38 protein-coding genes are annotated in these 41,393 nt (G+C 38.1%); 22 read left to right on the forward strand and 16 right to left on the reverse strand.

Going from position 1 to position 41,393, the window contains the following annotated elements; all coding sequences use genetic code 11:
- Both ACQR30_RS06660 and ACQR30_RS06665 read left to right on the forward strand, forming a co-directional pair.
- The coding region (locus ACQR30_RS06660; RefSeq protein ID WP_429733050.1) for an SIMPL domain-containing protein at positions 1–632 on the forward strand (632 nt) is incomplete at its 5' end.
- A gap of 3 nt (positions 633–635) precedes the next feature.
- Complete coding sequence (locus ACQR30_RS06665) at positions 636–3,086, forward strand: bifunctional UDP-N-acetylmuramoyl-tripeptide:D-alanyl-D-alanine ligase/alanine racemase (RefSeq protein WP_429733053.1); 2,451 nt, start codon at positions 636–638, stop codon at positions 3,084–3,086.
- A gap of 168 nt (positions 3,087–3,254) precedes the next feature.
- Here ACQR30_RS06665 and ACQR30_RS06670 read toward each other — a convergent pair whose 3' ends face one another.
- Together ACQR30_RS06670 and ACQR30_RS06675 are read right to left on the reverse strand one after the other, a co-directional pair.
- Positions 3,255–3,713: a hypothetical protein gene (locus ACQR30_RS06670; protein ID WP_429733056.1), complete on the reverse strand. Its 459-nt coding sequence runs from the start codon at positions 3,711–3,713 to the stop codon at positions 3,255–3,257.
- Positions 3,714–3,761: 48 nt separating this feature from the next.
- On the reverse strand, positions 3,762–5,528 hold the full coding sequence (locus tag ACQR30_RS06675) for an aromatic amino acid hydroxylase (protein ID WP_429733058.1): 1,767 nt from the start codon (positions 5,526–5,528) through the stop codon (positions 3,762–3,764).
- Positions 5,529–5,722: 194 nt separating this feature from the next.
- Here ACQR30_RS06675 and ACQR30_RS06680 point away from each other — a divergent pair, with 194 nt between their 5' ends.
- The gene (locus tag ACQR30_RS06680) at positions 5,723–7,168 is read left to right on the forward strand and encodes a hypothetical protein (protein ID WP_429733061.1); all 1,446 of its coding nucleotides are present in this window, start codon (positions 5,723–5,725) and stop codon (positions 7,166–7,168) included.
- Positions 7,169–7,377: 209 nt separating this feature from the next.
- Here the strand turns inward: ACQR30_RS06680 and ACQR30_RS06685 are convergent, their stop codons facing one another.
- Together ACQR30_RS06685 and ACQR30_RS06690 are read right to left on the reverse strand one after the other, a co-directional pair.
- Positions 7,378–9,294 carry an alpha-L-fucosidase gene (locus ACQR30_RS06685; protein WP_429733064.1) on the reverse strand — a complete coding sequence of 639 codons (1,917 nt, stop codon included), beginning with the start codon at positions 9,292–9,294 and terminating at the stop codon, positions 7,378–7,380.
- A gap of 170 nt (positions 9,295–9,464) precedes the next feature.
- Positions 9,465–10,055 carry a TetR/AcrR family transcriptional regulator gene (locus tag ACQR30_RS06690; RefSeq protein WP_429733067.1) on the reverse strand — a complete coding sequence of 197 codons (591 nt, stop codon included), beginning with the start codon at positions 10,053–10,055 and terminating at the stop codon, positions 9,465–9,467.
- Positions 10,056–10,149: 94 nt separating this feature from the next.
- On the opposite strand from ACQR30_RS06690, the gene ACQR30_RS06695 reads away from it, so the two are divergent.
- Both ACQR30_RS06695 and ACQR30_RS06700 read left to right on the forward strand, forming a co-directional pair.
- Positions 10,150–10,470 carry a hypothetical protein gene (locus ACQR30_RS06695; protein ID WP_429733070.1) on the forward strand — a complete coding sequence of 107 codons (321 nt, stop codon included), beginning with the start codon at positions 10,150–10,152 and terminating at the stop codon, positions 10,468–10,470.
- 36 nt (positions 10,471–10,506) lie between these two features.
- The gene (locus tag ACQR30_RS06700; protein WP_429733073.1) at positions 10,507–10,914 is read left to right on the forward strand and encodes an acyl-CoA thioesterase; all 408 of its coding nucleotides are present in this window, start codon (positions 10,507–10,509) and stop codon (positions 10,912–10,914) included.
- 17 nt (positions 10,915–10,931) lie between these two features.
- Here the strand turns inward: ACQR30_RS06700 and ACQR30_RS06705 are convergent, their stop codons facing one another.
- Positions 10,932–11,894 carry a polyprenyl synthetase family protein gene (locus ACQR30_RS06705; RefSeq protein ID WP_429733075.1) on the reverse strand — a complete coding sequence of 321 codons (963 nt, stop codon included), beginning with the start codon at positions 11,892–11,894 and terminating at the stop codon, positions 10,932–10,934.
- A 358-nt stretch (positions 11,895–12,252) separates the two neighbouring features.
- On the opposite strand from ACQR30_RS06705, the gene ACQR30_RS06710 reads away from it, so the two are divergent.
- The 6 genes from ACQR30_RS06710 to ACQR30_RS06735 all read left to right on the forward strand — a co-directional run bounded on the left by ACQR30_RS06710 (position 12,253) and on the right by ACQR30_RS06735 (position 20,774).
- Positions 12,253–13,974, forward strand: coding sequence for an OmpA family protein (locus tag ACQR30_RS06710; RefSeq protein ID WP_429733078.1), 1,722 nt, complete (start codon positions 12,253–12,255; stop codon positions 13,972–13,974).
- Positions 13,975–14,106: 132 nt separating this feature from the next.
- Complete coding sequence (locus ACQR30_RS06715; protein WP_429733081.1) at positions 14,107–14,823, forward strand: hypothetical protein; 717 nt, start codon at positions 14,107–14,109, stop codon at positions 14,821–14,823.
- 188 nt (positions 14,824–15,011) lie between these two features.
- The gene (locus ACQR30_RS06720; protein WP_429733084.1) at positions 15,012–17,264 is read left to right on the forward strand and encodes an efflux RND transporter permease subunit; all 2,253 of its coding nucleotides are present in this window, start codon (positions 15,012–15,014) and stop codon (positions 17,262–17,264) included.
- 42 nt (positions 17,265–17,306) lie between these two features.
- Positions 17,307–18,131, forward strand: coding sequence for a glutamate racemase (gene murI / locus ACQR30_RS06725; RefSeq protein ID WP_429733086.1), 825 nt, complete (start codon positions 17,307–17,309; stop codon positions 18,129–18,131).
- Positions 18,132–18,212: 81 nt separating this feature from the next.
- Complete coding sequence (locus ACQR30_RS06730; RefSeq protein ID WP_429733088.1) at positions 18,213–19,736, forward strand: helicase HerA-like domain-containing protein; 1,524 nt, start codon at positions 18,213–18,215, stop codon at positions 19,734–19,736.
- A gap of 60 nt (positions 19,737–19,796) precedes the next feature.
- On the forward strand, positions 19,797–20,774 hold the full coding sequence (locus tag ACQR30_RS06735; RefSeq protein ID WP_429733091.1) for a Gfo/Idh/MocA family protein: 978 nt from the start codon (positions 19,797–19,799) through the stop codon (positions 20,772–20,774).
- 234 nt (positions 20,775–21,008) lie between these two features.
- Here the strand turns inward: ACQR30_RS06735 and ACQR30_RS06740 are convergent, their stop codons facing one another.
- Positions 21,009–21,680 (reverse strand): 2-C-methyl-D-erythritol 4-phosphate cytidylyltransferase, encoded by a 672-nt coding sequence (locus tag ACQR30_RS06740; RefSeq protein WP_429733094.1) that lies wholly within the window; start codon positions 21,678–21,680, stop codon positions 21,009–21,011.
- A gap of 101 nt (positions 21,681–21,781) precedes the next feature.
- Between ACQR30_RS06740 and ACQR30_RS06745 the strand changes: the two genes are divergently transcribed.
- Together ACQR30_RS06745 and ACQR30_RS06750 are read left to right on the forward strand one after the other, a co-directional pair.
- On the forward strand, positions 21,782–22,702 hold the full coding sequence (locus ACQR30_RS06745) for an SPFH domain-containing protein (RefSeq protein WP_429733096.1): 921 nt from the start codon (positions 21,782–21,784) through the stop codon (positions 22,700–22,702).
- Between the two features lie 6 nt (positions 22,703–22,708).
- Entirely contained in the window at positions 22,709–23,551 is an 843-nt protein-coding gene (locus ACQR30_RS06750; RefSeq protein WP_429733099.1) for an NUDIX domain-containing protein, read from the forward strand.
- Positions 23,552–23,601: 50 nt separating this feature from the next.
- Here the strand turns inward: ACQR30_RS06750 and ACQR30_RS06755 are convergent, their stop codons facing one another.
- Positions 23,602–23,856, reverse strand: a complete 255-nt coding sequence (locus ACQR30_RS06755) for a hypothetical protein (RefSeq protein WP_429733101.1) — start codon at positions 23,854–23,856, stop codon at positions 23,602–23,604.
- 560 nt (positions 23,857–24,416) lie between these two features.
- Between ACQR30_RS06755 and lipB the strand changes: the two genes are divergently transcribed.
- Both lipB and ACQR30_RS06765 read left to right on the forward strand, forming a co-directional pair.
- Positions 24,417–25,106 (forward strand): lipoyl(octanoyl) transferase LipB, encoded by a 690-nt coding sequence (gene lipB, locus ACQR30_RS06760; protein WP_429733104.1) that lies wholly within the window; start codon positions 24,417–24,419, stop codon positions 25,104–25,106.
- 95 nt (positions 25,107–25,201) lie between these two features.
- Positions 25,202–27,730 (forward strand): TonB-dependent receptor, encoded by a 2,529-nt coding sequence (locus ACQR30_RS06765; RefSeq protein ID WP_429733107.1) that lies wholly within the window; start codon positions 25,202–25,204, stop codon positions 27,728–27,730.
- Positions 27,731–27,845: 115 nt separating this feature from the next.
- On the opposite strand, the gene ACQR30_RS06770 is transcribed toward ACQR30_RS06765, so the two are convergent.
- From ACQR30_RS06770 to gltX, 3 genes are read right to left on the reverse strand one after another with little or no spacing between them, the layout of a single operon-like run.
- Positions 27,846–28,649, reverse strand: coding sequence for a 5'-nucleotidase, lipoprotein e(P4) family (locus ACQR30_RS06770; protein ID WP_429733110.1), 804 nt, complete (start codon positions 28,647–28,649; stop codon positions 27,846–27,848).
- Positions 28,650–28,670: 21 nt separating this feature from the next.
- Positions 28,671–29,471, reverse strand: a complete 801-nt coding sequence (gene proC, locus ACQR30_RS06775; protein WP_429733113.1) for a pyrroline-5-carboxylate reductase — start codon at positions 29,469–29,471, stop codon at positions 28,671–28,673.
- A 13-nt stretch (positions 29,472–29,484) separates the two neighbouring features.
- Entirely contained in the window at positions 29,485–31,023 is a 1,539-nt protein-coding gene (gene gltX, locus ACQR30_RS06780) for a glutamate--tRNA ligase (RefSeq protein WP_429733116.1), read from the reverse strand.
- Positions 31,024–31,370: 347 nt separating this feature from the next.
- On the opposite strand from gltX, the gene ACQR30_RS06785 reads away from it, so the two are divergent.
- The 5 genes from ACQR30_RS06785 (at position 31,371) to ACQR30_RS06805 (ending at position 35,203) form a co-directional block, all read left to right on the forward strand.
- Entirely contained in the window at positions 31,371–32,663 is a 1,293-nt protein-coding gene (locus ACQR30_RS06785) for an aminopeptidase P family protein (protein WP_429733119.1), read from the forward strand.
- 223 nt (positions 32,664–32,886) lie between these two features.
- A complete protein-coding gene (locus tag ACQR30_RS06790; RefSeq protein ID WP_429733121.1) occupies positions 32,887–33,621 on the forward strand; it encodes a CDP-alcohol phosphatidyltransferase family protein in 735 nt (244 codons plus the stop codon).
- 71 nt (positions 33,622–33,692) lie between these two features.
- Positions 33,693–33,938, forward strand: coding sequence for a phosphoribosylformylglycinamidine synthase subunit PurS (gene purS / locus ACQR30_RS06795; protein WP_429733123.1), 246 nt, complete (start codon positions 33,693–33,695; stop codon positions 33,936–33,938).
- Between the two features lie 110 nt (positions 33,939–34,048).
- A complete protein-coding gene (gene rsmI / locus ACQR30_RS06800; RefSeq protein ID WP_429733125.1) occupies positions 34,049–34,714 on the forward strand; it encodes a 16S rRNA (cytidine(1402)-2'-O)-methyltransferase in 666 nt (221 codons plus the stop codon).
- Positions 34,715–34,756: 42 nt separating this feature from the next.
- Positions 34,757–35,203, forward strand: coding sequence for a PepSY-like domain-containing protein (locus ACQR30_RS06805; protein ID WP_429733128.1), 447 nt, complete (start codon positions 34,757–34,759; stop codon positions 35,201–35,203).
- Here ACQR30_RS06805 and rnhA read toward each other — a convergent pair.
- Positions 35,198–35,662, reverse strand: coding sequence for a ribonuclease HI (gene rnhA / locus ACQR30_RS06810; RefSeq protein WP_429733131.1), 465 nt, complete (start codon positions 35,660–35,662; stop codon positions 35,198–35,200). The genes ACQR30_RS06805 and rnhA overlap by 6 nt on opposite strands.
- Positions 35,663–35,907: 245 nt before the next feature.
- On the opposite strand from rnhA, the gene ACQR30_RS06815 reads away from it, so the two are divergent.
- Together ACQR30_RS06815 and ACQR30_RS06820 are read left to right on the forward strand one after the other, a co-directional pair.
- Complete coding sequence (locus tag ACQR30_RS06815) at positions 35,908–36,942, forward strand: aspartate aminotransferase family protein (RefSeq protein WP_429733134.1); 1,035 nt, start codon at positions 35,908–35,910, stop codon at positions 36,940–36,942.
- A gap of 696 nt (positions 36,943–37,638) precedes the next feature.
- Positions 37,639–38,205 carry a hypothetical protein gene (locus tag ACQR30_RS06820; RefSeq protein WP_429733137.1) on the forward strand — a complete coding sequence of 189 codons (567 nt, stop codon included), beginning with the start codon at positions 37,639–37,641 and terminating at the stop codon, positions 38,203–38,205.
- Here ACQR30_RS06820 and ACQR30_RS06825 read toward each other — a convergent pair.
- From ACQR30_RS06825 to ACQR30_RS06845, 5 genes are all read right to left on the reverse strand, one after another.
- Positions 38,202–38,837, reverse strand: coding sequence for a carbonic anhydrase (locus ACQR30_RS06825; RefSeq protein WP_429733140.1), 636 nt, complete (start codon positions 38,835–38,837; stop codon positions 38,202–38,204). The genes ACQR30_RS06820 and ACQR30_RS06825 overlap by 4 nt on opposite strands.
- A 31-nt stretch (positions 38,838–38,868) precedes the next feature.
- A complete protein-coding gene (gene fabG, locus ACQR30_RS06830; protein WP_429733143.1) occupies positions 38,869–39,624 on the reverse strand; it encodes a 3-oxoacyl-[acyl-carrier-protein] reductase in 756 nt (251 codons plus the stop codon).
- A gap of 50 nt (positions 39,625–39,674) precedes the next feature.
- Entirely contained in the window at positions 39,675–40,148 is a 474-nt protein-coding gene (locus tag ACQR30_RS06835; protein ID WP_429733146.1) for a DUF5362 family protein, read from the reverse strand.
- A 29-nt stretch (positions 40,149–40,177) separates the two neighbouring features.
- A complete protein-coding gene (locus tag ACQR30_RS06840) occupies positions 40,178–40,393 on the reverse strand; it encodes a hypothetical protein (protein ID WP_429733149.1) in 216 nt (71 codons plus the stop codon).
- Positions 40,394–40,426: 33 nt separating this feature from the next.
- The coding region (locus tag ACQR30_RS06845; protein WP_429733152.1) for a GH3 family domain-containing protein at positions 40,427–41,393 on the reverse strand (967 nt) is incomplete at its 5' end.

Here is a 41,393-nt window from a genome sequence, read left to right on the forward strand (position 1 = left end):
CTATGGCACAAACAAATATAAACACGGAACCGTTTATAGAGGTGAATGCATCTGCTGACACAATGGTCGTTCCTGATGAAATCTACATAAGCATTACTGTTTCAGAGAATGATAATAAAAAATTATCTGTTGAAGATCAGGAAAAAAGAATGATTAATGCATTCCAGGCATTAAATATCAATGTTGAAAAAGATTTGAGCACAAGTGATATGATTAGTGACTTTAAGAATCGTTTTTTGCGCACGAAAGACGTCATTAAGACTAAAGAATATCAACTTAAGGTTGGTGATGCAATGACTGCAGGAAAAGTCTTTGCTGCCTTAGAAGATATTGGCATTGCCAATTCCTCTATTTCAAAAGTAGATTATTCGGATATGGAATCATTGAAAAATCTGTGCAGAACAAAAGCGATACAAAATGCTAAAGTAACTGCTGAAACGCTTGTTAAACCGTTAGGCCAAAAAGTGGGGAAAGCGATACAGATTATAGATGCCAACAATACTCCGATCTATAATCCACAAGTAAGAATGTACAGTATGGCTAAGGTTGCAGGTGCAGACGAGACGCCCAAAATTGATTTTGAAAAAATAAAGGTTCAGGGGAACGAAAATGTAAAATTTATTTTAGAGTAAGCAATGTACACCATCCATAAAATTGCTTCGATTGTAGATGCTGTAAGTATTCTGGTAAATGAAGATGCTACAATTGAACATTTAATTACAGACAGCCGTAAAGTAACCTTTGCGGCTTCATCTTTGTTTTTTGCCTTAAAAACGGAGCATAGAAACGCTCTAATTTTTTTGGATGATTTGTACCATCAGGGTATTCGAAATTTTGTGGTGCAAGAGCGTCTCGACTTCTCAGAATATAAAAATGCGAACTTTTTAATTGTAAAAGATGTGCTTTCTGCTTTACAAAGAGTAGCGCAGTTTCATCGCTTACAATTTCATTATCCCGTAATTGGGATTACCGGAAGCAACGGTAAAACCATCGTAAAAGAATGGTTGAACTTTTTATTGAGTGATGCCTATAAAATTGTGCGTAGTCCGCGCAGTTATAATTCGCAAATAGGTGTTCCGCTTAGCGTATGGGAGATGAGTGAAGAATATAATTTAGGCATTTTTGAAGCTGGTGTTTCGGAAATGAATGAGATGGACAACCTGCGAAAAATCATTCAACCTGAAATTGGAATTATTACCAACATCGGCGATGCGCACGAAAAAGGTTTTGCCAACAAGCAACGAAAATTAGAGGAAAAGATAAAGCTCTTTCAACATTCAAAGGTTATTTTTGCGGGTGGGGACGACGAGCAAATTATTTCAACCTTAAAGGAAAAGACTACTGCGAAAATTTTCTCATACGGGAAAAATGAAAGTGCCACTTTAAGAATTATTGAGATAAAAAAAGAGCAAAGGCAAACAAGGATTGTTGCCAATTATCAAGGTAGAGAAACTTCGATTGTTATCCCTTTTGTTGATGACGCTTCTGTTCAAAATGCTTGTATTTGCTGGATTGTGGTGATTTATCTTGAATTGGATGAGCGTATTATTGCCACAAAAATAATGCAATTGCCTGCAATTGATATGCGGCTGCAGGTGCTGCCTGCCATTAACAGGTGTACGATTATCAATGACAGTTATAGCTTAGATATTGATTCGTTGAGCATTGGGTTGGATTTACTCAACCAGCAATTATTGCCCAAAACGGTTATTCTGTCGGACTTTCACAATGACGAGAAAAAGACTTATCAATCTGCGATAGAAATCTTAGGCAATAAGAAAATCAGCCGTTTAATTGTCATCGGGAAAAATTGGCAACAATATCTAAGCGAATTAAAAAATAAACTTGCTGTTGTTGAGCATTATTTATCTACGGAAAATTTTGAAGAAAAGTTTCAGTCCAATCAATTCAGAGATGAGGCTATCCTTTTGAAAGGAGCTCGTAGCTTTCATTTTGAAGATCTGTTGAATTTGTTGATTGAGAAGGTTCATCAGACTAGACTGGAAATAAATTTATCTAACATCGTCCATAATCTAAAAGAATATCGCAAGCATTTAGAACCGACAACAAAAGTAATGGCGATGGTAAAGGCCTTTGCCTACGGTAGTGGGAGTGTGGAGATCGCTAGTATTTTGCAATATCACAAAATTGATTATCTCGCGGTAGCCTATGCTGATGAAGGTGTGGAATTGCGCAACGCCGGAATCAAGGTTCCGATAATGGTAATGAATGCAGATGAGTACGGATTTGAGACGATGGTGCAGCACAATTTGGAACCCGAGATTTATTCTTTTAAAATATTGAATGAATTCGCTTCATTTCTCCAAAAGCAAGGAGTGGCACAGTTTCCGGTGCATATCAAACTCGATACGGGAATGCACCGCTTGGGCTTCGAAGAAAGAGAGATTAATCAATTAATTTCTTCGTTGAAGGAAAATAAATTGCTTGTGATAAAATCTGTTTTTAGCCATCTCGTTGGAAGCGAAGATGCCGCAGAAGATGATTTTACAAAGCGACAAGCGGAAATTTTTAGACGTTGCTGTGATAAAATTCAATATGCTATTCAATATAATTTTATAAAACATATTGCCAATTCTGCTGCGGCGGCTCGTCATATTGATTTACAATTTGATATGGTACGATTGGGCGTCGGCTTGTATGGCGTGAATACAACGAATGAAAAATTAGATTTAAAAGTGGTTGCATCTTTAAAAACGACGATTGCCCAAATAAGACATTTGCGAGCCGGAGAGACTGTTGGTTATAACCGAAAAGGAAGAATTGAAAAGCCAACAATAATTGCCACTATTCGCATTGGATATGCGGACGGTTACAACCGAAGGTTCAGCAACGGAGCGGGTTTTGTGCTGATAAATAATCAGCCTGCCAAAGTAGTTGGCGTGGTAGCAATGGATATGACCATGGTGGAAATCACGGATATTCCGAATGTAAAAGAAGGTGATGATGTGGAGGTTTTTGGTGAGCATTTAGCTGTTCAACAGCTTGCAGATTGGAGTGGCACGATTGCCTATGAAATATTTACTTCGGTGGGACAAAGGGTAAAGAGGGTCTATGTGGAAGAGTAGAAAACAGCTAATTTGGTGAGTGAAAATTTAAAAAATTGAACTTTTTGTGCTTGTAATTAAGTTGTTCGCCGACCCGCAATTGCGGACCTGTGCCATTCGAGAACTACGAACCTTTAATTGTGCATTGCAGATTTTGAAGTTCAAGATCTAGGTTGGAGCAATTTATTTTTATTCGGTGGTCATTGTATCTATCTTTTGTTGAAGACTTGTTATCTTATCTTTTGTCTTTGAAATATTTCGTTGGGTTTTTTCTATTCTGGAAGTAAGGTTAGCTGCTCTTTTGCTGGCTTTAGAGGCACGTTTTGCTATCTTGCTGGCAGATTTGGCTTTGCGTGTATCTCCGGCATTGGCGGCCATTTCCGCAGAATACTCTTTACTCTTTGCTGCCGACTTTTTTGCTTTTTCGTTGGCATCTTTTAAATCTTTTTGGGAGTCTATTAGATCGTTTTGATAATCTGCCAATTTCAACTTTTGTTTATTTAATTCTGTTTTTTGTTTTAAGAGTTCTTTGTGTTCTTTCAGTGTTTTGATAGAATCGGGTGAAACACCATTTTGTGCTTTTATCGCAGTAACTGTTATTAATAATAATGCAAGGGTTAAGAATTTAGTAAGGAAGTTTTTCATCATGTGGTTTTGTTTTGGCAAAGATAATAGTTTGTATTGTTCTTATTCTTCTCAGTGTACCACTAATTTTATTTCCGGTGCGTCAATCAAGGTAAGCCCGTCAGTAATTAATTTGGAGAAGGAGTTTTCATTCTCTGCGCGATGAGTTAAATGGGTTCTTATTTCTTGGGCTAATGTGATTTGTATTTTTTCATGCAATAATATTTCTAGTATTTCCAAGGGTGCCAACCAATCATCGGAATGCTTTTGCTGCAGCTCTCTCCAGATGTGAGCTAAATTTTCGTAATTGTTTTTTTGTATGCGGATATCTCTTATTTGCTGATATATTTTTTGGAGATCAATTGTTTTTTTGTCATACACAATTTTTGGTGTGTCATTATTGGAGGCTACGATTATTTCATAATTGTCTTTATCTGCGTGACCATTAAAAACTGAAATTATTTTATCGCCTACTGCCATATCGTAAACGCCCCATTCAGGTTTAAAAAGGAGTTCATTGTTTTGCGTGACGCGGCAATTTTCAAAGCTGATAAGTAGCGTTTTGTTATTTTTTCTTACAAGGTTAATTACTGTTCCCGAAATTTCTACGCCGCTCTCAAATTCGAGCTGTACTTCATTTTTGACAAATACGCCTATCTTTCTCCATGCCATTTCATCAAAATCTTCCAAGGACTTTTCATTGTTTTTTAATTTTCCTACAGGAGAGGAGAACCCATCTTTATGATAATCCTTTCCATGGCCCGGTAATTGTTTATTCTCAAAACTCAATGCCGATGGACCAATAGTTTTAATAAAACCTACTTCATCATTTCCCGTTTCTACGACATCTGTAAAAACACCGCTAAGCTGTAATCCGGAACTATATACAGCAGTAGCTACGTTACGGCTGTCGATCGCTTTACGTATCCCTTCGATACCTCCACGACGAAATGCCATTGTATCGGCGAATTCTTCCAGTACTTTAATTAAGTTTTGAAAATTGGGTGTAACGAAAAGTTGGGGCTGTGCTTTTGTAATATCGTAGGCCTGATTTGCAGTGTCAATATTATACCAGAGCTTTTTTACCTCCGGTTGCATACAGCTCACGCTTTCACCGATCGAAGATAATAATCCAGCACCGTATATTTTTGGCTGTTCCAAAGTCCCAATCAATCCATATTCAACCGACCACCAATGTAAGCGGCTCAGCAAAGCCATCTCAGACGGTTCGCCCAAGTTCTTGAAACAATAATCAAGTTGTACTTCGGCTTTTTTTATGGCCTCTTCGCTGGAGTTGGGCAATTCTTTTAGAACAGATAAATCTCGTATTGCTTCGTACAAATCGTAATCTTTTGAAGAGAACATGGCCTTTGCTCCGATGGATCCAAAATAACTGAGATAGTTATTATAATCCGGGTCAGCGATGATGGGTGCGTGTCCTGCTGACTCGTGAATAATATCTGGTGTCGGTGTATATTCTATATGATTGAGTTGCCGTATATCAGCGGCAATCACTAGCACTTTATATTCCTGAAATTCCATGAAAATAGCAGGTGGAATAAAGCCGTCCACTGCAACCGCACCCCAACCAATTTCTGATAAATTATCGTTCATGGTTTGGAGGTCCGGAATGTGTTCAATACTTAAGCCGGCGCGCTCCAGGCCTTTGATATAAGGATAATAGGCTACTTCTTTTAGGTAGCTATAGTTTTGTCGCATCACATAGCGCCATACTGCATGATCAATAGCTGTGTATCGCTCATAGTGTTGTGGTACTATGTATTGCTTCAAATGTCTTGGTAGCGCTGCTACGTGTATATTATTAAAATCGTTGTACATAATAAGACTTTGTAAATCTGGGGCAAATTAAAGATTATTTTTTTAAAAAACTAACGATTGTGAGTTAAAATTATTGCTATTTGATTCAAATGCAAAATCTATCCAAATTTCTCAACAGAAGGCATTTGCGAAATTATTTTTGCACTATAAGTGTTAACTTTGCGCCTCATTCCACACCTTAAATCCCGCAACTTATGACTGTAGTGCACGATAAATCTTTAGCCACAAAACAAAAAGCCCTTACTATTAATTTAGACAAGAAAATTTATGGCACTTTTGCGGAAATAGGTGCAGGGCAGGATGTGGCCAGTAACTTTTTTAAAGCAGGAGCAGCATCAGGTACAGTTGCTAAGACAATGTCTGCATATGATAAAGAATTTTCTGATGAAATCTATGGTTCTCAACCCGACAAAAGATATGTAACCGAAGCAAGGCTTTTGTCTATGCTTTATCACGAATATGATTTGTTGATTGAACGTCTAGGTGCAACGAAAGGTGGTGACACAACTTTCTTTTCGTTTGCAGATACTATTTCTGCTCTTAATTATAAGAAGTCCAATGACGGCCATGGGTGGATGGGCATCCGGTTTCAGTTGAAGCCCAATGGGCAATACAATGAAGTAGTGATACATGTAAAGCTGCTGGATAATCAAAATTATTTGCAACAACAAGCGGTCGGGGTTTTAGGAGTCAATTTGTTGTATGCCTGTTATTTTTATTATGCTGATACAACTGTTTTTATGCAATCACTGATGGATGACCTTTCCAGAGATCGCATACAAATAGATATGATTCGTTTTGAAGGTCCTGATTTTATAGGTGTAGATAATCGTTTGATGAGTCTCCACTTAGTAAAATATGGCTTCTCTGATGTTGCCGTATTTGGTCCCAATGCGAAAAATTTACCACCTTCTGATGTATTGTATAAAAAACATGTGGTCGTTTTGCGCGGACGCTTTCGTCCGATTATCAATGTGCATATAGATATGTTGGATAGCGGGGTGAAACAATTTTTGCAGGAACCAGATGTGGATGCCGCGAATGTGTTGGTAATTACCGAATTGACTTTACAAGGGTTGAAAGAGCGTGATGCTAAAGAAAACGCAGATATAGACGAGAAGGATTTTTTGGATCGGGTTGATATTCTTTGCTCTCTTGGCCAGACGGTGATGATTTCTAACTTCTATGAATATTATAAACTCGCCGCTTATTTGTCTAAATATACAAGATTGAAAATGGGAATGATATTGGGCTATCCCAATCTCGAATATATTTTCTCTGAAGTACATTATCAAGATCTACCCGGTGGAATCCTAGAGTCTTTCGCTACGCTTTTCAGCCGGAATGTGAAACTATTTATTTATCCGACACAGAAAGAGGGTGTCATTCAAAATTGTCTCCAATTTCGACCGCCCGCTCATTTAATCGATTTGTATCGATACCTGGTAGCCAATAATAGGATTGAAGACATTACGCATTACAAGGAAGGCAATCTACAGATTCACACAGATAATGTATTGGCCATGATAAAACATGGAGAAGAGGGTTGGGAAGAATTTGTTCCTGTTGAAGTAGCACAAATGATAAAAGAGCGTTGCTTATTTGGTTATCCCCGTAAAGTAGTGCCGGCAAATAGTTAACCGGCACATAAGAGTAAATTTATAAAAAGGAGCGCACAACCCATCCATCGTTTTGGTGTGGATGGGTTGTACGCGACAAACAAGGTTTAAAAATTGTTTGGTTTAGGAACTTAACCAGAACACTAAACAGAAACGGAGTAACGTTACCATTAGGTAAGTCTATGACCTCCGAAGCCCAGGGCGCATCGACCCTACCGTGAGTGGGTAATTCACCGAGCCGACAATTCAGCGATGTTTGGCTTATTGCCGTCTATAGTATGTAGTATTTTTAAGCTGAAATATCTTGCTTTGACAGGGTTATCGAGGGGTATATTTTGTAATATTGGATTTGACTGAATATTGCCAAATTCGCCTCCGGCGACCTTTTGCCAATGCTGTTTATCCCGGCTAACATACAACTCATATTGATCGATATTACCAGCACTGCTACCATCTTGTCTTGGTAAATAAGTGAAGGCATTAATTGTTTTATCTTTCCCCATATCTACTATTATTTCTTGAGGAAACTTTGTAGAATTGCTTTGCCAAAAAGTTTTTGTATTATTATCTATCAATGCACCGGCGTTGTTTATATGCAGTACTTGCCAATTTGATTTATCGATGCTTTTTGTGCTATTTGTTCTTGTTTCCTCATTCAGTGCGGGCTGTGCGAATAGTGCAAAGTCGCTAAGTGCAATGTTTACTGGTGACTTTACAATGCGAAGGCGCAATTTTTTTGCGGTGATTTTTTTGTCCAATCTTATCAAACGGTTGCTACCTATACTGCTGGCCCCCGCCAGATACTGCCATTGATTATTTCCCCAAATATCGATAGCTAAACTGTCTATGCGCTGACCGAGTTTGGTGTTTTCTTTTAAGCGAATAATGTCGAAAGTTCTTGCTTCCGGTAGGGTAATGATGAGTTGTGGTGTGTGTATATCATCATCTGTTGCCCAATAAGAGAATTGATTATCGTCTAATAGAAATTTTGTACCGTAATGTTTTTGGTCATTGCCACGAACGTTTGAAGCCATTATTTTGGCACCTTTAGCAAGGTTATGACTAAAAGTTTGACGTAAAATATCCCCAAACTCTTTTAAATTAATAGAATCTGTGCTAAATATTTTGCCATCTGTGTCGGGTGGGATATTTAGCAACATGGAGGCACCACGACCTACTGAAAGAAAATAATGATTCCATAAATCTGTTGCGCTGCGTACATTGTCATTTTGATCCTTGTGCCAAAACCAGCCCGGGCGAATTGAGAAATCTACTTCGGCTGGCATCCAATATTTGCCATCACGTGTACCATTGATGGAAAATTTACTATTAATAGTTCCATTAGAAGGTTGCTTGCCTGGGATTCTAGAAACGGGAGTGAATGTTTGCCAGCAAGGGTCTCCGGCATATCCCTGTTCATCGCCCACCCAACGTAGATCTGCACCAATGTCGCCGAAAATCAAAGCATGTGGCTGGATCTTTTTTTCCAAAGCCCAAATACTCGGCCAGTTGTAATAGGTTGTCCTATCTATATTTCTCGTTTCACGTGCGCCGCCGTAGTAGCCGTCACCCCCATTGGCACCGTCGTGCCAGACTTCAAATACAGGACCATAATTGGTAAGTAGTTCTGCAATTTGCGCGCGATACATTTTTACATAAGCTTGCGTACCATATTTCGCCGAATTTCTATCCCAGGGTGATACGTATACGCCAAACTTCATCCCATATTTCCGGCATGCTTGTTCAACTTCTTTTACCAGGTCACCCTTGCCATTTCTGAATGGACTTTTAGTAATATTATGTTCCGTAGTTTTTGTTGGCCACAAACAAAAGCCATCGTGGTGTTTGCAGGTGAGGATAATGCCTTTGAACCCGCCTTGTTTTATCGAGCGAACAATTTGATCAGCATCAAAATCTTTTGGGTCGAATAACGAAGGGTCTTCATCTCCATATCCCCATTCTTTGTTGGTAAAAGTGTTGAGTCCAAAATGCACAAATGCATAAATATTATTCTCTTGCCAGTTCAGCTGATCTTGGTTGGGCAACGCGCCATATGGTTTTGGCGGCGGAATTTTCTGCGCCGTTAATCCTGTACTAAATAATAAGAAAAGAAAACTGGCAGTGATGAAAAATATACGCTTATTCATTTTTGATTCAATTTGGTGAGAAAAACGAAGAAGTGAAATTAGCTCAAATACTTTGTTTGCTATGATAATAGATTGACGAGAAGTTGCGCTATCTTAACTTGTTTTGCTGACAAAAAAACCGACTAAGGTCTATTAGTCGGTATATAATGATATAATTGGAGAACCTCTAATTACTTTTTGAGTCCGCCTATCAAAATGGAAATCATATTCTCTTCGAGCTCGTCGGGTGGAATTTGTGTTTTGGATCGATGCCAGGATTCTATACCATTGACTGCGTGCAACAACAACCAAATCGTTGAAGGAACGTTTATTTTTTTTATTTCGCCAGTTTCCACCCCCCTTGTTATAATTTGATTGAATCGCTTACGGTAATTGTGTTTCATCGTTTGGTAGTTGGATAGATAAGCATCGTCCAAGTGCACCCATTCACGATCGGCGACAATTACGTTATCAGAATTTTCGATCATTTGTCTGATTTGAAAACGTAAAATTGTTTCTACTTTTTTCAGATAACTGTCTTTTGAAGCCTCTACCGATTCCAAATGTTCATTGTATGTAGCAGCTGTATTAAAACAGATATCATACAATAACTCAGATTTGGAACGGATGTGGTTGTAAAGACTCGCAGCCTCGATACCTATTTTTTCAGCTAGGTCGCGCATACTTGCGGCTTTGTAACCGCGTTGCCGAAAGAGTTCAGAAGCTGCATGCAAAATTACTTCTCTTTTTGTGATGTCTTTGTCTGTTTTGATTCTTGCCATAAATACAAAATTAAAATAGGTTTATCAAATATACGAATTTAGGCTTACACAAATTTAATTTGTAGTTTTATTGTAAAAATAACTTTTGTTGAAAATGGATAAACTTTCAGATGAACTGTCTATTTTATTAAATGTTCCTTTGCTAAAAGAATCGATTTCAGAGGAGGATTTGGTGGCGAAATTGTCTGCGATTGTAGAAAATTGGATAGAAAGGGACTTTAATCATCTAGTAGAAGTATTGTATCGTGTGGATATTGATGAAAGAGTATTAAAAGAAAAGTTGAATAGTGGGCCGCTTGAAAATACGGCGGAAATTATTGCGAGACTGCTTTTGGAAAGACAGAAACAAAAATTAGCTTTGCGCAATCAGTTTCATTTCTCAAAGGGGAATATTGAGGAAGATGAACGTTGGTAATTTTTTGTCATTAAACTTTCAACTGTATTTTAAATAATGTATCAATCCACTACACAGATTAGAGTTCGGTATGCAGAGACAGATCAGATGAGTGTTGTGTATTATGGCAATTATGCACAATATTTTGAAGTAGGTCGCGTAGAGGCGATAAGACAATTAGGCTATAGCTACAAGGCAATGGAGGAAGAAGGGATTATTTTACCCGTGGTGGAGATGCATGCTAAATATCTACGTTCTGCTTCTTATGATGAATTGCTTACCATAATTACTACCATTAAAGAAATGCCGACAAAGCATGAAATAGTTTTTGATAGCGAAATTTATAACGATCGTAAAAAGCTACTAACGAAAGCTACAGTACATCTTTATTTTGTAGATAAAAACAATTGGAAAAAGACCCATATGCCTAAAAAATTGGAAGAGCAATTAAAAAAGTTCTTCTAAATACTGTTGGGGAAGCTTTAATACTTCCTGTCAGTGGTATATCTAACTAGCTCTTCCAATGCATCTCTTACTTCTGAAACGGGATAGAGCAATAGTAAGGCAAGGGCTTCATCCCTAAAAGTATTCATTTTCTGTTCGGCGTATTCAATACCTCCGACGCTGTCAACGGCATCGAGTACAAACTTAATCTTATCTTTTTGTCTGTTTTGGTTTTTGATAATGTAGATAATTTTCTTACGTAAAGAAGCGTCACAATTGTTGAGTGTATATATAAGAGGTAATGTCAATTTTTTCTCTTTAATATCGTTTCCCGTGGGTTTCCCTATTTTGGCAGAACCGTAATCAAACAAATCATCTTTTATCTGAAAAGCCATGCCCACCTTTTCGCCAAAGAGTTCTAAACGTTTGATATCCTCTTCATCGTTGAAAGTGGAACTTGCGCCAGCGGCACAGGCTGAGGAAAGTAGCGAGGCTGTTTTACCTTTAATTATGTCATAATATATCTCTTCGTTTAAATTGAGATTGCGCGATTTTTCAATCTGTAGCAGTTCGCCTTCACTCATTTGTTTTACCGCGGTAGATAATATTTGCAATACACGAAAGTCCCCGTTGTCGATAGAAAGCAGTAATCCTTTTGATAACAGATAGTCTCCCACCAAAACGGCAATCTTATTTTTCCAAACCGCATTTACAGAAAAAAAGCCCCGCCGCTCGAAAGATTCGTCCACAACATCATCGTGTACAAGCGTTGCCGTATGTAATAATTCTACTAAAGATGCAGCGCGATAAGTTTTGTCATTTATGTCACCGCCCAATTTTGCACATAGTAACACGAACATTGGTCGCAATTGCTTACCCTTTCGCTTTACGATGTATTGCATAATGCGGTCCAGCAGGGGAACCTTACTTTTTACGGCTTGCTTAAAGTGTTCTTCAAACTGAGACAGTTCTAACGATATGAGGGTGTTGGCTTTTTTCACTAAAAGGACTAACTATATTTAGGCTCGCTAAGATAGTATATATAAAATTGAAAATGTTGTTTTGACAGAGCAGAAAAATTAATCCGCATTTATATTTGGCATGTAGCAAAAGGGAATACGAAAAGTATTTGTTTAATGACTGCCAAAGAAATGTTTATTTGGCACGGTATATGTTAAAACTAATTCGGCAATAAGATTGGTGAAATCAAGTAGCTGATCAGGTGGGTGTTTTTGTTATATTTGATGTATAGTTAAACAATTAGATGTAATAAAAATTTGCAATTTTAAAAACAATGACTATTTTTGCCCACGAATATTCATTGGAAGCATTAAATTAAAAAAAATTAAATCTCTACTTATGGCAAGCAAAAAGTACACGATGATGTTAGGTCTATTGGGCCTAATCTCGACAGCAGCTTTTGCTCAGGACACTACATCGACTAAAGCGATGGACAATTCAATGAGCAAAACCGGTACCAGCATTTCTGCAGGCACCAACGCTGACGACTCCTGGATTTATGATGGTACGAACCGCGTTCGTGCATCTCAAGACGCTCAGCAAACAGGTTTCTTAAATCACACTAACGCTTATCCTGCGAAACCAAAAAGTATGTGGGAATTGGGTATTGGTGTAGGTCCTTCTTTCTTACTTGGACCAATTGATCCAAGATTTGGATATGGTGCCAGTATTTCATTGAGAAAATCTTTAAGTCATATTTTCTCTATCAGAGCACAATACGGTGCTTCTATGAACTATGGTCAAGATTTTCAGACAAGATCAATTGGCGAAGCAGCATTAGGAAATGATCCCAACGGTGTTGCGGCTAAAGTTAATGCTAAAGGTGGAAAATATTTAGCGAATTATAAAACTTTCTTGCAAACAGGATCTGCTGATTTGATCGCTGATTTAAATGCAATTAGTAACTACCGTGGAAATGAAAAAACTTCTTGGTATGTTTTAGCTGGATATACTTTTGGATGGGCAGATGTTGCTGAAAACCTATTAGATAATGGCGGAGCTGCTTATGATTGGAGCGGTTTACCAACAGGTTCAAGAAAAGACATCAGAAATTATGCAGATAATATGTTCCATGCCGGGCAGTCTAATAAAATTTTAGATACAAAAGGTAATAATGATTTTGGAAGACAATATGAAACTGCAGTAGACGGTAATAGCCGTTCCAATGCGGTTGGTGGCGTTCCTCCAGTAACCCGTCACGGATTAGACGTTGGTATGGGTGTGGCTTTCAAAGTTTCCCCAAGATTTAATATTGGTCTTGAACAGAAATTTACTTTCTTCTTCGGAAATTCTGATATGCTTGTTGGTTTAAATAACAGAGTTAACAAACAAACTACATTGAGCTCTACTCAAGTTCGTTTCAACTTTAACTTAGGTAATAGTTCTAAACGCGTTGAGCCACTAAACTGGGTTAATCCTAACAACTATATTTACAACAAATTGGCTACTCGTGACGTATTGCCAGATGCTGATGGTGATGGTGTAACTGATCAATTTGATTTGGAACCAAATACTCCAGCAGGTTGCGCAGTTGATACACACGGTCGTTCTTTAGATACTGATGGTGACGGTGTTCCTGATTGTCGTGATAAACAAGTGTTAACTCCACAATCTTGGTTCCCAGTTGATGCTGATGGTGTTGGTACAGAACCAGAACCAGCTTGTTGCGCAGCGCTTCGCGATAGCTTAGCAAATATGCACGTAGCTCCTACATGTTCTATTGCAAACTTACCAAGTGTAAGATTCAACAAATCAAGTGTTAAATTGGACGATGCTGCTCAAGCTGCTTTAGTTTCTGCTGCTGCACAATTAAATGCTAATCCTACTTGTAAAGTGAAAATTGTTGGTTATGGCGCTTCAAACAAACGTGCTCAACAATTAAGCTGGGATAGAGTAAATGCAGTTAAAAACTTCTTGATTGAAAAACAAGGTATTTCTGAAGGTCGTATCATATTCACTTATGGTTACGATGGTGATGCAAATACTGTAGATCTTCAATCTACAACAGAAGAAGGTCCTAGCACCGTTCCTGCTCCACATCCAAATTTGCAAAGATCTTAATTTAAAGACCTATAGCATTTTAAATATTGAAGCCGTCCAATTTTTTGGACGGCTTTTTTTAATTAAAATTATCAGTCATTATCTTTAAGTGTATGTATCTTTAATTACCTTACCCTAATAAAATTATGGAAAATGCGTAAAGTATTTATTTCTGCTTTTTTTTTAATGATGTGCATAAGTGCATTTGCCCAGACTAAAATCTTTTATGGGAAACTTTTGGATAGCATTACTTATTTGCCGATTCAGGATATGCAAGTAGAGAACTTAAATACACATGCAACCGATATTACGAATATACAGGGGCTTTTTGTAATAAAAGCTAGCCTTAACGATGTCTTGTCTTTTTTGCGCGTCGGATATCATGACAGTAAATATACTATCAATAAGAATTCAGCTATGCAGGATACATTATTGATAATGGTAAGACCTAAGATAAACGAACTTCAAAGTGTCACCGTATCGAGTTATTCCTATGCCGATTATAAAGCGGATAGTATAGAACGTCGTAGAGATTTTGAAAAATTCATTGGCTACCCGCATCGAATGCTTAGCCAGGCGAATACAGGTGCCGGAATTGGTTTGAGTTTAGATAGACTCTTTGGAAGAAAGGATAGAAATAAAAAACGGGCATATAAGCTTCTTTTAGAGAATGAAGAGAGCGAATATGTTGACTTTCGTTTCAACCCGATATTGGTACATAGTTATACAGGCCTAAGGGGAGATCAGTTAAGTTCTTTTATTCGTCGATATGAGCCCTCCTATGAATGGTTGCGGGGGCATACAGATAATGAGAGTATCATGTATTATCTGAATGAAAAACTTAAAGAATATAATAAAAGCAATAAATAATTGTGAGCCTTAAATGGTGTTTCTCTTAATTTCTTACCGACCTTTGCACTTTATGCAGAAATGGCTACTGTTCTTTAGGGTACTATTTTTTTCAAATAACTTGATTTCATATGTGGTATAGGCTCGGAAAATTTATTCTCAAAAACCGATTAGTTCTATTAATAATACTCGTTCTTTTAACAGCATGTATGGCATATAAGGCCATCGATATAAAGATGAGTTATGATTTTTCTAAGGCTGTCCCTGCATCCAATCAAAAGTATAAAGATTATCAAGCTTTTTTAAAGAAGTTTGGACAGGATGGAAATACTGTTGTCATAGGTTTTTCTACTAAACAACTTTTTAATAAAGATGTGTTCAATAAGGTGGCCACATTAGAAAAATCTGTTAGAAATGCGAGGGGTGTTACCAGTGTATTAAGTGTTCCAACTGCCATCAACTTAAGGAAAGAGGATAGCCTGCAAAAATTTAATGCGGTAAATGTCTTTCATCCACCTTACCAACAACAAAGCGCTTTAGACAGCGATGTAACCGTTTTTAATACCCTGCTTTTTTACAAAAATCTTCTATACAATCCACAGACAGATGCCTACGTAATGGCCGTTCAATTGGATACAAAACTAATAAATAGTAAAGCGCGTACCGACATTATTAACGGTATTCTTAAACCTATTTCCCAATTTGAGCAAAATACACATATCCAGACACACATAAGTGGTTTACCTTTTATCAGAACGAGCGTGAGTGACAAGATTGCACACGAACTAAATTGGTTCTTAGCGGGCTCTTTTTTACTTTCGGCAATAACGCTCTTATTATTCTTCCGTTCTTTTTCTGCAATGCTTACAAGCTTGGCTGTAGTGGCAATGGGTGTTATTTGGAGTATGGGTACAATGGTTTTGTTAGGTTATAAGATTACCTTACTTACGGCCCTTATACCGCCTTTGATTGTCGTGATAGGAATTCCCAATTGTATTTACTTTTTAAATAAATATCATTCTGTTTATAAAGAGGGAGAGAATAAAAATCAGGCCATCGTTGATATGATTGGCAGGATGGGCATCGTCACATTGTTTTGCAATATTGCGGCGGCTATAGGTTTTGCTGTATTTGCTTTTACCAGTAGTGATTTATTGAAAGAATTTGGTGTAGTGTCAGGTATTAATATAATGTTGCTTTTTTTTATCTCCTTAATTTTTATACCGGCTGTACTGAGTTATTTGGCTCCGCCAAAGCCAAAACATGTCCGCTATCTGGATAGTCGATATTTAACCAATGTTTTGGTCCGAATCGAACGATGGACTTTTTTGCACACCAAATATGTATACGGTGTAACAGTAGTGTTAGTGGTCTTTTCTGTTCTGGGTATATTGCGTATGCATAGCGATGCGCATGTTGTGGATGATTTACCTCAATCAGATAAAATCTACACGGACTTAAAATGGTTTGAAAGTAATTTTAACGGCGTAATGCCTTTAGAAGTTATTATTGATACAAAAAAGAAGGACGGACTTTTTAGAAATCTGCGCACGATTGAAAAAATGGATCGTTTTTCTAATTATCTTGATTCTCAACCTGCAATGGCAAAACCATTGTCCTTTGTAGAGGCATTAAAGTTTGCAAGGCAAGCCTTCTACAACGGAGACAGTAGTTACTATGGTGTGCTTACACAGTTTGATTTGCCATTTATGGCGAACTATATCAAATCTGCCAATAATCAATCTCAAGATAGCGCTGCTGCAAAAAGTTCATTGAGTAACATGTTGCATGGTTTTATAGATTCTTCCAAGCAGGTTGCCCGCATCAGTGTAAATATGAAGGATGTGGGAAGCGCAAAATTGCCTGCATTATTAAATAAGTATCAAAAGCGGGCAGATCAAATATTTGATACAACACATTACAAAGTTACCTTTACAGGATCTACCGTTACGTTTTTAGAGGGTTCTACTTATATTATTCATGGTCTTCAAGAGAGTATATTCTGGGCATTTATTTTAATTGCTTTGGCAATGCTCTATTTATTTCGATCCTTTAGAATATTATTTTGTTCGCTTATACCCAATATCATTCCCCTGTTGGTTACCGCCGGCGTGATGGGATGGGTTGGGATAACTATAAAGCCGTCAACTGTGCTCGTTTTTAGTGTCGCATTGGGTATAGCGATAGATATTACTATTCGATTCTTGATCAATTTCAAACAAGAATTGCCGAATGGAAATAATGATGTAGATAGTACGCTTAAACAAACTATTAATACAACCGGAATAAGCATTATTTACACTTCGCTAGTCCTTGTAGCAGGCTTTGTAATTTTTTGTTTTAGTGAATTTGCAGGAACGCGCAGCCTTGGCTGGTTAACCTCATTAACTTTGGCGGTGGCTACTTTTACCAATTTGGTTTTACTTCCTGTGCTTCTTAAAACTTTCTCTCGAAAAAAATAAAAATACTTGCTTAATATGCTTCCATGTGCTTAAATTTGAGTTATGCTTACAACGCGACCTATTGGTGTATTTGATTCAGGTTTTGGCGGTCTTACTATTTTAAAAGAAATTCAAGCCAAACTACCTCAATATGATTATATATACTTGGGGGATAATGCCAGGGCGCCTTACGGTACACGTAGTTTTGAAACGGTTTATCAATATACATTACAGTGCGTAAGGTGGTTTTTTGATCAAGGCTGCCCTTTGGTGATTTTGGCCTGCAATACTGCTTCGGCTAAGGCTTTGCGCACAATACAGCAAAACGATCTGCCTACAATGGGAGCCGAGAAAAGAGTGTTAGGTATCGTTCGTCCCACGAGTGAAGTGGTGGGTAATTATTCCGCCAATAAAAAGATAGGTATATTAGCTACAACAGGTACCGTGCTATCCAATTCTTATGTGATAGAGATTCATAAATTTTTCCCTGAGGTGCAGGTCGTACAAGAGGCCTGTCCCATCTGGGTGCCGTTGGTGGAATACGGGGAATATAAAACTGCGGGGGCTGATTTTTTTATTAAAAAACATATCGACGAACTGCTGAAAAAGCAGCCTCGTATTGATACGGTTCTATTGGCATGCACGCACTATCCATTATTGGAAAAGAAGATTAGAAATTTTATGCCTGTGGACGTAACTATTTTGTCGCAGGGAGAAATTGTAGCCAATAGTTTGAGCGATTATTTGCAACGTCACACGAAAATGGAACAAAGTATTTCTACAAATAAAATGACAACGTTTTATACAACCGATGATAAAGATAATTTTAATAAACAAGCGGAAATATTTTACGGACAACATATAGATGCGCAACAGATACATCTGTAATATGCTCCCTGGCATCTAAATAGGTGACAAATTTTATAAAGGATTTTCGTAAATTCCTTTTAATACCCTTAAAAAGACGTAATGGCTTCATCTGACCAATTTCTCCAAGTAATAAATGCAGGTTATAAATTTAGCACAGAAAGTGTAAAAATAGGTGTAGGTATGCTCAACGGAAGGGCGGTTGAGGGCGCAGATGTGTATTTGCCTATAAAAATGATGAACCGGCATGGGCTAATTGCAGGTGCTACTGGCACAGGTAAAACAAAAACCTTGCAGGTAATTAGTGAAATTTTGAGTGACGAAAGTGTACCAGTTTTAATGTTGGATATAAAGGGGGATTTGAGTGGGATAGCGGCGGCCGGAACATTGAATGACAAAATAAGACAACGCTATCAAATCCTACATCTCGATTATAAACCGGCTGCTTTCCCGGTAGAGTTTTTGACCTTGAGTGGTGAAAAAGGGGTGCGCCTGCGTGCTACAGTGAGTGAATTTGGTCCAATATTGTTAAGTAAAATATTAGAGCTAAATGATACCCAGGGGGGACTTGTGGCTATAATATTTAAATATTGTGATGACCAAAAAATGCCCCTACTTAATCTTCAGGATTTTATTAAAGTGCTTCAATATATCGGAGATGAGGGAAAGGATGAAATAGAAAAATCTTATGGCAAAATATCCACCTCCTCTACGGGGACCATTTTGCGAAAAGTGGTGGAATTAGAGCAACAGGGTGCGGGCACTTTTTTTGGAGAGCCCAGTTTTGAAGTAGCTGATTTGGTGCGTATCGACGATGAAGGTCGCGGGATGATAAATATTTTGCGTGTTACAGACTTGCAAAGTAAACCTAAACTATTTTCTACATTCATGTTGCAAATGTTAGATGAGTTATATGCCAGCTCTCCAGAGGTAGGTGATCAGGATAAGCCTAAACTTCTCATGTTTATTGATGAGGCACATCTTTTGTTTCAAGAAGCATCGGAATCATTATTGCGGCAAATAGAAACTATTATAAAGTTGATTCGGTCAAAAGGTATTGGTATATATTTTTGTACGCAAAATCCGCAAGATATACCGGCCGGTATATTGAGTCAATTAGGTCTAAAGATACAGCATGCTTTAAGAGCATTTACTGCAGCCGACCGTAAGTCAATAAAGCTAGCAGCAGAAAATTTTCCGGAGACTACCTATTATAAAACGGACCAGTTGCTTACCGAATTGGGAATTGGAGAAGCATTGGTAACTTTGCTCAATGATAAAGGAATTCCTACTCCGTTAGTACATACGTTGCTTTGTTCTCCAAGAAGCAGGATGGACGTTCTTTCGGAAGTAGAAATTGATGCGGTAGTAGCAAAAAGCAAATTGGTAAAAAAATATAGTCAGGAGCTGGATGAACAAAGTGCTTATGAAATATTAACTGCCAAGTTGCAACAGGCAGCGCAGCAGACAGCTGCAGATGTTGCAGCAGCTCCACAGAAAAAAGAGGGCGGTATTTTGAATAACCCTATTTTGAAATCTGTCGTGCGTACCGCAGCTGTTACCTTTACAGGATATATTGCGCGTAGTTTGTTAGGTGCATTGGGTTTAGGCGGAAGAAAAAGATAAGGGTTTAATTTATTTAATCAATAGCGAATGAAATAATCATTCGCTCAACATATAAAAACTATGCTAAAAGTAGGTGTTTTGGGTGCAGGGCATTTGGGTAAATTTCACATCAATAATTGGAAGGAAATTTCAGATGTAGAATTGGTAGGTTTTTACGATCCGAATGATGAGAACTCTAAAGAGGTAGAAAAGAAATATGCATTAAAAAGGTTTGCGACACCCGAAGCTTTGATTGAAGAAATCGATATTGCTGATATTGTGGCGCCCACCAATTACCACTTCGGGTTATGTGAAATGGCCATTAAAAGGGGAAAACACGTATTTGTCGAAAAACCCTTTGCTCATACCTTAGAAGAGGGGCGCAAGTTGATATCGATGATAAAAGAGGCCAACGTAAAAGTACAAGTAGGACATGTGGAGAGATTTAATCCGGCATTTGTAGCGGCCAAAAAATTTAACCTTCATCCAATGTTCATAGAAGTGCATAGGTTGGCGCAGTTTAATCCGCGAGGGACAGAAGTAAGTGTCATATTGGATTTGATGATTCATGATTTGGATATTATTTTGAGTCTCGTAAAAAGTGATGTAAAAAATATTTCGGCAAGTGGTGTTTGTGTTTTGACAGACACGCCCGATATTGCCAATGTGCGTATAGAGTTTAATAATGGATGTGTGGCCAATCTTACCGCAAGTCGTATCAGTATGAAAAAGATGCGGAAAATGCGTCTTTTTCAAAAAGAGGCCTATGTGGGAATCGATTTTCTGGAAAAGAAAACTGAGATTATTAAGATGAAACAAGATCAAGATAAAGACACTTTTAATTTTGATATAGATACGCCAAACGGAGGCAAAAAAACAATAGCTATTGCTAATCCGAAAGTTCAGGATTCTAATGCGATAAAAGAGGAGTTACAATCGTTTACTAATTCCATTATGAACCGGAAGCCCGTTGTCGTCAGCGAAATAGATGGATATCTTGCAATGGAAGTAGCACACCGGATTATCGAAAAGATTAATAATGGCGGTGTCGTGGCTTGATATAACTTATAATTTTAAAGGGATACGCGAAAAATAACTACTAAATCACGAGTGATGCTGATATGCTAAAATTGACTGCATAAAGGTGCTATGTCGTTATTTGATTTTGGCGAATGTTCATTGTCAGCTGTGAAATTTCTTGGAAAATTTTTCACTACTAAATCGAGGCAATTTTCGTTATTGTTTCGATAAATCAGTTTTGCCTTTGATGTTTGATTTTTTAAAATAGAAGTTTTATTTTCTCTCTGCTAAGATGTTTTCGGCAAGTATTAGATCTATGGGTTTAGTGATTTTGATATTCCCTTCTTCACCCTGTATTAAAAATACCTCCTTACCATAGGTCTCAACTACGCTTGCTTCATCAGTGAAACTATCTCGATAATTCTGGTCAAATGCTGGCAATAATAGACTTGAGATAAATGTTTGTGGTGTCTGTATGATGCGAATATTTTCTCTGTTGATCGACTTATTCTTTTGACCTTCAATTATTCTTACACTGTCCGTAGCAGCAATGGCAGGAATGGCACTTCCTTTTTCAGATGCCTGTTGATAACAACTTCTAATTAGACTTTCACTTACTAAGCAACGCACGCCATCGTGAACGAAGACAATCGCTTCTTCCTTTATTAAATGAAGGCCATTTTTAACAGAATGGAATCTTGTTTCGCCGCCTTGTACAATATTTATTTTGTGTGTATCGGTGAAAGAGGCTGCTATATTTCTTCCTTCCTCAAAACAAGACGCCGGTAATACCATAATTATTTCCATGTCACTAAAGGCTCTTGTAAATGCAGCAATTGTGTGCCAGAGTATGGGTTTGTTTTTTAATAATAAAAATTGTTTTGGAATAGCAGATTTCATTCTGGTACCCGATCCGCCCGCAACAATTACTGCGATTTTTTTCATCAGAAAACTTTAATACAGAAGAAATTCGAAAATTTATTTGTTCAAAAGTAACTAATCATATATTTCATCCAATAAATATATTTATCTTTCAAAAAAAAATTATGATAGCAGGATATATAATTTTGGCTGTAGTGCTGATTATTATTTTCAGCGGCCTGGTAAGTGTTAACCAGGGTACCATCGCTGTAGTTACTATGTTTGGTAAATATCGCCGCATTTTAATGCCCGGTTTGAATTTTAAGATACCGCTACTTGAATCGATCTACAAACGTATCAGCATTCAAAATCGTTCGATAGAAATGGAATTTCAGGCGGTAACTTACGATCAGGCAAATGTATATTTTAAAACGATGTTGTTGTATGCCGTAATGGCTTCGGATGCGAGTACAATTCAAAAAGTTGCTTTTAAATTTATTAATGATAGGGAGCTTATGCAGGCCCTAGTGCGTACTATCGAGGGCAATGTGCGTTCTTATGTCGCCTCTAAAAGGCAAGCGGAAATATTGACCCTACGAAAGGACATTGTCAATTCTGTTAAGGAAGAAGTTGATCACGTGCTAGAAGATTGGGGTTATCATTTGTTGGACTTGCAAATTAATGATATCACTTTCGACCAGGTGATTATGGAAAGTATGAGCAGGGTTGTTGCCAGCAACAACTTAAAAGCGGCTGCAGAAAATGAAGGACAAGCTTTGCTCATTACAAAAACAAAAGCTGCGGAAGCAGAAGGAAATGCTATTAAGATTTCTGCAGAAGCAGAGAGAGATGCCGCACAATTGCGTGGACAAGGTATTGCTTTGTTTCGCGAAGAAGTAGCGCGCGGTATGAGTGATGCTGCATTGCAAATGAAAAAGGCCGATATGGATACAAATGTAATCTTATTTAGTATGTGGACAGAAGCTATTCAGGAGTTTGCGGAGAAAGGGAATGGGAATGTGATTTTTCTTGATGGTAGCAGTGAAGGCATGCAAAAAACGATGAAACAAATTATGTCTATGGTGCAGATGAAATTATCAGAATAAATTTTTATGAATAGCTTTAATGTACGTGTTTACGGACTTTTGATTGATGAATTAAATAATCGCATTTTGGTGAGTGACGAATTTATTCGCGGGGATTATATTACCAAATTTCCGGGTGGTGGTTTGGAATTGGGCGAAGGGACACGCAATTGTTTAGTTAGAGAGTTTAAAGAAGAGACTGATTTAGATGTTACAATCGGCGAGCATTTTTATACCACTGATTTCTTTCAACAATCTGCTTTCAACAAAGCGCATCAAATCATCTCCATATACTATCTAGTGAAGTGTAAAGAGTTGGATAAGTTGATTACACATCAAGAATCTTTTGAGTTTGCACCAGCACAAATAGCAGATATAAATGGTTCGAGTGAAGTTTTTCGCTGGGTGGAATTCAGCGATTTATCTGAAGAATCGGTAACCCTTCCTATTGATAAGGTGGTGGTTAAAAATTTATTGTCTTCTAATCTATTTAGTAAGCCCTCCACTAAGAAATATTTTATTCAAAACCATCCATTTGTAGTGCCTACGACTGATGGTAAGTTAATTGAAGAGCATTTTGGATTGGCTTCTACGGGTGAAACCCGAATAAGTGTTGCACACATGATTGCGCCGCCTAATTGGACGGAGCCACATCAAGTGCCAGGGTTTGATGAATGGACATTAATTGTTTCCGGTAAAAAATCTATTGAGATTGATGACGAAACGGTAACCTTGCAAGTTGGTCAAAGTATTCTAATCGAGAAAGGTGCACGTATTAAATATAGTAATCCATTTGCAGAATCTTGCGAATATTGGAGCGTTTGCCTGCCTGCCTTTTCGGTAGATAAAGTGAATAGAGAAGAAGGCTAGTGCCATAAAAAGAACTCTTTTTTGCATGATTGTTCTCACGAAAGAACCCTTCAAAACCTATAATATATTCTAAAGCCTGCCGTTAAGTTAAAGCCTGAACCCATTCCCGCATTGGCTTCATTGTGCAATATCATGTCTGAGATATTAATATCTATGGCGTGGTTATAAAAATCTACATTTTTATTGTATGACTCTTTAACTGTATGAATATTTCTGACCCTAAAACCAATACCTCTATAAACGCCGAAGCCAAAATGGTTACTGTAATTGAGTTGCCGACCGCAAAGAATATTTCCTCCAATCACGTTTTTGTTTACGCCAAAATCATCGACTTTATTGTGTGCTGAATCGTCGGCAGACCGATAACTAATCTCCCTATTATGCGTATCATGGTTGAAAGACCCATTTATGGCAAAGTATGTCCCGTTTAGTCGTGGTTATTAACTTGTCGGTAGTTTGATAACCTCCTTTTGCGATTTTAATTCCGAACTCTTTATACCAAGATGCATGTTAATGAAGGGTCTTGTTGCTTTTATCCTTTTCATTTTTGTGGAGCAGCTTTTGCAAAATTATTTAATTGAGCCGGGATTACTAATGATTTACATTCAACCGGTCGTATTATCAACAACATGGGGATTATGCTTTTTGCGCCAGAGGTACAGAATAAGAGTCTTGTGCTTGGTTGGAAAAGGGGTTATTATCACAATGATCGTATTATTCGTGTTTTGAGAAACGGACATTAGCAAAGAGAACCAAAATCTTGTTAATACTTAATGTTGTTATTTGATTTATGGTAGAGTTGAATTTTTAGACCTGTCTTCATAAGACATTCTTTCCTTAAAAGAATATCCATTAATTTTGCACAATGGCTAAAGTACAATTTACCGATTTAGGTCGAGTTTCTTATAAAGAAACCTGGGATCTTCAAGAAGAAAGATTACAAGAAAAGACAGCTTTAAAGCGTGAGGGGAAATCTGAGCAAATTACGAGTGAGTTGTTTTTTGTAGAGCACAACCCGGTCTTCACTTTAGGGAAAAGTGGTCACGAAGAGAATGTCTTATTATCCGAGGAACAATTGGCAAAAAAAGGAATTGAATATTTTCACATCAATCGGGGTGGAGACATTACCTATCACGGACCAGGGCAAATTGTGGGCTACCCTATCTTTGATTTGGAACAATTTAAGCCCGATTTAGGCTGGTATTTACGGAGTTTAGAAGAAGTCATTATTCTTACACTTGCCGATTATGGCATCGTGGGCGATCGTAGCAAAGGTGAAACCGGTGTATGGATCGAACCACATCGCAAAGGTTATGAAAGGAAAATTTGTGCAATGGGTATTCGCTGTAGCCGTTGGGTTACGATGCATGGTTTTGCTTTAAATGTGAATACCGATTTAGATTATTTCAATTATATTATTCCTTGTGGCATTCAAGGAAAGCAAGTTACTTCTATCAAAAAGGAACTCGGTCGGGAAGTTTCTATGCAAGAAGTCAAACTGAAAATCAAACACAATTTCTGCAAGGTGTTTGCAATAGAATTATCAGAACTTTAAGATGGAAGATTGTTTAGGTATTATAAATTGTTTCAATTTTGCGAATTGCAATATTGTTGCATTTATATGGTTCTTAAATTAGCTTAAATCATTTTATGAAACTAAGACTGTTCACACTTGCCTTGTTTTTGTTTACTTGTATGACTGTATTTTCTGCTCCGACAAAGGATAAAGGGAAAGACGACGGAACAATTGTGGTCGCTTTGAGTGGCACTATTACCGATAAGGCTGGTGGACAGGCACTTGGTGGGGCTTCTATTTCTATTCCTGACCTTAAAAAAGGAGCGATTGCTGATGATAAAGGGAAATATATTATCAAAGGCATTCCTAAAGGAATTTATTTAGTTGAGATCAGCTACATTGGCTATGCGACGTTTACCCAGCGAGTAAGTTTTTCCAAATCGATCACGCTTGATGCTCAATTAAAATCATCATCGATGGAAGAAGATGCGGTAATCGTAACAGGCGTTAGCAGGGCGACCAACATAAAACTCGCGCCTGTTCCTATGGTCGCAGTGAGTAAGGCGGAAATAAATATGAATGCAGCTGCCGGCAATGTTATTGCCGAAATCGCCAATGTACCGGGGGTAAGTGCTGTAACCACAGGGCCTAATATTTCTAAACCTTTTATTCGGGGCTTAGGCTACAATAGGGTTGTAACCGCCGAAGATGGCATTCGTCAAGAAGGGCAGCAATGGGGAGATGAGCATGGAATCGAAGTAGATCAAAACGCTATTGACCGAGTAGAAGTGATCAAGGGGCCGGCCAGCTTGACTTTTGGCCCCGATGCTATTGGTGGAGTTGTTAATTTGATTACGGCTTCTCCTGTACCTGAAGGGAAGATTTTGGGTTCTTTAAGTGGCGTGTATGGTACTAACAATGGTTTGGTGAATAGTTCTTTTAAGCTGCAAGGCAATAACAAGGGCTTTGTTTGGGGAACAGTTCTTTCCGATAAAGAGGCTAAAAATTATCAGAATCAAAAAGATGGAAGAGTATATGCTACCAATTATAAAGAGCGTGATGCAAGAGTAATGGTGGGTTTAAATAAGTCCTGGGGATATTCTTATCTGAATGCTTCTTTGTTTGACGATCAACAAGCCATTCCGGATGGTAGCCGCGATTCAATTACCAGAAAATTTACCAAACAAATTACGGACGAAGATGAGACGCGTCCAATCGTTTCTGAATCAGAATTAAATTCTTATAAAATTCCGGCGTTGCACCAGCATGTGCAGTTGTACACTATTTACGATAAAAGTAGTATTCATTTAGGCAGTGGGAATCTTTTAATAAATCTCAGCTATCAATATAGCCATAGACGCGAGTTTACGCATCCGACAAAGACCAGTATTCCCGGTTTAAATTTGCAATTGAGTACTTACACTTATGATGTAAAATATAATTTTGATTTAGGAAAGGGGTATGAACCTTCTGTCGGTATCAACGGAATGTATCAAAACAATGTACTGGGCTATGGGACGGATTTCCCTATACCTGCTTATCATCAGTTTGATTTTGGCCCCTTCTTGGTTATTAAAAAACAGTTTGGAAAATTAGATCTTTCGGGTGGTGTGCGTTTGGATACGCGCTCTTTTACCGGAGATGCAGCCTATGTTGATGACTCAACAGAATTTTATCCAAAACTTTATACGGGGCCGAATCCAACGACGACACCCAATGTCACACGGCAATTTGCAGCTTTGAAGAAGAGCTTTTCTGGTCCTTCTGGAAGTTTGGGCGGCTCTTATAAATTTTCCGATGCAGTCATATTAAAAGCAAATGTCGCTACCGGTTTCAGATCACCTAGCATCGCAGAATTGTCCGCTAACGGAGCTGATCCGGGTTCGCAGATTTATCATGTTGGCAATAGTGATTTTAAACCGGAATACAGTGTGCAGGGTGATTTGGGTGCATTCCTTACTTTACCGAACTTATCTGCAAGTGTAGAGCTATTTGACAATAATATTGAGCATTATATCTTTCAGCAGCAAATGTTGGATGCCAACGGCAACCCCGAAAGAGTGAATGCGGATGGGACGTCCAACCCTAATGGCAATTATAGTAAATTTACTTATGTGCAAAGGAGGGCGCGCATTGATGGTGGCGAATTTAATATAGATATTCATCCTTTTCACTGGTTGCACTTTGAAAACTCTTTGACTTTGACTTATGGAACGAATCTTGGAAATGGCGGAGCTGTTGCTGATAGTTTGAAATACTTGCCTTTTATTCCGCCGGTACATACGCATTCAGAATTGCGTGTCAGTTTTGCAAAAGGAATTGATAAATTGAGAAACGTCTATGCTTTCGTGGGCTTCGATCATTTCAATGCACAAGATCGCTTTTTTAGTGCTTACGGAACAGAAACCTATACCGCCGGTTACAATTTATTGAGTGCGGGTTTGGGTGCTAACTTGATCAATGCAAAAGGAAAGGATATTATAGAATTGTATATTGAGGGAACCAATTTGGCGAATGCAAATTATCAGTCAAATATGAGTCGCTTAAAATATTTCGATAATCCAACTGTGCCAACTGGTGTGCAACCGGGCATTTTTAATATGGGAAGAAATATTAGCTTTAAAGTGGTAGTGCCTTTTGACTTTTCGTCACATAAGGGGTAGTAAAATTTCAATCACTACTTAATGGAAATCTGCTTGGCATTACCATTTGTGCAGCGATAATCGAGAATGCTAAGATTTCTGCTACCTGGTAATATGTTTTTAATAGAAATTCAAATTAATAGGTTTTTGCGTCTGCTTTGACGATGGAATCTTTTTGGGCTGGCGAAAGCTTGTGATCGTAATGATATATGGCGCCTTCCCAATCGCCATAATTTGGATTGGGCAAAATAATGAATCGCTGTCCAAATAATTTTTCATTATTTAATACATTGGTTGTTCTTTCCGCTTCTGTTTTTTTGTCAAATAAAGAGGAAAAGTCGCCAAGGTTGTCACCTAGAAGCAAAACCACGTCATAGTCTTTCTCAATTTGTAAACGTCTTGCTTCTTTGCTTGAACCATCTGTCAGTACTAATAAATGCGCTTTATCTGCATCAGGAAAATTAAATTTCTGCAAATTTTGTAATGTGGCCGCCGCATTTTTTTCATTTCTATTGGTCACATAAAAAATAGTGACATCTTTGGCTGCCGCAAATTTGAAAAAGTTAAATGCACCGACTACGGTATCAGCAGCGGCTTTATTTACCCAATCGTCCCACGAGTTTTGTTCAAAATCTTTTCCCTGTAAGGCTTGGTGTATGGAGTTAGGACTATTGTCCAAAAATGTTTCGTCGATATCAGTAATGACCGCCAGAGGTTTATTTGATTTCTCTTTTTGAATGTAGCTCTCTAAACGAAATCTTGCGATGTTGTAAGCTTGCGCACACAAGGCTTTGTATTCGGCTGCACGCTGCATCCAAACGGAAGTATATAACTTCCCATCGACAACAATGTTGCTTTTGGGTGAAGCTACAATTTGATTGTTCTTTGGGGTGACACAACCGGCAAAAAATAGAAGTCCAAGAAATAAATAACGTTTCATCTTTTAAATTTTCAATGAGACTTACATGTCGTGTACGATTTTTTTGTAGCTCGTAGTAATGCCGCGAATAATAGAAGAACTCAGACCTTGATGCTCCATTTCATTCAAGCCTGCAATGGTGCATCCTTTTGGGGTGGTTACTTTGTCTATTTCTTCCTCAGGGTGTGTGTGTTTCGTTAATAAAAGTTCTGCTGCGCCTTTTACAGTTTGTGCAGCAATTAAAGCTGCAACTTTAGCATTGAAGCCAATTTCCACACCTCCTTGAATATTGGCGCGGATATAGCGCATGGCAAAAGCTGTACCGCAGGCTCCGAGTACCGTGGCAGCGTCCATGAGTTTTTCTTCAATGATAACTGACTTGCCTAATTGATTAAACAAACCACTTACGAAATCTGATTGGTCTTTAGAAGTGTTGTGACCGCAAATACAAGTCATGCTTTCTTGAATCGCAATGGCTGTATTTGGCATGGCGCGAACAATAGCGAAATCTTTACCGATCATTTCAATTAAATCTTTTATCCAAATACCAGTGACTACACTGATTATAACTTGCTTATTGGCTTTAAGAGTAGGTTTTATCTCTGTGAGAATATCTTTTATTTGAAAGGGCTTGATAGCAAGAATTATATAATCGGCATTTGCCGCTGCCTCTTTATTGTCGCTTAAAATATTCGCACCTTTCTCTTTTAAATGTGCTAATGTTTCAATATTCCTTTTAGTAATAGAAATATTTTCAGCTTTTGAAAAGCCACTGTTGATAAGTCCTTCAGCAATTGCCGAACCAAGATTACCTCCGCCGATGATGGCTATATTTTTGCTCATGATTTTAAAAATTTCATTTTTCTTTACTTAACAATCCCAATGCGTTTTTTATTCTTTTTATTGTCTCTTCTTTGCCAATATTAGCGGCAATATCAAATACATGTGGGCCAAACTTCCCACCTACCAGCATTATCCGGAAAGGTAACATTACCACACCCGGTTTTAATTGTGAGGCTGCTGCCATTTCTTTAAAGGAATGTTCTAATGTTTCTGCATCAAAGGAGGTTGCCAACTCATAAGAACGAATTAACTCAATAAAAAAGGTATTTTTATGCTCATCCCATTTTGGCTCAATGGCTGCGATATCGATAGTTTCCGGTGTCCGGAAGAAGAAAGACGCTTGCTCTACGAAGTCAGGTAATAAGGTACAACGTTCTTTTACTAAATCAATTACTTTCAGTAAATGGCCTTCATCTTTTATGGCAATATTTTTTTCGGAAAAAACTTTTTTTACATGAGGTAATAGCTTTTCAGCGGATAGTTTTTTAATCCATTCGTGATTGAACCATAAAGCTTTTTCATAATTAAATTTTGCGCCGCCTTTATGAATTCTCTCTACGGAAAATTTTTCGATCAGCTCTTCCATCGAAAAAACTTCCTGCTCACTTCCGTCATTCCAGCCCAGCATGGCTAACATATTTACAAACGCTTCCGGCAAAAAGCCACGCTCGCGGAAACCTTGTGTAGCCTCATTTGTGCGTGGATCGGTCCAGTTCATGGCAAATACTGGAAAACCTAATCGTTCTCCGTCGCGTTTACTCAACTTACCCTTGCCATCCGGTTTTAATATCAACGGTAAATGGGCCCATTGCGGCATATTTTCCAGCCCAAATAAATGCTTCCAAATTAATACATGCACGGGTGCACTTGGCAACCATTCTTCTCCACGAAAAGATTGTGTGATCTTCATTAAGTAATCGTCCACGACAACAGCCAAATGATAGGTAGGCATGCCATCTGCCTTCAGCAAAACTTTATCATCGACCTCCGATGAATTAAAATGCACTACCCCACGAATCATGTCTTCAAATTGAATCATTTCATTAAATGGCATTTTCACGCGGATAACGTGTGGTGTATTTTTTGCTAATAAACTGGCTGTTTCCGCTTTACTTAAACTCAATGAATTGCGCATTTGCAGACGAAGAGTTGCATCATATCTCGGAGAAGGGTTGGTATCTGTTTTGAAGGTGATACGCATTTGTTCCAGTTCTTCCGGTGTGTCGAATGCGTAATAGGCATAACCTTTTTCGACTAATTGTTCTCCGTATTGTCTATAATCTGCCTTGCGTTCACTTTGGCGATAGGGCCCATATTCACCGCCAATCAAAGGACTTTCGTCGGGCTCCATGCCACACCATTTAAGTGTCTCGTAAATATATTGTTCCGCCCCTTCCACAAAACGTGTTTGGTCGGTATCTTCTATACGCAATATGAATTTACCGTTGTTTTGTTTGGTAAATAAATAATTGAAAAGGACGGTGCGTACGCCGCCTAAATGTAACCCGCCCGTAGGGGAGGGTGCAAAACGAGTTCTTATATTTTTGTCCATAGCAGGGCAAAGATAATTTGATAATTCGTTAATTTGATAATTCACGAAGAAATGAAAGAGGAATTGGAGATTTTTAGAAGTGAACGTTTACTTTTTTGTCGACCCGGGCAATAAGGCTAATCGTACAAGTATCTTTTTCTTGTTTAATTTTTACTTCCCGGAAAATCTATTTTAACTTAAAAAATAAGAATACGACAATTGTGTAAATAGCTTCTGTTTTAGTTGCATGGAATATTTGTTGGGCATTCTATAAGTGTTAATCTTGCCGAAGTTATCTGCTCCTTATTTCTACAATAGAATTAGAACCTTTAACTTGCAATATATATCTAACGAGAAAATTGAGTACAATGAAACATTTGCCCATCATTAATACATTATTTATAGAGAATCGCAGGCGCTTTGTAAAACAAATGCAGCCCAATAGTATCGCTATTTTTAACAGTAACGACGAAATGCCCAATGATGCAGATTCCCTGCACCGATTTTCTCAAAATAGTGATCTATACTGGCTCACAGGCATTCAACAAGAAGATACGATGTTGATTCTGTTTCCTGACAATATTGATCGCAAATATCGTGAGGTATTGGTACTTGTTCGCCCAAATGAATTGAAAGAAAAATGGAACGGCCATCGCCTTCGTGTAGGGGAAGCACAAGCTATTTCAGGTATTGAAACGATTATCTGGTTAGATACATTAGATGCTTTTTTATTGCCATGGGTGCATGCAGCTGAAAATATTTATCTGAATAGCAATGAGCACGATAGAAAGGGTGCGTCTGGTGTTATAACGCGCGATTATCGGTTTATTGAGGAAATGAAAAAGCGTTTTCCTTTGCATCATTATTTACGTGCTGCGAAAATTACCCATGCTTTACGTGCTGTAAAAACGCCTTATGAGATAAAAGTGATCCAAGAAGCGGTAGATATTACCGCCAAAGCTTTTAGAAGGGTTTTGGGTTTTGTAAAACCTGATGTTTTTGAATACGAAATAGAGGCGGAAATTATCCATGAATTTTTACGCAACCGTTCCAAAGGGGAAGCTTATAGCAGTATCATTGCGAGTGGTGACAGGGCGCGTATACTGCATTATATCGATAATAACCAGCAGTGCAAAGAGGGAGATTTAATATTGATGGATTTTGGAGCAGAATATGGCGGTTACAATGCGGATCTTACCCGCACCATTCCGGTAAATGGCAAATTTTCAAAACGTCAAAAAGAAGTATACAATGCTTGTTTACAGTTACATCATTATTGCGCAAGCATTCTAAAGCCAGGTATTGCGCTGGTAGCTTATCATGAAAAAGTAGCGGACGAAGCGACTAAGATTTTTCAAAAAATAGGATTGCTTACGAAAGCCGATGTAAAAAATGAGGATCCGGAAAATAGGGCATACCGCAAATATTTATACCACGGTATTTCGCATCATCTAGGTATTGATGTACATGACGTGGGCACCAAAACCGCACCGCTAACGGCCGGCATGGTATTGACCATAGAGCCAGGCATCTATATTGAAGAAGAGAAAATGGGCATTCGTATTGAAAACGATTATGCGCTTACCAAAACAGGTAATAGAGATCTGATGAAAAGTATTCCGATTACCGTGGAAGAAATTGAAAAGTTGATGAAAGGCTGAACGTTGACCAGGGCTAAGTAGCTATGGACGCCTGCTTTTTTTAAAAACGTAGATTCGACGAAGCTAATGCGGGGAGTCCGAGAAGCAACAAGGCTAAGATACATGAATGGTTTTCTATATGGTTAGGATACTTTTCGACCTTTAGGCGCTTAAAGGAAGAAACAGTTCAGATTTTGGTTTTCCTCGTCAATAAATTTACTTTTGAGTGCTTAATTTTTTATAAATGAGAAAACATATTGCTAATTGTTTTACGCTGCTGAATCTTGTGTTTGGTTGTTTGGCTGTGATTTATATTCTAGATGGTTTTGGAAATGCATCGCTAAATAACATGTATTTTGCTTCGATTTTTATTTGTTGCGCTGCAGTAGTTGATTTCTTGGACGGTTTGATTGCGCGCTTGCTCAATGCCGCTTCTGAGCTCGGCAAACAATTGGATTCACTGGCTGACTTGGTAAGTTTTGGGGTCGCGCCGGGCTTAATTATTTTTCAGTTTTTGAAAATAAGTATCGCCCGGAATCATCCTGAATTTGCTGAAAATATTTGGCGCTTACTGCCTGCTTTACTGGTACCTTGCGCGGGCGCTTTCAGGTTGGCGCGCTTTAATTTGAGTAAAAGCAAAAGTTTGAATTTTGAAGGGATGCCCATTCCGGCAGCAGGAATTTTCGTGGCTTCACTACCGGTAATCTATTCTTTTAATCATTTTGATTTTGTAGAAACTTTACTGCAAAATGGCGTGTTTTGGTACGGCGTTATTTTTGTTGTAAGTTTTCTGATGATTTCTACTCTTCCGATGATGAGCATGAAATTTAAAAATCTTGCCTTTAAACAAAACTGGCCTAAATTTTTATTGGTTGTCATTACTGTTTTGTTGGTTATATCATTGAAGTGGCTGGCTGTACCTATCGTATTCTTATTATATGTGTTATTGTCTTTGATTACGCTTAGCAAAGAGAAATAACATTAATTCTGCTACTAATTTCGTTCAGCGCAAAATTTTAATTTACATTTGCCGTTCAAAATATTATCATTATGATTTATAATATACAGATAAAAGTGATGCCTTTAAAAGAACTGCTTGATCCACAAGGAAAAGCTGTAATTGGCAGTTTGAAAAATTTGGATATTCATAGCGTGCAAGATATACGTATTGGCAAGCATATCACCTTACAGATCGAGGCAGAAAGCGAAAATGCTGCTAAGGAAATTGCGGAAACTACAGCCACCAAATTGTTGGCTAATCCTGTAATGGAATATTTTGAAATTGAGCTTGCGTAGAATTTGGACGCTTAATGTAGAAAGCCTGACCCTTTAGCTTTATATAGTGCTTTACTTTAAGCGTGTGGTGGGTAATTTTAATTATTTATTTTTACTTATTCATTAAGGAAATGCTTTATTTAGTTCCCACCCCATTAGGCAATTTAAAGGATATCACGCTTCGCTCTATTGAGGTGCTCAAATCCGTGGATTTAATTCTTTGTGAAGACACGCGTACTTCAGCCAAATTGTTGAAGCATTATGATATTCAAAACCCTGTTTCTGCTTACCATCAGCATAATGAACATAAAGTTTTGCAACATATTGCCGACCAGTTGGAAGCGGGTAAAAACATGGCATTAATTACCGATGCGGGTACACCCGGTATTTCCGATCCTGCTTTTTTGCTGGTGCGTGAATGTGCTAAACGAGAAATAAAAGTGGAGTGTCTCCCCGGCGCTACTGCCTTTGTTCTGGCCATTGTCAACAGTGGATTACCTTGTAACCGTTTTTGTTTTGAAGGATTTTTGCCTTTAAAAAAAGGCCGCCAGACCTTGTTTAAAAAATTGGCCGAAGAAGAGCGTACAATGATTTTTTATGAAAGTCCCATGCGCCTCGTAAAAACTTTGACCGAAATGATGGAATATTTTGGTACAGACAGACCTTGTAGTGTTAGCAGAGAGTTAACTAAGTTATTTGAAGAGACCAAACGCGGTTCCTTGCACGATGTTTGTGACTATTTTCGGATTAAACCGGTAAAAGGAGAAATTGTAATCGTTGTTCAAGGCAAGGATTGATAATGTCCTCCGGATTTTTTATTTATCCAAAAATATTTCCTCATGAAACTTTTAATAACAGGTCTGCTTTCGATTTTCCTGAGTTTTTCTATGGTCAACGCGCAAATTAGAAACGTGCCCCCCGTAGTAAAAGCTACGATTCAGCAGCAATTCCCCAATGCGAAACATATTGACTACTCTGATTATTTGGCTTACTATCAAGTAACGTTTACCAACAACGAATCCCCTACAACCGTTATTATTACTAACAAGGGAAAAATAAAAGCCACTTCCATAAAGATGCAATATGAAGATTTGCCGTCTACAGTGAAAGATGGGTTTAAGAAAAGTAAATATGCAGATTGGAAAGTAAATGATGTTGCTAAATATTACCAGCCAAGTCGACCCATGCAATACGAAATAAATGCATCAGGAGAATCTTTCATTAGCAAGAAGAAGTTATTCTTTTCAACTGATGGGCAACTGCTGAGCGATAAACAGGTTTTATAAATTTTCTTTTTCGTAAGCCTCGTCAATTAATAAATTTTTTCCGTCTGCGGCAGCCGTAGCCAACTCGTCGCAACGATTGTTGAAAGGATTATCGGCGTGGCCTTTTACCCAATGAAATTTTACTTGGAAATCTTTTGCTATGACGGCGTAGCGCAGCCATAAATCCTTATTCTTTTTACCGCCTTTGAAGTTGGTCTTGATCCATCCATCGAGCCATTTTTTCTCCACACTATTGACCACATACTGACTATCGGTAAAAATAGTAAGCGGGATATTTTTTCTGGTCAGACTTTCTAATGCGACAATTACAGCCAGTAGTTCCATGCGATTGTTGGTAGTATATCTAAAACCCTGACTTATTTCTTTTCTCTTTTCACCAAACATCAATACTGCTCCAAACCCCCCAGGGCCAGGATTTCCACGCGAAGCCCCATCGGTATAAATAATTAATTGCGGCATAGCCGCGAAGATAATGTGTTGATTTGATAATTGACGGATTTGAAGATTTGAAAATTATATCAAAAAACTTATTTAAAAAAGGTGAATTTTCTTGTAACGAATAAGAGCCCTGAACATGCTTTCTCAAATGGAGGAAAGAATGATAGCGATGTTGAAGGGTTTGGAGACTAGGTAATTCGAAGTTAAACTCAATAGCTGAAAATCGATATCCGATAACACTCAAAAGGTTTTACTTTTGCTTTATTATGAACAACCGCCAACTTTTTTTGCAACACGTAGCCCAAACTTCACCCGAACCAATGGGATTGGAAATGGTGAGTGCAAAAGATATTTACCAAACAGATATTGATGGCAAGAAATACGTCGATTTAATTTCCGGGTTTAGTGTTTGCAATATTGGGCATTCACACCCAAAAGTTATTGAGGCCGTGCAAAAACAGGCAGCGCAATATATGCACCTCATCGTATACGGTGAGTTTATTCAGTCGCCGCAAGTGCAATATGCAAAGATGTTGACAGATTTATTGCCGGCGAATTTAGACACTGTTTACTTTACCAATAGCGGGGCGGAAGCTACTGAGGGGGCAATGAAACTGGCGAAAAGGTTTACTAACCGAAGTAAAATAATTGCTTTCAACAAAAGTTATCATGGATCTACGCAGGGTGCATTGAGCGTAATGGGTGATGAATATTTTAGAAATGCTTTTCGTCCTTTGTTACCTGATATTTATCATTTTGATTACAATGATGAAAAAGTAATAGATGAAATTGATGACGATACTGCTTGTGTAATCATGGAAACTGTTCAAGCAGAAGCGGGCATCATCCAGCCAAATAAAGATTGGATAAAGAAAATCAGGGAGAAATGTACAATGACCGGAACACTTTTGATTTTAGATGAGATACAGGCAGGTTTTGGTAGAACGGGATCGCTATGGGCATTTGAGCAGCTTGGCATTGTGCCTGATATTCTATTGTTGGGTAAAGCCTTAGGTGGTGGCATGCCTTTGGGTGCTTTTATCGCCGAAAGAAAAGTCATGAATACCCTTACCTTTAATCCGGTGCTGGGACATATTAGTACCTTTGCCGGCCACCCTGTAAGTTGTGCAGCAGGTAGGGCCGCCCTAGACGTTTTGTTAGATGGGAAATTCATCGAAACTGTAAAAGACAAAGAAAAAATTATCCGTGGAACTTTAGTTCATTCCAAAATAAAAAGCCTTACAACTGCCGGCTTGTGGGCCTGTATTTGTTTTGATAGTTTTGAGACGAACAAAAAGTAATAGATCAATGTATTAAAAATGGACTCATTGTTGATTGGTTTTTGTTTGCACCTGAAGGATTGCGTATTGGTCCACCGCTTATTATTTCTAATGAGGCTTTAAAAAATGCTTGTGAAATAATCATTCAATCAATTGAAGAGGTCCTCTAGTATCTGAAAAAATTATAGAAAGACATCTAGTCACTCTTCCTGCTCTACAATTTCGATCCTTCGGATAAAATTATAGTATTCTTTATCATAATTGGAAGCTGCTTCATAGGAGTCTAGGTTATACTGATATTACTGTCATCGGTTCTAGGGTATCAGATGAGCTGCAAATCGGGAGGTCTTTGCCGGACCATAGACCTTTTTTCTATCCATGCCTGGGTTATTGCCGGTCTAAGAATTCACTGTCCATTTCGCGTTCCTGCCATGCAACAAGCACCCGACTAAGTGTATTAATCACATCTTCTTGTTACATAAAATATATTTTTAGTAGAGATGAATTTTCGTTTTTCTTGCACGATTTTTGATTAAATATTGTTATAACGTGGTGTGACAAAACGTTTTGTATAATAGCAATACAATATTTTGCCAATTCTTCTTTGCCTACTTTTAAAAAGGGAGTATTTGTTTATTGGCATAATATTTATACTTGCTTGATATAGATGTTTGTAACTTTAGGAAACAATTCCACTCACCTTTTAAATTCTGAGCCATGTCAAATCTTATCCATTCTTTACAGAAACATTTAGGGCTTGCAGATTTTTTAAGAGTTAGCCCCAATACGCAAGATGTAAAAGCGAGCAAAGTAAAAGACCGTTCAACTTTATTAGCCCAGGCTTGTATAACGTCAGTTTTATTAGGACTATATCAATACACGAGAGATGTAGATAATGCAGTCTGCCTATTAAAACCCAAACAAAAAGAGACTTGGCTGGAGGTTATCTTTAATCGTTATCCGACGCTACTTGAACAACGCATTATGCATTATACAGGAACCGACTCTGAAACGGTCAGACATTCTTTGTTAAATATCGCTGATAAATCGGTAGAAGAAATACAGACATATTTAGGGCCAAAGGCGACCGGTGAAGAGGTGAAACACTATATGTCCAATCAACGTAACCATATTTTATCTTATTTGCCCAGTGAATTAAGAGCGGGTGAGTCAGTACATAGCAGCTCTTTAGACGATGCATCTAATAAGATGCATGGGCCTTTTTCAGATTTTATGCACTGGTTCGAAGAGTTCTTTGCCGATTCGCAAAAGCCTTTGTATTAAATGTCGTCGTAGACATACAGAGGATCTATTGCATCGCCGGGATGCATTTCGAATATGGGATTGATGATGCCGTCTTTTAAACCATAAACCCAGCCATGCAAGTGCGGTAAAGATTCGTGTGCCCAGGCACGTTGTACAATAGATGTTTTGGCCAAATGCTTTACTTGCTCTATTACATTTAGTTCCACCAGGCGATCTGTTTTTTGGGCGGGGTTGGTGATGTTTTCCAACTCATCTTTATACAAGCTATACACGTCTTTTATTTGCCTGATCCACATATTTAACACCAAATCGAAATTGTGGTTGGAGAGTGCAGCACCTACACCACCGCAGCCATAATGTCCGCAAACAACTATATGCTTTACATGTAATTGTCGTACCGCATAATCCAATACACTTAAGAGGTTTACATCGGTATGAATAACAAGGTTGGCAATATTTCGATGTACAAAAATTTCGCCGGGCTGTGTGCCTGTTATTTTATCCGCCGGTACACGACTGTCGCTACAACCAATCCATAATATCTCCGGTGTCTGTAATTTGGCGAGATCGGTAAAGAAGTCCGGCTTTTCTGCAACTGTTTTTTCCGCCCATTTCTTATTCTCGGCCAGTACTTTTCTTATAATTTCCATAATTATTAATTAACGTTTTTTGTAAGTAATCTTAGATATTCAATCCGCCACAGGTGCTGATAACTTGGCCGGTGATATAGGAGCTTAAGTCCGAAGCGAGGAACAAAGTGGTATTCGCAATTTCCTCGGCTTTGCCAAATCGACCCAATGGAATATTTTTTAAATACGCTTCCCCCGCATTCCCTTCCTTCAAATAATTAGTCATATCCGTTTCTATAAAGCCTGGTGCAATAGCATTACAGCGAATATTGCGGGTGCCCAATTCTTTTGCAATAGACTGCGTAAAACCGATAATGCCTGCTTTAGAAGCCGCGTAGCTGCTCTGTCCTGCATTTCCGCTGACGCCTACAATGGAACTCATATTGATAATGCTACCCGATTTTGCTTTCATCATTGGGCGAATAACTTGTTTGGTGATGTTGTAGACGCTTGTGAGGTTGGTATGAATAACATCATTCCACTGTTCAGCAGTCATGCGTAGTAATAAATTATCTTTACTGATGCCTGCATTATTTACACAAATATCGACGGTTCCAAAGACTTTTACTACATCATTTACAAAAGATTCGGCGGCTTCAAAATCTGCAGCATTGCTTTGGTAGGCTCTTGCTTTTACACCTAAGGCTTGTAATTTTTTTTCCAACACTTCCGCTTTTTCTTTGCTACTGTCGCTCACGTAAGTGAAGGCGATATGCGCGCCGTTTTCCGCTAATTTTAAGGCGATAGCTTCACCAATACCACGTGCTGCGCCGGTAACGATGGCTACTTTATCTTTTAATAAATTCATTGAATGTTTTTTATAGAGGGCAAATATACGAAATCGTTGCTCTTTTCAATTTAACGTATGGAGCCTATGGCACCTATAATCATTAGAAGTAGAAATATTAATGCATAAATGCATAATATTACAATCAACAGAATGCCTATAAATTTAAACATCTTTCTTTGGTGCTCTAATGCCTGTTCTAAAAGTTGTTGATCAGTTGTGGTAATAGCTAATTTCATCTTTTTTGAAAAATGATACAACTGATTTGTTGGGTAAAGATAGAGTAGGCCAATAAGAATATATAGTAGGACAATAAAAGTAGCGCTAAACAACCCTAACCCTGGGTAAGGCGTCGGCATCAATGAGCTTGCGATAGAAGCGCTAAAAGTAATTCCGATGCCCACTAAAATTAAAAGTCCGATCATGGCAAACCCTGCAATTGCCAAAAACTTTGTCCATACCGTAGTGGAGGCTAAAGTGGATTTGACAGTGGCCGAGAAGTGCAATGTTTCTTTTTCCTGTTCCAAGAATTGATTTTCTTCCATCTTTTAATGTTTTGGTTTATAAAATACAATTAATCTTCGTCTTTGGGTATCTTCGCCAATTGGCGTAGCCAATAAATTGCGAGAATAAACCAAGCTGTCATTATCACAATGTCCATATAGCCCCTTGATTTGTCAAACATACGGATGGCGTTGTAAGCTGCATAGCCATATACAAGCATTGAAACAATAGCAATGATGACACCTATCTGATAAATATTTTTACGCTTGTTTTTTTGTTTTGACATTTTATTTCAATAGGTAATTAAATGGAGGTACCATTAATATTTTGGTTTGATTAAGTTTAAAATTTCATCAACATATTCCCGGCTATTGCTAAGGCGTGGTATTTTATGCTGCCCACCTAATTTGTTTTTGCTTTTTAGCCATTGACTAAAAGTATTTCTTGGGAGAGATCTTATTTGAGGCATTCGTAATGCAATATCTTTTTGACGTTTTGCCTCGTAGTCGCTATTTAGCTTTTTTAAGGCTTCATCGAGCGTTTGTGCAAAAAGATGTAGATCCGCCGGAGGATTTTCAAATTCAAATAACCATTCATGCGCACCATTTTCATTATCAGAAAAATAAATGGGTGCAGCCGTGTATTCAATTACATGACAGTTAAGCAGGTTGCAGGTTTCTGCTATTGCATTGTCTGCGTTGTCTATAATTAATTCTTCGCCAAAGGCATTGATAAAATGTTTTATGCGTCCACTAACTTTTACGCGAAACGGATTTAGCTGGGTGAACTGAAGAGTGTCTCCCAGGAGATAACGCCACAGTCCTCCATTAGTAGAAATTACAGGAGCATAATTTTTATTGAGTTCTACGTGCTTTAATCCGATGGTTTGTGGGTTTTCTTTGCCATATTCTTCGATAGACATAAACTCATAGAAGATACCATGATTTAAAAATAGCAGCATGCCTTCTTCGCCACTGCCATCTTGCGCTGCAAAAAAACCTTCACTGGCATTGTACATTTCCAGATAATGCACTTCATCGCCAAGGATCCTTTCAAATTGTTGTTGATAGGGGGTAAAAGAAACGCCTCCGTGCATATATACTTCTAAGTTGGGCCAAACCTCTTTCAAATTATTTCGCCCGGTAATCTCTAATATACGTTTTGCCAAAACAAGCGTCCAGGTTGGGACCCCAGAAATAGAAGTTACATCTTCATCAATAGTTGATTGCGCTAATGCTTCAATTTTGTTTTCCCATTCGTCCATTAATGCAATGGAAAGTTCCGGT

Source organism: Arachidicoccus sp. (genome assembly GCF_050436765.1).
Lineage (GTDB): Bacteria > Bacteroidota > Bacteroidia > Chitinophagales > Chitinophagaceae > Arachidicoccus.

What these genes read in the sequence shown, in the direction of transcription:
- ACQR30_RS06665 (WP_429733053.1), top strand. Translation starts at nt 636, where the DNA reads ATGTACACCATCCATAAAATTGCTTCGATTGTAGATGCTGTAAGTATT.
- ACQR30_RS06670 (WP_429733056.1), bottom strand. Translation starts at nt 3,713, where the DNA reads ATGATGAAAAACTTCCTTACTAAATTCTTAACCCTTGCATTATTATTA.
- ACQR30_RS06675 (WP_429733058.1), bottom strand. Translation starts at nt 5,528, where the DNA reads ATGTACAACGATTTTAATAATATACACGTAGCAGCGCTACCAAGACAT.
- ACQR30_RS06680 (WP_429733061.1), top strand. Translation starts at nt 5,723, where the DNA reads ATGACTGTAGTGCACGATAAATCTTTAGCCACAAAACAAAAAGCCCTT.
- ACQR30_RS06685 (WP_429733064.1), bottom strand. Translation starts at nt 9,294, where the DNA reads ATGAATAAGCGTATATTTTTCATCACTGCCAGTTTTCTTTTCTTATTA.
- ACQR30_RS06690 (WP_429733067.1), bottom strand. Translation starts at nt 10,055, where the DNA reads ATGGCAAGAATCAAAACAGACAAAGACATCACAAAAAGAGAAGTAATT.
- ACQR30_RS06695 (WP_429733070.1), top strand. Translation starts at nt 10,150, where the DNA reads ATGGATAAACTTTCAGATGAACTGTCTATTTTATTAAATGTTCCTTTG.
- ACQR30_RS06700 (WP_429733073.1), top strand. Translation starts at nt 10,507, where the DNA reads ATGTATCAATCCACTACACAGATTAGAGTTCGGTATGCAGAGACAGAT.
- ACQR30_RS06710 (WP_429733078.1), top strand. Translation starts at nt 12,253, where the DNA reads ATGGCAAGCAAAAAGTACACGATGATGTTAGGTCTATTGGGCCTAATC.
- ACQR30_RS06715 (WP_429733081.1), top strand. Translation starts at nt 14,107, where the DNA reads ATGCGTAAAGTATTTATTTCTGCTTTTTTTTTAATGATGTGCATAAGT.
- ACQR30_RS06720 (WP_429733084.1), top strand. Translation starts at nt 15,012, where the DNA reads ATGGCATATAAGGCCATCGATATAAAGATGAGTTATGATTTTTCTAAG.
- murI (WP_429733086.1), top strand. Translation starts at nt 17,307, where the DNA reads ATGCTTACAACGCGACCTATTGGTGTATTTGATTCAGGTTTTGGCGGT.
- ACQR30_RS06730 (WP_429733088.1), top strand. Translation starts at nt 18,213, where the DNA reads ATGGCTTCATCTGACCAATTTCTCCAAGTAATAAATGCAGGTTATAAA.
- ACQR30_RS06735 (WP_429733091.1), top strand. Translation starts at nt 19,797, where the DNA reads ATGCTAAAAGTAGGTGTTTTGGGTGCAGGGCATTTGGGTAAATTTCAC.
- ACQR30_RS06740 (WP_429733094.1), bottom strand. Translation starts at nt 21,680, where the DNA reads ATGAAAAAAATCGCAGTAATTGTTGCGGGCGGATCGGGTACCAGAATG.
- ACQR30_RS06745 (WP_429733096.1), top strand. Translation starts at nt 21,782, where the DNA reads ATGATAGCAGGATATATAATTTTGGCTGTAGTGCTGATTATTATTTTC.
- ACQR30_RS06750 (WP_429733099.1), top strand. Translation starts at nt 22,709, where the DNA reads ATGAATAGCTTTAATGTACGTGTTTACGGACTTTTGATTGATGAATTA.
- lipB (WP_429733104.1), top strand. Translation starts at nt 24,417, where the DNA reads ATGGCTAAAGTACAATTTACCGATTTAGGTCGAGTTTCTTATAAAGAA.
- ACQR30_RS06765 (WP_429733107.1), top strand. Translation starts at nt 25,202, where the DNA reads ATGAAACTAAGACTGTTCACACTTGCCTTGTTTTTGTTTACTTGTATG.
- ACQR30_RS06770 (WP_429733110.1), bottom strand. Translation starts at nt 28,649, where the DNA reads ATGAAACGTTATTTATTTCTTGGACTTCTATTTTTTGCCGGTTGTGTC.
- proC (WP_429733113.1), bottom strand. Translation starts at nt 29,471, where the DNA reads ATGAGCAAAAATATAGCCATCATCGGCGGAGGTAATCTTGGTTCGGCA.
- gltX (WP_429733116.1), bottom strand. Translation starts at nt 31,023, where the DNA reads ATGGACAAAAATATAAGAACTCGTTTTGCACCCTCCCCTACGGGCGGG.
- ACQR30_RS06785 (WP_429733119.1), top strand. Translation starts at nt 31,371, where the DNA reads ATGAAACATTTGCCCATCATTAATACATTATTTATAGAGAATCGCAGG.
- ACQR30_RS06790 (WP_429733121.1), top strand. Translation starts at nt 32,887, where the DNA reads ATGAGAAAACATATTGCTAATTGTTTTACGCTGCTGAATCTTGTGTTT.
- purS (WP_429733123.1), top strand. Translation starts at nt 33,693, where the DNA reads ATGATTTATAATATACAGATAAAAGTGATGCCTTTAAAAGAACTGCTT.
- rsmI (WP_429733125.1), top strand. Translation starts at nt 34,049, where the DNA reads ATGCTTTATTTAGTTCCCACCCCATTAGGCAATTTAAAGGATATCACG.
- ACQR30_RS06805 (WP_429733128.1), top strand. Translation starts at nt 34,757, where the DNA reads ATGAAACTTTTAATAACAGGTCTGCTTTCGATTTTCCTGAGTTTTTCT.
- rnhA (WP_429733131.1), bottom strand. Translation starts at nt 35,662, where the DNA reads ATGCCGCAATTAATTATTTATACCGATGGGGCTTCGCGTGGAAATCCT.
- ACQR30_RS06815 (WP_429733134.1), top strand. Translation starts at nt 35,908, where the DNA reads ATGAACAACCGCCAACTTTTTTTGCAACACGTAGCCCAAACTTCACCC.
- ACQR30_RS06820 (WP_429733137.1), top strand. Translation starts at nt 37,639, where the DNA reads ATGTCAAATCTTATCCATTCTTTACAGAAACATTTAGGGCTTGCAGAT.
- ACQR30_RS06825 (WP_429733140.1), bottom strand. Translation starts at nt 38,837, where the DNA reads ATGGAAATTATAAGAAAAGTACTGGCCGAGAATAAGAAATGGGCGGAA.
- fabG (WP_429733143.1), bottom strand. Translation starts at nt 39,624, where the DNA reads ATGAATTTATTAAAAGATAAAGTAGCCATCGTTACCGGCGCAGCACGT.
- ACQR30_RS06835 (WP_429733146.1), bottom strand. Translation starts at nt 40,148, where the DNA reads ATGGAAGAAAATCAATTCTTGGAACAGGAAAAAGAAACATTGCACTTC.
- ACQR30_RS06840 (WP_429733149.1), bottom strand. Translation starts at nt 40,393, where the DNA reads ATGTCAAAACAAAAAAACAAGCGTAAAAATATTTATCAGATAGGTGTC.